The sequence below is a fragment of the Thalassolituus sp. UBA3500 genome, from assembly GCF_002377545.1.
GTDB lineage: Bacteria > Pseudomonadota > Gammaproteobacteria > Pseudomonadales > Oceanobacteraceae > Thalassolituus.
On sequence record NZ_DFQB01000060.1, the window covers coordinates 207,454 to 265,124 of the forward strand.

Consider the following 57,671-nt stretch of genomic DNA (forward strand, 5'->3'; position numbering starts at 1 on the left):
GAGACAAAACACAACTTTCCGCAAGTTCATGGCACGGAACACACGTAACAGGTACAGTCGCTGCAGCTACCAATAACCAAAAGGGAGTTGCTGGCGCTGGCTGGAATACACGAGTTATGCCTCTGCGTGTGTTAGGCCTCAATGGCGAAGGCTCGACCTACGACGTACTTCAGGCGGTTCGCTATGCAGCGCGGCTGAGCAATGACAGCGGTACTCTGCCATCGTCCCGTGCCGACATCATCAACCTGAGCTTAGGCTCCAGCTTCCGTAGCTCTGCGGAGCAGGATGCATTCACTGCGGCCCGTAATGCCGGGGTCATCATTGTGGCAGCAGCAGGTAACAGTTCAACGAATGAGCTTTTCTATCCAGCGTCCTACGACGGCGTTATTTCGGTCAGTGCCGCGGCCCCAGACAGAACACTCGCGGACTATTCAAATTTCGGTACGCGCATCGACGTCAGCGCTCACGGAGGAGTTCGATCAGACTTTGATGGTGACGGCCAGTCCGATAGTATTTTAAGTACTTTTGTAGATACAACCGATGGTACTCGGAAAAGCGGTTATGCCCTTTTAAACGGAACCTCGATGGCAACGCCACACGTGGCCGGAGTACTGGCTTTGATGAAAGCCGTTGATCCTACACTGACCCCAGCCGAAGTAGACTCCCTTCTGAGCAGTGGCAGCATCACCGACGACATCGGTGCCGCTGGCCGTGACGATCAATTCGGGCACGGGCTTATTAATGCACTGAAAGCAGTGCAGGAAGCCAATAACCTGGCCGGTGGCGGCAGCGTTCCGCAGGTTCCTGTTCTGGAGAGCGATCCAGATAAGCTCCAGTTCGACTCGGGCTCTTCGCTCACACTGACATTGGACAACGTCAATAGTGAAGCCGCTGACCCTGCGATCGCGACTGACGTCAGCGAAGACTGGTTGAGTATCAGCCCGAGTAATGTCGACAGCAATGGCTTCGGCGAATACCGGGTGACCATTGACCGCACTGACCTCGTCGATGGCATCTATGAGGGTCTGATTCGTTTTACACCGGATACTGGCAACAGTCTGGATGTAACAGTCACCATGCGGGTCGGTGACATCGTCGCCATTACAGATTCAGCGCCGCAGTATGTCCTGCTGGAGGACTCTGAAACCGCCGAAATCGTCGCAGAAACGTTGGTAAATCCAGATGGCAGCTACGCGGTTACCGACGTTCCCGCAGGGAGTTATCGAATCATCGCGGGCTCAGACATTGATGTAGACCTCTTTATTTGTCAGAACGGCGAAACCTGTGGCGGCTATCCGGACTCTGTCACTGAAGAAGTTGTCGAGGTTGACGGAGACGTGACCGACATTGACTTCGTTGTCAGCCTGATCAGTGGCATTGATGTCAGTGATGATGGTGGACTTGGGATTCTGCGTGCTAACCCGTCAACAGGCCATGAAGAACCTGAGCCAGCTGATAGCAGCACGAAAGACGAAAGCGACAACAAGCCTGTGCGCTCAGTAAGTCGTTAACCCATACTCCCTTCCGCTCAATCAATAAGGGCCGCAAATGCGGCCCTTTCTGTATTCATCATTAATAAACGAAGCTCACTTCTGCTTCTGCAGCGCTTCTTCACGACGACGCAGATCAAACGACGCCTGCTTCACTTTCCAACGGAAGAGACCACCCAGCCAGCGCTTGATGAATACGGCCTTACGACCGATCGGATGCGGGTTACAGATCATTTCGCCTTTCATCAATGATTTGTAGGCACGATCCGCGACTTCACTGGCATCCAGCTCTGACTTCTCGAACACCTTGTCGACGAACTTCAACATCGAAGGATCAGACGTCTTCATCGTCTTATTCAGATTGGTACGGAAGAAACCCGGGCACAGCGCCGTGACCTTGATGTTATACGCGTGCAGCTCGTAGTACATGGTCTCAGAGAGTGCGATCACACCCGCCTTAGTCACATTGTAGGAAGCCATCGACGGCAGAATCATCAGACCGGCAAGCGAAGCAGTATTCATAATGTAACCGCTGTTCTGCTTTTTCATCACAGGGGTAAAGGTACGACAACCCAGAGCGACGCCTTTCAGGTTGATATCGATGATCCACTCCCACCAGGCCCACTCGCCCGCGTCAATGCGGTCGCCAGTGGCAACACCGGCATTGTTAATCAAGACATCAAGGCCACCCCAGCGCTCTTCGACATCAGCACGCAATGCATTCCACTGATCTTCAGAGGTGACATCCAGATAAGCCGTCCAGCCTTTACCACCGGCTTTCTCTACCAACTTCAGAGTTTCAGTCGAGCCCTCGCTGTTAATATCTGCAATACAGATATCGGCACCTTCTTTAGCGAAGCGTAGTGCCAGTTCACGGCCAAGACCGCTGGCCGCACCTGTGATCAGTACTTTTTGCATGATGATAAAACCCCGTAAGTTGTTGTTATTTTTTCTTGCGGTAAATGCTGCCCTTTTTCATTTCAGGGTCAACCGTTGTCTTAAAGCGCTTGTGTAACCACAGATACTGAGAGGGGTGCTCCCGTAACTGTGTTTCGATAAAGTCATTCGCCATTTGGGCGTCAGCTGCGTCATCACCACTCGGAATCGGTAAAGGATCATGCACAGTGACGGTATAACCCGAGTTGTCATCCTTACGGAAGTAGGTCATTGGCATCACCAGCGCCTTGCCTGCTTTCGCTATTCGGGAAGTCGCCGTAATCGTCGCCGCCGGGTGGCCAAAGAAATTTACGAAGATGCTGTTCTTACGGCCGAAATCCTGATCCTGGGCGTACCAGAGCACGTTGCCCTGACGTAGCGTACGGATGAATCCGCGAATGTCTTTGCGCGTCAGGCATTCATCGTACAAACGTCCGCGATTTCGCTCCATTACATAGTTCATCACCGGATTATCCTGCGGGCGATAGCTCACGCTCACACGTTGTACTGTACTGACCAGGCTGCCAGCGAGATCCAGCATGGAGTAATGAGCACCGAGCAACATCACACCCTGACCGTTATTCTGTGCCTCTCGCACCTTATCGAAACCTATAAAATCCGTACGGGCGGCCAACCACTGAGGATCACGGAACCAGCCCATAAAGGTTTCCATCAGACCGATGCCGTTGTCGATAAAGATCTGACGCACCAAAGCATCACGCTCCGCAGGAGTTTTCTCCGGGAAACAGATTTCCATATTTACTTCGGCAATTCGGCGACGGCTGCCCGCGACTTTATGCAGGAGCAAGCCAATCCCTTTGCCGATTCCCAACTGCCATGAAAAGGGCAATCGGGTCAGAAGCGCGAGCAATCCTACGCCCAACCAGATGGGCCAGTGCTTAGGGTGGAGCGGAGCTTTCAGCTGCTCCGCGCCGCCTTGAGATACTTCAGCCATTCAGCCAGTCCAGATACGCGTTAACGCCCTGTTCAACGGTGAAAAATTCGTCGGTGTAGCCAGCTGCACGCAGATTCGAGATATCCGCTTCGGTGAAGCTCTGGTATGCACCTTTCAGATGGTCCGGGAACGGAATGTACTCTTTCTTGCCATCGGTACCTTTCGCGCCATGCCACGCAACGACGGCATCTGCAACGTCATTGAAGCTCTGACATTTACCTGTTCCCAAATTGTAAATCCCCGATGCCGCTTTCTGCTGCCAGAACCACAGGTTCACTTTCACTACGTCGCCTACATAGACGAAGTCACGGCGCTGCTCGCCAGCACCCCAGCCTTCGGTCTCGCCAAACAGCTTGCAAACGCCGGCGTCCTTAATCTGGTTATTGAAGTGGAAAGCTACTGACGACATAGAGCCTTTGTGCTGCTCACGCGGGCCATACACATTAAAGTAACGGAAGCCCACAACCTGACTTGGAAAGCGGTTATTCGGGTAGGTAGCCTGCAGCTGACGAACGTATTGGTCGAACTGCCACTTAGAGTAGCCGTATACGTTGAGAGGCTTTTCATGAGCACGCTCTTCCTTGAACACGTCGCTGCCGCCGTAAACCGATGCGCTGGAGGCGTACAAATATGGAATCCCCTGTTCGAGGCAGGCATGCAGCAGAATCTTGGAGTACTCGTAGTTGTTCTCCATCATAAACTTGCCATCCCACTCGGTAGTGGATGAGCAGGCACCTTCGTGGAAGATAGCTTCAACATCGTCCAGCAGGCCATCATCAATCTGTACGCGCTGGATAAAGTCATCCTTATCCAGATAGTCGGCAATATCGCAATCGCTGATGTTATAGAACTGGCGACCGTCGCTCAGGTCGTCCACCACGATGATGTCGGTGCGCCCCATCGCGTTCAGGGCTTTAACGATGTTGCTGCCAATAAAACCGGCACCGCCTGTTACGATAATCATGCTTCTGTCTCCTGAATGCGTTTAACAATGGCCGTGGTTGAGCAGTTGTCTTTAAAGCTCAGGATGATCACGTCACCACCGTTTTGCTGTACACACTGACCACCAGCAATCTCTTCTATGCGGTAGTCACCACCCTTCACCAGAATATCCGGCAGCACCCGACAGATCAGGCGCTCCGGGGTATCTTCAGTAAAAGGCACCACCCAGTCCACGCTTTCAAGGCCAGATAACACAGCCATTCGGTGGTCGAGTGGGTTAATTGGACGTGCCGGGCCCTTCAGGCGAGACACAGATTCGTCAGAGTTCACCGCGACTAATAAGCGGTCGCCCAACGCTTTCGCTTCTTTAAGATACTGCACATGACCGGGATGAATGATGTCGAAACAGCCATTGGTCATGACCAGAGTTTCACCACGTTCACGGGCCTCCTCGACCAGTACCATCAGCGAGTCTTCATCAAACAGGCCAGCACCCTGCTGGCTGTCCTGACGCAGCTCACGGCGCAACTCTTCGGTTGAGGCCGTTGCGGTTCCCAGCTTGCCGACCACAATGCCAGCAGCAGTATTTGCCAACAAAGTAGCCTCTTCAAAACCCGCACCGGCGGCCAAAGACGCTGCCAGAACAGAAATCACGGTATCACCGGCACCGGTCACATCGTACACCTCGCGGGCGCGGGTCGGCAGATGGAAAGGCTCAGCGTCGCGACGTACCAGGGTCATGCCCTTTTCACTGCGGGTCACCAGTACGCCTTCGAGATCAAACTCTTCGACTAGCGCACGGGCTTTTGTAACCAGCTCCTCATCCGACGGAGCCGGGCCAACCACGGCCTCAAACTCGCTGAGATTTGGGGTAATCAGGGTCGCGCCCCGATATTTCTCGAAGTCCGCACCTTTCGGGTCGACCAGAACCGGAACATTCTGCGCTTTCGCGGCTTTAATCAGAGGCTGAGGATCTGCCAGAGAGCCTTTGCCGTAATCCGACAAGATGACTACACCCGTATTTTTTAAGCGAGCTTCAAACGACGCTTTCGATGCGGAGATATCCACCGCATGAAAGGCATCTTCAAAATCGAGACGAATCAGCTGCTGCTGACGGCTGATAATCCGCAACTTGGTGATGGTCGGATGGGTGTCGTGCCTTTGGAAATCACAAGTAACGCCGGCATCCTGTAACAGACCTTCAAGTAGTTGGGCGTTGTCGTCTTCTCCGGTTATCCCAAGGAGGTCAACCTGTCCGCCCAAAACCGCGATGTTCAGCGCAACGTTGCCCGCACCGCCTGCGCGGTTTTCTGTGTCCTGAATTTTCACCACAGGTACAGGTGCCTCGGGAGAAATGCGTGACGTCGGGCCACCCCAGTAGCGGTCGAGCATAATGTCGCCGAATACCAGAACCCGGGCTTTGTGAAAATCAGGGATAGTTACATCCATCAGGGGAGTCGCCGGTAGATCAGAAAGCGCGCAGTTTAACATAGGCGACCTCTGATTTGTGCTACTATCCGGGCCCGACATTCAGTACCCGGACGCACTGTGGCACGACATCTTTACACCCTGATCTACAGCCTGTTTTTACCCATTATCATCGCCCGACTTTGGTGGCGTGGACGCGCGAACCCAGGGTACCGCCAGCGTATCGCTGAACGCTTCGGGTTTCTACCGCACAGACCACGCCCGGGAGGCCTGTGGGTGCACGCGGTATCTGTCGGTGAGACGCTCGCCGCGGCTCAGTTTGTAAAACAGTTCATGGTACAGAACCCCGATACCCCGGTGATCATCACCAGTACTACCCCTACAGGCTCGGAGCAGGTCAAACGCATCTTCGGCGAGCGGGTCTTTCACATGTACCTGCCCTATGACCTGCCGTCCTTTATCAATCGTTTTATCAAGAGCATTCGCCCCGGCGCTTTGGTCATCGTAGAAACCGAGCTTTGGCCCAATCTTCTGGCGTGCTGTGATCAGCATGATCTGCCAGTCGTACTTGCTAATGCCCGCATGTCAGAACGATCCGCCCGTGGTTATGGAAAAGTGCCTGCTCTGACTCGTCCGATGCTGCACAGCCTGAATATCGTTGCCGTACAAAATCCCACTGACGGTCAACGTTTTATCGAACTGGGTCTTCCAACCGGACGACTGAAGGTTACGGGCAGCGTAAAATTTGATGTCACCCTGCCAGAGGGTTGCCACCAGAACGGTACTGCTTTGCGCGGGCAATGGGGAGCAGATCGCCCCGTACTCGCACTCGCATCCAGCCATCCGACCGAAGACGAACAACTGCTTGATATCTACCCAGCGTTAGAGAAAGCCATACCCGACCTTTTACTTCTACTGATTCCACGCCACCCAGAACGTTTTGAGCCAGTGACCAATGCTGCCCGTAGCCGCCACCTACGCGTGCATCGCCGTACCAATGGCAACGTTTCAGGCGATATTCAGATTTATGTTGCCGATACCATGGGCGAGATGCTGAATATGCTTGCCGCAGCCGATGTCGTCGTCATGGGCGGAAGCCTTTATTCTGGCGGCGGCGGTCACAACCCGATTGAGCCGGCGGCACTCGGCAAAGCCACCCTGATTGGCGCTGATCACATAAACTTCACCAGCATCGTCACTGAACTGACCGACGCCGGTGCTATGGCCGTGTGCGAAAGCATGCCCGCATTGCAGGGTGAAGTGATTCGCTTATTAAATAACCGCGATGCGCGCGAAGCGATGGGCCAGAAAGGGCTGGACGTGGTGGAGAGCAATCGTGGAGCGGTAGAGCTGCTGCTGGAATTGGTGAAAGAGCAGTTGTAGAACCAAGAGTAATTGGTACAACGGTGAGTTACGCCGCGTCGAATTCAATCGGTTTGATGCCCTCAAGATCCACCGTACTCCTTGCCACCCATAAATCGTACTGGTCTTGCATAGCTAGCCAGCTTTCAGGGCTTCGCCCAAGCGCTTTCGACAATCGCAGTGCCATTTCAGGACTTATACCACTAGTCCCTTTAAGTAATCTCGATAGCGTTGATGGTGCAACCGCAAGACTGGCTGCTAACTGCCGGGAGCTTATGCTATTTGGTTCAAGGTACACCTCACGAATGAACTCTCCGGGATGAGGCGGGTTATGCATTGTCATCAGTGATAATCCTCATAATCAAGAATATAGGCATTGCCGTCTCTGTACTCGAAAGTAATACGCCAATTGCCATTGACCCAAATAGACCAGCGCCCCCTGGCCTTGCCCTTCAATGAATGAAGTTTGAACCCAGGGATATCCATGTCGTCAACTGAAGTGGCACTATCTAAAGCAGCAAGCTGCATGCGCAACTTGCGAGCATGCTCTGCCTGTATACCCGAAGTACTACCCGTCGAGTAAAACCGCTTCAGTCCTTTGTGGCGGAATGATTTAATCATCGTCAGAGTGTAGCGCGTTGCGCATCTCGCAACAATCCTGCTGTCGTATAGACAGGTACAAATAGAAAACGCCCGCGCTAATATCAGTCAACGCGGGCGTTTTTGTTGTAAACCGGTTTAAGAGCGGCCTTACTTCATTAACACCTTCACATAATTCGGCAGCGCGAAGCTGGCCACGTGTACTTCCGGGTTGTAGTAACGGGTAGCGAAACCCGCCGCGTCATAGCGAGCCTGAATCTGCTCGGCGGTCTGTTTGCGCAGTGACTCATCGTCCGTGGCCCAGGCCAGTGTCATAAACCCACCAGCGTAAGTCGGTACTGGCGCAACATAGAAGCTGGCGTCGTTATAAATCTTGCTCAGACGCTGGAAAGTGTTGGTCACTTCATCGCCCTGCATAAATGGCACGCCATTCTGAGCTACCATAATGCCGCCTTCGTTCAGGCACTTCTTCTCATCGGCGTAGAAGTCAGAAGTGAACAGCACTTCGCCCGGACCAATAGGGTCAGTCGAGTCAGAGATAATCACATCAAATTTGTCAGTGCAGTTGGCGACAAAATCTTTGCCGTCGGCGATCACGATATTGGCTTTCGGGTCGTCGTAGGCACCGTCGGAGTGTTTCGGAAAGTACTCTTTGCACATATCGATGACGCTCTGGTCGATCTCAACCTGAGTCACGTGTTCGACATTCTTGTGGCGAAGCACCTCACGCAGGATACCACCGTCACCACCACCAATGATCAGCACACGCTTTGGATTCGGGTGCGCCAGCATCGGCACATGCACCATCATCTCGTGATAGATAAACTCATCTTTCTCGGTGGTCTGCACCACGCCATCGAGCAGCATCACACGGCCAAGAAACGGCGTCTCAAAGATCTCCAGATGCTGATGGTCGGTTTTTACTTCAAACAGCAGATCACTGACAGTGAAGGACTGGGCGTAGTCGTCGTAAAGGCGCTCGCGGACGAAATTGTTGGCACTCATATGGGGTTCCGAAGAGAATATTTAATCGCGAATTATAACTGCCACGTTTAGTCCAAGCCACAAATGAGAACAAGATCAGGAGCGTCATCCGTTTGTAGCAAAGAGTAAATTTACATGTGTTTACTAACGCTAAATCGGCAATAGAGATAGAGTTTTTGGCGCTGAATAACAGCGAATACGCAAAAGGATTGCATATGAAAACAAGAACAATTGCTCTGGTCCCCCTGGTCGTTGCCATGTTTGGCTGCGGTGCAGATGACGACTCTAAAGACCCGACGGAGCGTATGTTGAGTCTGGACGAGCTGGAAGAGGCTATTCCAGTTGCTGCGCAAGGCACTGATACTTCACTCACAGGTTTGTGGCTAGTGCAGTTTACCTCACGATTATCTATAGATAGCTCAACCGAAAACGACGAGGCAGGAGAGCTGCATTACCTGCACGGCCGGCAGGCTACTCTTATCACCGAAACAGAGAGCGGTTTTAAAACCAGCTTCTGCGGAAGCTATGCGTTTCACGGTGATATTAACTTCTCAAGAGTGCCGGGGGCAGACGGTACGTCTTATTCCGCGGGGCTTGTTACAGATACTACCCACTTCAACCTCAATATTAGTGACAACCTTGAGATAGAAGGTGAGCTAATGATACAGGTAGATGACGACGCTGTCGGAGAGTATCAACTCCTTGGAGTAAAGCTCAGCGATGCCACAACATTTGCTGATGCCAGCAGCGAGCTGGATATCAGCGCAAACCTGATACTTGAGGGTGAACAATATGAGTTCTCCGAACTTGGCGGTATTCTGACCTGTATAGGTAGTGGTGCGGGTGGCGCAAAAGATTATGAAAACGACCAAGAAACTACGGCATATCACTCTGGTCTAAGTACAACTGGAGGCGCTTCAACAGCAGTGAGCTTTGCATTAAGCGAGCTTGAATGTCCTTTAGGTATTAATAATAACGGTGAAGAAGTATCGGCAGCTGCATGCGATGGCATAAACGCGGCAGAAATTAAGGAAAGTCCGTTCGATGACAGCGAAGTGATCCTTGATACAAGGTTCCGCGTTGAAGCCGAGGATAATCCTCAGAGGGTTTTTGAGTTTAACGCCAGAATTGGGCTTCCCGAGGCTTGATAGTCAAGTTGGGACTTCCAACGAAAAGGCCAGCAATGGCTGGCCTTTTCGTTGGTTAACCACCGTAAGCGATTACTGCTCAAGCCCCGCAATAAAGGCTTTGAGGTCTTCAGCAGTCTGCTTTGGCGCTTCCAGCTGAGGCAGGTGGCCAATACCTTCCATCTTGATAGTAGTCACATTCTGCATCAGCTGTTCGAGAACATCCGTTGCACCAACGTTCAACACACGGTCTTCAACACCCCAAACCAGAAGGGTCGGTGTCTCAAGGCCAGTCACACGTTCTTCAACACTGTCCGATTTGATCTGATCAAAAATATTCTGTTCAAGCTCGAAGTTGTCGATACGCTTTTTGGCCATCTGATCCAGTACGAAACCCGGCACAAACGGCGGCTCGCTCATCACGATGTCAAACACGTCGCGGAATTCATCTTCGGTTTTCGCCGTCAGTGGGTTTTTACCCGTCTCTTCAACAATAGTCATGACTTCAGACTTAGGAGCAGACCAGACACCGCCGGGATCAAGCAGCCAGAGGCTTTTCACTTCTGCTGGGTACAATGCAGCGTAGGTCATGGCAATGTGACCACCCATTGAGCTGCCCCCCATATGGATCTTACGGTCCAGGTTCAGTTCACTGAACAGCTCATGCAGGCGCTTCGCCTGTGCGGTCGGCGTGTAGTCAGCCGGGTTAGGTTTAGATGACTCACCAAAACCAATGTGATCAGGCACGATCAGGTGGAAATCTTTCAGATACGGAGCGGATTCGGTGAAGTTATCTTTGTCAGCGCCAAAGCCATGCAACAGAACTAGCGTGTCAGCCTCTGTATTTTCTGATTCAAGGTAAACGTAAGTCAGGCCGCTGGGCAGAGTAATTTCTTTCTGTTCCAGGTCTCCGAGACCACGTTTCACATCAACCAGAAACGCTGCGGTACCCGCTGGGGCAACCATAATGGTGCCTGTTATACCTAAGACTGCAACCACAGCCAGCGCGGCTATTGCTTTCACTATTTTCATTATTGCTCCTCTGAGAGTCGGTCATTCACTTATCAACAGGCAACATAGTAAGGTCTGCCCACCATGATGCCCGTATCCTTTCCGGCCTGATTACGAATTTCGTGGCTCGTTTTGTTACATTTTAAGCCAGTCGTTTGAGGGGACCTTCCTGTACCTTCTACTTATGCCGGCCTCAAAGCCGATGTATTCGTACACCCACACGTCGAATTCAGAATCACTTAAGGTCTTCGCTTTTGCCTTACGCCGTCGATATTCGTGAGGCGGAGGGCAAGAAACTGAGCAGCCCTCGTACACATCAAGATAGGCAAGAATACTGTCATCCACGCGGTAGATATCGCCCTGCACGGCTATTGATGACAAGCTGTCTGATACGCGCTCTGGCGCCAGCCATCCAGGATAGAGCCCCAGACTGATTAACTGACCGGGCAAAGTCGCAGCACCTTCATGACGGTCTTCGGTCAAAAGTTCTCGCGCCCGATCAGCTCCCGAGATATTTCCGGTGCCGCGTGCGGCGGGCCTTAAGCTGCCGTAGACAAACAGGTAATCGCCTTCCATTTCTTGATATCTGTGACAAAATTGACAGAAATCGTACCGGAAAACGCTGAATTTGTGACTCCCTCCTCAAATTAACATCCTTGTCATTAAGGGCCCGTTTTCATCCCCCGATGGATTGCTATGGTAGTTAGCCGATTCACTGAATTCCAACGGCAAGGAGTTGTTATGCAGACCCGGCGCTCAGTACTCTCTACCTTGATCCTTGCCTCTGTTGCCAGCATCAGTGGGTGCATGAGCGATACTTCAAATGCAGAAAGCGCACGGGGAGATAGCTCGCCAGCAGGCGTGTGGTTTGTGCAGACAACGATGAACGACCTGATCAATAGCTCTGGTACCGATATCAGCACTCAGATGTCCGGTCGGCAACTTGTCGTGCTGGAAGAGATTGGGCACGGAGAATTCCGGCTTCACGACTGCACATCCAACTTCACCCCCCTGACACTCAGCCAGCGGGCCTCCCAGCTACACGGAGCCTACTCTCTGACCGACAACAACTCCACCAGCCCCTACAATGAATCTGGCTCCCTGAGCATCACCCTGGACCAGAATATGCTGCGCGGTCACTATAAGCATTTCGACCGAAACCTCGACGGTTCATGGGACAGTGAGCAAGCTGCGTATTTCGAGGGGCACAAGGTCAGCGCCGCTGAAACCTTGGAGGCACTCAGTCAGGCCGAGATTGATGACATTCTTGGTGGCGAAGCAAACCGCTCTGCAGCGGTCGCTCCCCTGGGTAAAACCTGCGCTGGCGTCGCAACCATTACAACGGACGGTACGGTCAGAACATCCCCATCAGCGCGCACAATTGCGGACCTGCTAAGACCGGAACACCAGCCCGACCTTGTCATTGCTTCAGAAGGTGGGCACTGACTTACTCAGCCCCCTGAACCTCCATCGAATCAACATTCTGGAAGCCACGCGGTAGCTTGTTTCCGCGGCGGCCACGCTCGCCCTGATAGTGTTCAAGATCAGAGAACTTGAGTTTCAGGTGACGCTTGCCGGCATGAACCAACAGGGTATCCCCTTCTTTAAAAGCCAGCGTGGCAACCATCAGCTCTTCTCTGGCGGCCGCCCGGGTGCCGTTGATGTTGATCATCTTGTTGCCTTTACCGCGCGCCATCTGTGGGAGATCAGCCGCAGGGAAAACCAGCATCCGCCCTTCATTACTCACCGCAGCAATCCAGCTCTTATCCGGTTCGTCGATGAGCGTAGGAGGCAGCACTTTAGCATTGGTCGGCACTGTCACCAGTGTCTTACCGGCTTTGTTTTTACTCTGCATGTCAGCAAGAGTTCCAATAAAGCCGTAGCCCGCGTCGGTGCTTAACAGATAGCGGTCATCATCTTTGCCCATCAATGCATTGGTGAACAGGCTCCCGGCGGGAGGATTCAGCTTGCCAGTGAGTGGCTCACCCTGCCCTCGAGCAGACGGTAACGTGTGCGCCTGCAAGCTGTATGACCGGCCGGTATTATCAAGGAAAATAACACTCTGATTCGATTTCCCTTTAGCCGACGTAAGGTAGGCGTCACCCGCTTTGTAGCTCAGGTTTGCGCCATCAACATCGTGACCTTTCGCAGCCCGCACCCAACCTTTCTGCGACAGAACAACCGTCACCGGATCAGCAGATACCAGCTCCGTCTCACTAAAAGCTCGTGCCTCGGCACGGGTAACCACGGGAGAACGACGTTCGTCGCCATACTGTTCGGCGTCTGCAGTAAGTTCTTTCTTAATCAGAGTTTTCATACGACGTTCAGAACCCAGAGTTTTCTCGAGCATGTCGCGCTCTTTCTCCAGCTCATCCTGTTCGCCACGAATCTTCATTTCTTCGAGCTTGGCCAGATGACGAAGCTTTAACTCAAGAATGGCTTCGGCCTGAATATCTGAAATACCAAAGCGCTCCATCAGTACCGGCTTTGGTTTGTCTTCCGTGCGGATAATATCGATCACTTCGTCGATGTTCAGGAAGGCAACCAACAAACCTTCAAGGATATGCAAACGCGCCAGTACTTTATCCAAGCGATGCTGCAAGCGACGACGCACCGTACCGGTACGGTATTCCAGCCACTCACTGAGCATGGTTTTAAGATCTTTGACCTGCGGGCGACCATCAAGACCGATCACGTTCATATTAACGCGATAGTTCTTCTCAAGGTCAGTCGTCGCAAACAGATGCGCCATCACTGCGGCGGTATCAACCCGGTTGGACTTAGGCACGATCACCAGACGGGTTGGATTCTCGTGGTCTGACTCGTCACGTAAATCCGTGACGAGAGGCAACTTCTTAGCCTGCATCTGCGCTGCAATCTGTTCAAGAATCTTGGCGCCAGACACCTGATGCGGCAGCGCCGTAATGACGATATCACCGTCTTCAAGGGTGTAGACCGCGCGCATTTTGACGCTGCCTTTCCCCGTGCGGTACATCTTCTTGAGATCTTCGCGAGGTGTGATGATCTCGGCTTCTGTCGGAAAGTCCGGCGCCATGACATGCTCACACAGAGCATCAATATCGGCTTTCGGTTCATCCAGCAGGCGAATACATGCAGAGGTCACTTCGCGGACATTATGCGGCGGAATATCCGTCGCCATGCCCACCGCGATACCGGTCGTACCGTTGAGCATCACTGTCGGCAGACGTGCTGGCAGTGTTGCAGGCTCGTCCATGGTGCCATCAAAGTTCGGCTGCCACTCGACCGTACCCTGACCGAGCTCGCTCAGAAGCACATCAGCAAACTGTGACAACTTAGCTTCGGTATAACGCATCGCAGCAAAGGACTTCGGATCGTCCGGCGCACCCCAGTTACCCTGACCATCGACAAGCGGATAACGGTATGAGAACGGCTGAGCCATCAGCACCATGGCTTCATAACAGGCGCTGTCGCCATGTGGGTGATACTTACCCAACACATCACCGACAGTACGGGCCGATTTTTTGTACTTAGCCGTCGACTTCAGGCCAAGTTCGCTCATGGCATAAATGATCCGGCGCTGTACCGGCTTCATACCATCGCCCACATGAGGCAGTGCGCGATCAAGAATGACGTACATGGAGTAATTCAGGTACGCATTCTCGGTGTATTGTTTGAGTGACTGACGTTCAACGCCATCATCGGTATAACTGATCTGATCCGTCATAGTATCCGGTTGTCTGCTCGAGGCCCGTCACAGGGCCGTGTTTAAAATATTCTGCTTCTGACTTAACAATTAAACTGCGTTTAGGACTACGTTTCGGAATAGTGCCTGAGGAAATCGTCCGCCGCCATAGGCCGGCCGTACAGGTATCCTTGCAACCATTCGCAGCCAAGGTGTCTCAGGGTCTCGCCCTGCTCTTCATTTTCAACGCCCTCAGCCACCACTTCAATGTTCAGGCTATCGGCCATGGCCACTATCGCGCGGGCGATCTCGTAGTCGTTTTCCTGATCGTGAATGTTACGCACGAACGACCGGTCGATTTTCAACACACTGACGGGCATCTCTTTTAGCTTGCTCAACGAAGAGTATCCGGTACCAAAATCATCAATTGAAAACTCGACACCCAGCGCCCGAAGCTGGTGAATCTGGTTGTTCACCTCGGTCATGCCCGACATCATTAACGATTCGGTCACTTCGAGCTCCAGCCAAGCGGGCTCGAAACCGGTTTCTTTCATAATGGTTTCAACCGTTTCGGCGAAGCGACTGTTGATCTGCATGGCCGACACATTGACGGCAATTTTATCAAGTTTCATTCCCTGCTGACGCCAACTCATGAACTCAGCGCATGCGCGTCGTAACACCCAGAAACCGAGTTCCCGGATCAGGCCACTGCTTTCTGCCAATGGAATAAATTCATGCGGAGAAACCTGGCCGCGTAATTCATGAGGCCAGCGGATCAGTGTTTCGACCCGGCGAGGGACTCGCTCTCCGGGCCGGAACTGCCCCTGAAACTCGAGGCTGAACTCTTCATTCTCAACCGCATCTCTCAAGTCCTGCTCCAGCGACAACTGACTGCTCTTATGAGCCGACAGTTCCTGTGAATAGATGCAGCTGCGATTGCGCCCGAGCGCTTTGGCGTGATGCAGTGCGGCATCAGCATGTACTAGCAGAATATCACTGTTGTCCCCATGCTCAGGGGTCAGTGCAATCCCTGCGCTGGCATTGATACTGAGCAAATGGCCCTGCAACTGGTAAGCACGTGCTAAAGCTTCGAGAAGCTGCGTGCACTTGCTCTCAACGTAGGCTTTATCCGCCTGCGTCAGTACGACGACAAATTCATCGCCACTCAAGCGAGCACAAATATCACTATCTCGCAGATTACTGCTCAAGCGGTGAGCAACGTCACGTAGCAGCAGATCACCGACCGTATGGCCCAGCGCATCGTTCACTTCACGGAAACGGTCAAGGTCGATGAAAATTACCGCCAGCGACTCATCATTGCGCTTTGCCATCTGCAGCGCAAAGGTCAGTTTTTCATGCAGCAGCGCTCTGTTGGCAAGCCCGGTCAGAATGTCATGACGCGCCTGATACTCAAGTTTCTTCTGCTTTTCGCGGGTTTCCGTAATGTCACGGCATGTAAGAAGCACACCGACACACTCCTGAGTGTCACTGAACAGAGGCTGGCGGTTTATCTCGAGCAGTACCTGTTCACCATCCGGCCCAAGCAACCATTCTTCTGAGCGTATCGCACTGCGTCGCTCAATGGCTTCAACATCGCGCTGGCGCATCCGCTTAGCACTCTGCACATCGAAGAAGTCGGTATCACGCTGACCTTTAATTTCATCAGCCGGACGACCAAGAAAACGACTACCCGGCCCATTACACAGGCGATAGACGCCGCGCCGGTCTTTGTAGAACACCATCTCAGGCAGCGCCCCGAAAATGTTGCCGAACAAGGCGGTATGCGCACCCAGCTGACGATCACTGCGCGCGCGTAGCTGGCGCTGCTGAAGCAACAGCAGCACAGTGAATACTGAAATCATGGCCAGCAGTAATACGGCCAGAATCAGATCAAACGGCTCAGCAGCAATCCCATCAGCCATAGCAGGCAAGGGTGCCAGCAGCGCACTGCCGGCTATTGTGCTGGAAACAGTGGAGCGGTGAAAAATCAGAGAATCTCAACCTCGTTGCCGTGCGTCTCTAACCATTCCTTACGGTCAGAGGAGCGCTTCTTCGCCAACAGCATATCCATCATTTCATTGGTGCCATCCCCCGGCTCCAGCGACAGCTGGACGAGACGTCGGGTATTCGGGTCCATCGTGGTTTCACGTAACTGCATCGGGTTCATTTCACCCAGACCTTTAAAGCGCTGGACGTTCACTTTGCCACGCTTATTTTCGGCTTTAATGCGTTCAAGAACGCCCTGCTTTTCACCTTCGTCTAACGCGTAGTAGACATCTTTACCGACGTCGATCCGGTACAGCGGCGGCATCGCGACATAGACGTGACCATCCGCCACCAGCTTGCGGAAGTGACGGACAAACAACGCACACAGCAGAGTCGCGATATGCAGACCATCGGAGTCTGCGTCGGCGAGGATACAGATCTTGCCGTAACGCAGGCCATCAAGGTTATCTGATGCTGGGTCAATCCCAAGAGCAACGGCGATATCGTGTACTTCCTGCGATGCCAGAATTTCTCCTGACTCCACTTCCCAGGTATTCAGAATCTTACCGCGCAGCGGCATGATGGCCTGAAACTCGCGATCACGGGCCTGCTTGGCAGAACCACCCGCCGAATCACCTTCCACCAGAAAGAGTTCCGTGCGTTCGCTGTCCTGACCGGTACAGTCGGCCAGCTTGCCCGGCAGAGCTGGGCCTTGGGTAATCTTCTTACGTGCAACTTTCTTGGATTTGCGCAAACGCGACTGCGCACTGGATATCGCCAGTTCGGCCAGGCGCTCGGCATCCGCGGTATTTTCATTCAGCCAAAGCGCGAAGGCGTCTTTCACTACGCCCGAGATAAAGGCTGAGGCTTCACGGGAAGACAGACGCTCTTTGGTCTGACCCGCAAACTGAGGGTCCGCTAATTTCGCAGACAAAACATATGAGCAGCGTTCCCAGAGATCATCTGGCGTCAGCTTGATCCCGCGCGGCAACAGGTTGCGGAATTCGCAGAACTCACGCAACGCGTCGAGCAAGCCAGAACGGAAGCCATTCACATGAGTACCGCCCTGCGCGGTCGGGATCAGGTTAACGTAGCTTTCCTGCAGCAGCTCCCCGCCTTCGGGCAGCCAGAGTACGGCCCAGTCGACACCTTCAGTATCACCGCTCATTGCACCTGTGAAAGGCTCTTCGGGGATGGCTTCCCAGCCGCTTGTCGAGACTTTGAGGTAATCTTTCAGGCCATCTTCGTAATACCACTCAGCACTGTCTTCAGCGTTAGGGGCATTGAACTTGATACGCAGCCCCGGGCAGAGAACCGCTTTAGCACGCAGGTTGTGCTTGAGTCGTGCAACAGAAAACTTGGGAGTATCGAAGTATTGAGGGTCCGGTAAGAAGCGAACGCTGGTACCAGTGCGCTTCTTACCACAGGTGTCTACCACCTGAAGATCAATCGCTTTATAACCGTCTTTAAAACCAATACGCTGGACCTGACCGTCGCGCCAGATAGTGACTTCGAGCACCTGCGACAGGGCATTGACGACAGAAACACCGACACCGTGCAGACCACCGGAGAACTGGTAGTTGTCATTACTGAACTTACCCCCAGCATGTAACTGAGTAAGAATCAGTTCAACGCCCGAAATACCATGTTCAGGGTGAATATCCGTTGGCATACCACGACCGTCGTCGAGCACAGTCATTGAGCCATCTTCGTGCAGCGTCACTTCGATCTTGCTGGCGTGACCTGCGAGAGCTTCGTCCACCGAGTTATCAATCACTTCCTGCGCCAGGTGATTCGGGCGGGTAGTTTCGGTGTACATGCCCGGACGCTTACGGACCGGGTCCAGACCACTCAGGACTTCAATCGATGAGGCGGTGTATTGCTTTGACATCTGTTCCCCTGTCAAACCATGAATTGCAGTAATGTCCGGAGTATACCGGGGCGTGGGGGAGTCTGCCTACCAGAGGCGACTCAAGTGCCCCAGCATCTGAGGCACCCGGTCGATAAAATGCTGGAAACTATGATCACCGCCGCCCTCCAGCCAGCCCGGACATTCGCGGTAAAGCTCAGCAGCATGCCGGTAATCGAGAGTTTCATCGCCTGTCTGCAATAGCAGCAGCAGATTCTGCGGATTCTGAACAACGGGCGTATTGAGCGCTTCAAGCTGATGCAGGTGCGCTTCTTCGAGCAACAGTGTTTCGCCCGTATGGTAGTGAGTGTGCTCGCCGAGGTAATGCCTGAACAATTCGAACGGCCGGACCGCAGGGTTGATCAATACAGCAGGGACATCGTGTTTTTCGGCTAAAAAGGTCGCGTAAAAGCCACCCAACGAACTGCCAACAATCCAGACCCGGTCATGCTTCTCACGCAATTCCGCCAGGGCCTGCTCGGCCAGTGCAATGGCATCCTGGGGAGCGAAGTGAATAAAAGGGGCGTTAATGGAACCGAGCTCGGGATGTTCACGGAACAGAGCCATCATCTGCTGGGCCTTCTCGGATGCGGGTGAGCTGAGAAAACCGTGTAGATAAAGGCAGCCGCTGTTTTGCACAGAGGCCGGAATCAGCATATCAATATCCTGTCTGGGTACGATCTACCGCAAAGGATACATGGCTCAGGCGTTCAACGCCCGTGCTGATACGCCCATCTTTGTGCAGCTCTAACCAGCGGAAACCGGGCGCAGCCTCATCAAGACTGAAACCACTGGTCTGCGGCTCAAACTGTATACAGGTTGAGGGCGTGGACATCAGGCGCACGCCATTCACGTAACCATCGCAGCTCTGATGCACGTGCCCCCAAAGCACACCTTTGGCGTTGTCATGAGTACTCAGAATTTCCATCAGCGCCTGACGGTTGCGCAAACCGATGTTGTCCATCCACTCGCTATTCATCGGGATCGGATGGTGGTGCAGGCAAGCGAGCGTATGCAGGTCATCCCGCTCCGTCAGAGCACGTTCGAGCATATCCAACTCTTCCTGCCTGAGCTGGCCAAACACAGCACCTTCCACCTGAGAATCGAGCATCACAATCTGCCAGTGTTCGCTGCGAATCACCTTATGCAGATGATCCCGCTCACGTCCGACTTTCTCAAGGTTGCGGGGTTCGTCATGATTTCCGGGAAGCCAGAAGACAGGAGCACCGAAGCGGGCCATGGCATCGTCCAGCAGGCGGTAGGATTGTTCGCTGCCATCCTGAGACAGGTCGCCTGTGACCAGCATGGCATCGGCCTGAAACGGAAACGCATCCAACTGAGACAGAACGGCATGCATACTGTCGTACGTGGGTACGCCCAGCAGCTTACCACCGATATCCCCGAAGAGATGGGTATCGGTCACCTGCACGATGCGCAATGTCTCGGCGGATGTCAGTTGGAACACGTTGGCCTCAGTGTGAATTTCAGTGGGCTGAGACTATATATTAGACGTCTGTCAAAGCCCCGAACGGAAACCCATCACATATCGGAATATACGGGCCAATATACGAAAAAAGTACCAGCCCAGGCCAGAGTGGCCCGGCTCAACACACTTAATTAAAAGGTCGGCGTAAAACTGAAAGGCTGCTCGACATGCCCGTGCTGCAGACAGTGCTCGAGCCAGTCGGCAAGAAACTTATTCAGCTGAATTTTTTCATCGGGCATGCGCATCTGAGGATTGGGGTATTGATACCGCCCCTCAAATTTATGCTGGTTCTGGTAACTCAGCACCTCGGCCATGCTGGCGTCGTGGTACAGGCGCACATTCATGGAAGGAGGAGTGACCCACTCCGGGCTCAAGCCCTCCTGCTGTACGGTCAGCATCGTGGTGTATGGCTGCACCTCGTCGATCCTGATCCGCACCCGGGCACTCTGATCACCCATCCCTGTGATCGCAAACGTGCGCTCACCGCCTTCGTCGGTCTCAGGCAGCAAGCGAAGGAATCGCAGGTAATTCGACTCGGCAACGGAAGCCATTTCCTGCAGGTCAGGGACGTAGCGTTTACGGCGCAAGCGTTCTCTCCGGAGTAAATATCAAAGACACAACACCTTAGCAGGACGCATGAAGATTTTCCTGATCAGCGCCACTACCGGCAATGTCAGACATGACTGAAGACGCCCTCAAAAGAGCGCATGTGTCGTCCTGAACGCTGCCTTTAAGCAGTCACTGAGGCGTGATTAATCTTCAGCCATTGTAACGCCATAATGGTCGCCGCGTTGTTGATGGTGCCATCCTCCACACCGCGATAGGCATCGTCAAACGGCACCACAAATGCACGGATGTCTTCATGTTCGTCATCAAGACCATGCAGCCCGCCCATGCCTTCACTGTCGATCAGTCCACAGAAAATCGCGACCTTTTCGCTGGTACCGCCTGGGGACACCCAGTAATTGCACACAGGAATCAGGCGGGTGGGCACGGTGCCAGCCTCTTCTTCGGATTCACGCAAGGCGACGTCCTCAGGCGTTTCGCCCTCTTCCACCATGCCCGCGACCAGCTCAATCAGCCAGGGAGAACGTTCATCCTCAAGCGCCCCGACGCGAAACTGCTCAAGCAGCACCACTGCATCTTTTTTGGGATCAAACAGCAGGACACAGACCGCCTGCCCGCGCTCGAAAAGCTCACGAGTGAACGGCCCCATCCATTCGCCGTTAAAGCGTTTATGGCGAAGGGTGAGCTTTTCCATGCGGAAGAACCCCTGATATGCGACTTCTTTTGCCTCCACGACGACATCGGCGGCTGTCATGGGCGATGGGAAAACGGACATGCTTGACCTATCTATATATCTATACAAGAATATTCGAATAAACACCGGCAATACTGACTGTTCGCTCAGTAGCAACAAAGGTGAAACTGAAAGCCGGATAATTTCTGTTAGACTTGGTGCACCTCCGGAAATTCCAGGGGCACCTGAGAGCATTTTATACCTTCTCCTGGGAAAGGCACCTTTATGAAAAAACTGCTTACTCTGACATCTGCAATCCTGTTGCCATCGGCCGTTATTGCTGCAGATCTCAGCACCATATACGACATGGCCGCCAGCAACGACCCACAAATTGCTGCTGCCCGCGCCAGTCGCGAAGCAGATGCATACAACGTCATGATCGCCCGCGGCGCTCTGCTGCCACAGGCAGAAGCCAGCTACACGCACACTAATGTCGAAATCGAAATCGACGGTGTAAACGGACTGGTCACTGATTACGAACTCGGCGCATTCTCGGTTACCGCCGGAATGTCACTGTTCAACCTGAACAGCTGGTACACCTACAAGGCAGCTCGCGCTGGTAACGACAACGGCATTTACGAGCTGCAAATGGCCGAACAGCAACTGCTGCTTCGTACGGCGGAAGCCTACTTCAACGTCCTGCGTGCCGAAGACAACCTGTCGACTGCCGATGCTGAACTGAAAGCCGTGCAACGCTCACTGGAGCAAACTAAGCAGCGCTATGACGTCGGCCTGACTGCAATTACCGATGTTCATTCGGCGCAAGCCGCTTACGATCTGAGTTATGCCAACCTGCTGGGCCAGCAGGCAAACCGCCAGATTCAGTACGAAACGCTTGAGCAGCTGACAGGCCAGACCATCAGTGATGTTGCTGCGTTGAAAGGCTCGGTGGATATGAATCGTCCAGAGCCTGCCGATCCGAACGCCTGGGTTACTTCCGGCATGGATAAATTCCCGGGCCTGCGCATGGTGGACTCACAACTTGAAGCCGCTCGCCTGCAACGCAACGCCGCACGTGCAGCGCACCTGCCTACCGTAGAAGTTTTTGCTAACTATGAAGACGGCGATCAGGCCACAACCATCACCGAAGATCCTGCTAGCGCCACCCGAACCGCTTATGGCATCAAGGTATCAGTACCTCTGCTGGCCGGTGGTTCTCTGTATGCTCAGACCAAACAGGCTGCTCTGAATTACGCTGCCGCTGACTATCTGCTTGAGAACGAACGACGCACAGTTCGTCAGAATATCCGTACTCTGTACCTGCAGGTCCAGAATGATGTTCTGAACATCAAGGCACGCCAGCAGTCGATCCGCTCTGCACGTAGTGCACTGGATGCGACCCAGACAGGTTATAAAGTCGGTACCCGTAATATTGTTGAAGTGCTCGACGCACAGCAGCAGCTGTACGGTGCAGAGCGTGACTACGCAAACGCGCGTTATGACTACATCATCAACCTGCTGACCCTGAAGTACTACGCAGGCACGCTGAACGAAGGTGACATCAATATGCTGAACGGCTGGCTGCAAGGCTGAACAGCTTTCAGTAAGACACCAACCAGCGTGAAAAAAGGGGCCTTGGCCCCTTTTTTCGTGTTCGTTTACTTCCCCCAGTAAAGACGGGGCGTCTGCCCCCTGTTATCCCGCGCCGCCACTGCTATAATCGCCAGTCTTTGAATTCGCGCAAACCACAGGAATTATCACCGTGAGTGAGAGCCGCCATAACATCAAAACCTTCCAGGGCCTTATCGCTGCCCTGCAGGAATACTGGTCCGAACAGGGCTGTGTGATCAACCAACCGCTCGATATGGAAGTCGGTGCCGGTACCTTCCACACCGCTACCTTTCTTCGTGCCATTGGCCCTGAGAACTGGGCATCTGCCTATGTTCAGCCAAGCCGTCGCCCGACCGATGGCCGTTATGGTGAGAACCCGAACCGTCTGCAGCACTACTACCAGTTCCAGGTGGTTCTGAAACCTAATCCGGTAAACATTCAGGAGCTCTACCTCGATTCGCTGCGTGCAATGGGCGTTGATCCTCTGGTGCACGACATCCGCTTCGTTGAAGACAACTGGGAATCTCCAACGCTGGGCGCCTGGGGTCTGGGTTGGGAAGTCTGGCTGAACGGTATGGAAGTCACTCAGTTCACGTACTTCCAGCAAGTGGGCGGCCTTGAGTGCTTCCCGGTGACTGGCGAAATCACCTATGGTCTTGAGCGTATCGCCATGTACCTGCAGGAAGTCGATTCTGTTTACGATCTGGTCTGGACATACGGCCCGGACGGCAAAGCCGTGACTTACGGCGATGTATTCCACCAGAACGAAGTCGAGCAGTCGGCGTACAACTTTGAACACGCGGACGTAGACTTCCTGTTCACTGCGTTTGATCAGTACGAAAAAGACTGCGCTCGCCTGATTGATGCTGGCTTGCCTCTGCCAGCCTACGAACAGGTTCTGAAGGCATCACATACCTTCAACCTCCTCGATGCCCGTGGCGCCATCTCTGTGACCGAGCGTCAGGGCTATATCCTCCGCGTCCGTACTCTGGCGCGCTCAGTTGCTCAGGCGTACTTCAACAGCCGTGCAGAGCTGGGCTTCCCACTGGCTGAAGAAGCCAACCGTGCTGATGTGCTCGCCAAGTATCAGGCCGAAAAAGCCGACCGCGAAGCAAAAGCTGCCGCTCAGGAGGAGAAGTAAAATGAGCCAGTCTAATAAAGATTTTCTGGTAGAGCTCGGTACCGAAGAGCTGCCACCAACGGCGTTAAAGTCGCTGTCTGACGCTTTCACTACTGGTGTTGAAGCCGGCCTGACCGACGCTGGAATCAGCTTTGGCGACGTGACCAGCTACGCGGCACCGCGTCGTCTGGCGATCACCATTGAAGCGCTACAGACCGAACAGGAAGACAAAGAAGAAACCCTGTACGGCCCACCCGCCAAGATCGCCTTTGATGCCGACGGCAAGCCCACCAAAGCGGCAGAAGGGTTCGCTTCGCGCGCGGGCGCGACCGCCGCTGACCTGCAGACAGCCCCGGATTCGCACGGCAAAAACGCCGGTAAGCTGATGATACAGCGCACGATTAAGGGCAAGCAGACCAGTGAACTCCTGGGTGACATCGTCCAGAACAGCCTCGACAAACTGCCGATTCCTAAGCGCATGCGCTGGGGAGCATCGCGGGTTGAATTCGTGCGTCCGGTTCAGTGGCTGGTCATGCTGCTGGGCAATACCGTCGTCGACGCCGAAGTGCTGGGTCTGAAAGCGGGCAACACCAGCCGTGGACACCGCTTCCATGCGCCGGGCGAAGTGACCATCGCAGAACCGCTGGCGTATCAGGAAACCCTGCGCGGCGCGTATGTAATGACCAGCTTTGCTGAACGCTCCGCTCTGATCAAAGAACAGGTCACCGCCGAGGGTAAGAAACTCGGTGGCGAAGCCATCATCGATGACGACCTTCTTGATGAAGTCACCGCACTGAACGAGTGGCCGGTGGCATTGGCTGGCTCGTTCGATGAAGACTTCCTGCGCGTTCCGCCAGAAGCGCTGGTGTCTTCGATGAAAGAACACCAGAAATACTTCCACGTGATGAAAGACGGCAAACTGCTGCCTAATTTCATTACCGTGTCGAACATCGAATCAAAAGATCCGGCGCAGGTGATCTCGGGTAACGAGAAAGTGATCCGCCCGCGTCTGGCGGACGCCGCCTTCTTCTGGGATACCGACCGTAAGCAGAAGCTGGAAAGCCGTTTTGAGAAACTCGAAAACGTCGTCTGGGTGAATAAACTCGGTTCGATTGCCGATAAAGCCCGCCGCATCAGCGCACTGGCGACCCGTATCGCCGGCGAAACCGGTGGCGATGCTGCACTGGTTCAACGCGCAGCGCAGCTATGCAAAAACGACCTCGTCAGTCAGATGGTCTTTGAATTCACTGACCTGCAGGGGCTGGCTGGTAAATACTACGCTGAACACGATGGCGAACACGCTGACGTTGCGGCGGCCATGGTCGAGCAGTACATGCCTGCTTTTGCCGGTGATGAACTGCCTGCGACACAAACCGGTACCCTGATCGCACTGGCCGATCGTCTCGACAGCCTGGTTGGTCTGTTTGGCCTTGGCCAGATTCCGACCGGCTCGAAAGACCCATTTGCCCTGCGTCGTGCATCACTCGGTGTACTGCGACTTCTGGTAGAGAAAGAAATCGACATCGACCTCGGCACCCTGATCGACTGGGCGCTGGCATCGGAGTGGAAAACCGCACCTAAGGCCGACACCAAAGCCACCCTGATCGAATACATGCTGGATCGTTTCAGCGCCTGGTACGCGGATGAAAACATCCCGACCGGCGTATTCCAGGCAGTACGCGCTCTGGGCGTGACTAACGCACTCGACATTAATCGTCGCGTTAAAGCCGTGTACGAATTCAGCAAGCTCGATGCCGCCGAATCACTGGCCGCCGCGAACAAGCGTGTATCCAACATCCTCGCCAAAAACGGCGGCGATACAGTCGAAGCCAAGGTTAACGGCGAACTGCTTTCGCAGAACGAAGAGCAGGTACTGGCCCGCGAAATCGCCGCCAAACAGCAGGCACTTGAGCCATTGATGGCCAACGGTGACTACGCTGCCGCGTTGAACGAACTGGCTGGACTGCGCACTGCCGTCGATGCCTTCTTCGACAACGTGATGGTGATGGCCGATGACGACGCCGTGAAAGACAACCGCTTGGCACTGCTGAAGCAGCTGCAGGGGCTGTTTATCGGTATCGCGGATATTTCGGTGTTGTAAGCGTACTTCGCGCTACTAACAAGCCCGACATGTAGAAGTACATGTCGGGCTTTTTTGTTTAATAAACAGACATCTGTCACAGCGTGACTATGGCCTGATCCGGCCCGCATTGTTACACTCGGATCAATTCAGGATTATCTGCAACGGACTATGTTTAAGCGCCTCTTTGCCTCTCATAAAAACCCTTATGTACCGGGTCTGGATAATCCAGAGCGCGTCTCTGTGTCTCTTGCTGGCTGCAAGCTGGATATCACGCTGCCACCGCACTATTCCTCAGCGGGCTTTGACGCCGATGTTGAGCCGAAAGATATCCCTAATATCCACGAGCGTTCTATCTACGACTACGGTCACGAATACGAAGACAATAAGTTCAGCTACGCCAACTGCATTCGTCGGAATTGGGAATTTTTTGGTCCAATCTGGAAGTTTGATTCCATTGGTATGACCGATTTCCAGGTTACGTCATTGAGGGTTGACTGCCTTCCAGAAGGAATGAGTTGTTTCAACCCCGCCATTCTGGAACAAGTGGTCATGCGCTACTTGTATGAAACAGGCCCTGCAATGCCTGATTATGGCCGGAAACTCGCACCAGTAAACTGGCAAGTTGAGATCAAGCAAGGCAACCCATGGATACTGTTCGAGCAACATAAAGACCTACCTGCTGACAAACCAGAAGAGCATGAAGACTCTAATTTCAAAGCCTTCGCCGTGACTGCTCTGGACGATCATTACATCCTGTTCTTACGCTTTATTAATTTCGGAAGCATGCCAGTTGCAGAATCAATCGAGGCTGCAAACAAAGTCCGGGATCTGGTTATCGGTAGCATTCACTGGCAACTGAGTGATCACGCCGAGGAGCGAAAGCAGGAGGTCATATCCAAGTACCCCAGTACCTCTATTACTCCCGATCGCCAGCCAGCAATCTGGAGGTATCCAGCAAAATGGCGTGACGGAATTGCAAGTCAGGGCGAGACGCGTGCCGTCATTCTAGAACCAGGCGACCCCGCACCCGAATTCCATATTGAACCATTACACGGAGAGTAGTTATGACAGTTAGTAAGGCCGGATACGCTCAGATATTCAGTAGCCATGAATCTGGAATCGCACACAATGTGCACATTCCGGAAAGCCAAAAAGCATCGTGGGAGGCAATAAAGAACTCCCACGTCGGTAACTACTATGAAACCACACTTTTAAGAGCGGTATTACGCCTGGCCGTTGGAGATAAAACGGTCGCTCCCAAAGCGAGCATCGGTGCATTCAGCTTCTCGTACACGACCAGTGCTGACCGGAAAGATATATTCATCAACCTGATCAGCTTTAAAAATGATGCTCACATTTCAGCCAGAACCCCGGGTATTTACAAGCCACGGTGGGAAGGTGATAGTTGGGAAGTATCTGAAAGCTCAAGCCCTTCTACTGCAATGGATTTAGATCACGCTTGGTCAAATAATGCTCATGTCGCTGCCATTTCAGGAAAGTTCGAAAACAAAGAGCGAGCTGGGCGAATGATGGGTGTTCATATTGAAAAAGCCTACATAAAAGGCAGTAACGCACTCTCAGATGCTCGCCAACGAGGTAACCATTATTCCCTGTTTTGGCTGAACAACGAATTCACCAGTAAAGAACATATTCAAAGCCTTGTCTCGATGATTCAGCATGCGCAGAAGCAGAGTAAGAGCATGAAGTGGCTGATCCACGGAGAAGGCTGCGGCACATTCGTACAGGCACTGCGCTTTATCAAAGCGAACCCAGTTGCCAGCGATATCATCACTGCGCAGAAAGGTATGGGCAATCAGGATGTTTTCTTTTCAAACCCTCGTGGACGCCACACGAGTAAAAAAGATCTGGAAGCGATCTGTAAGTCCGTCGGTATGAGTTTTGTCGATGTGAACCTTAATAAGAATGATGTTCTACATAATCCAGACGCTCGCAACGATGCACTGAAAGAAATTAGTAAAGCGGCAGGTGCGGTTGCTTTCACCGGTGCTGGCGCTCACTTTGCGGGTGAAGCCGGTGTCGAAAGTGTGCAGAAACTTGTCGAGCTGGCGGCTTCAAGCCCAGCAGGTCTGGGTTCTGCACTGGCTATTGCCGGTGGCGTCGTAGTTATTGCTGGTAAAGCCGCCAGCCTGTGCGGAATGGCACGCAATATAAAAGGAGCAGCCTCTTCAACGTTCGGTGCTGGCAATCAAAACTGGGCATCCTGAAGTAACCTAATAAAAAAGCCCGACCATCTATGATGGCCGGGCTTTTTATTTAGAGTGAAATTAAATTACTCCGCTTTATGTCCAACACCCGCCGGATAACCGCGACGGATTTCTTTCATATGAATGCGGCCTTCAACCGGATCGTCACTGTGGTCCTGCCACTGCATCCACTGGGTCAGTGAAATAGACAACTGAAGTGAATAATCCAGAGATATCCAACTGGTGCGTCCGCTGTCATAAGCGGGTACGCCCTCGCCCATAATATTGACCGGGCCAGAGCCTGTTTCGACGGTCATGTTGAACGGTTCAGCCGCCGGTGTATTCGCAAAGTAAATGCTGTCTATTTCTGCGAAACCAATGCCGTTATTCACGGTGGCTGCTGCACCGCTACGATCTTTACCCACAGTCGGGTTAGCCGCATTTGGCGTGACGCATTCTTTGGTCAGTGCAGAAAATTGGGACAGCAGTGGCGGAGTCGTCAGGTTTTTATCGGGCACAGACGCCGTACCGTGACACGACATACACGAGCTGTTGGCGTTATCCGCCGGGCCGTTCAGACGATAGTTACAACCCAGGTGCCCCATCTGTTTCATCACATCATCACCGCCGTATTTGTTCAGTTCATCAACGGTATCCCAGAAGATAACTTCCTCCTGAAATCCATTGATTTTCACATCAACCGGGTGATTGTAAGCAAGCTGACCTTCAGGTGGCGTGTCGTTACCCCACATAACACCGAGCAGTGCAATTCGCTTCCACGGGTCTTCAACGTCGGCTTTACGCTGGCCATCGGCGACAAAGGTACCAAATACCCATTGCGTACCCTGGGCACGGCTGTCTTTTACCGCGAAATCGAATTGCAGCAGGGTGACATTCCCCCACTCAGAAGTGCTGCGTGGACACTGCTGGCTTTCTTCGATCAGCGTACATTCTTTGCCGTTGGCGGGCGTGCAGCTACAGAAAGTCGGGTCAGAGATGTTCGCGTCCCAGCTCGGCAGATTTTCCATCACGGGCAGCAACTCAGGGCTGAGCGTGTTGAACAATGGCTTACCAATGACCGCGCCTTCGTCAAAGCTAATATCATCCTGCGGAATCTTAGCGGTCCCATCCGCCTGCCAGACAGTACCCAGAGTGTAAGCAGCCGTGGCATTAAAGAAACCCACCGCCCACATGGTGCTGGCCTTGTCACCCTGAGGGGTTGAGAAGGTCACTGGTGCTTCACGTGTCAGGCCGTGCGTAAATTCACGTCCACTCGCGGGATCATAGGTTTGATATGGAATGTTGTACCAAGGGCGAACCTTGTTGTTACAGACATCCCAGTCTTCAATACCTGCGCCCTGATTAACATTGCCTTCCTGGATATACTCCATCACCAGCCAGCCATATTCGTATGCCAGCTTCGCTTTTTCTTCCTGAGACGTGCCCTCTTCGAATAACGCATCGAACTTACTGTCACGCCATTGCTGGCTTGCCGCGTCGTCCACCGGAGAGCGCGGGAAATCATCCGACAGCTGATACACAGGCCCTGTCCAATCAGCCGGAGGAACGTTACTGACTTTCTGACCGACCCATTGATCCTGAAATGCCGGGTCCTGCCAATAACTTGGATAAGTTCCAGTACAGGTGCCATTCCTGGTTGAATCGATGATTGAATCGGTGGTTGCTACGCCTTCTTTCGGGGATTCTCCGCAAGCTGCCAGCAATAACGCAGAACTGCATGCGGTCACTGCCATAAGCCGTTTTATCATTGTTATATCCATATCCATCTTCCTTTATGACGTGATGGGGGTGTGGGGACCATGAGGTTAGCAGAAGGAGGCTTACTTTATAGCCGGATTCGTAGCTAGCCATGTGTCGGGATATGACAGTGGCGACAGACGTACGCCATCAGATAGCCCATGACCATAAGTGTCTAATGCCGTCACGACCTTGCGACTTCCGTTATACTCCAGGCTTTGTTTAACCACGGCCCGGAGCTTTTCTATGAAACTCATCATCCTTGATCGCGATGGCGTCCTTAATCAGGATTCCGACGCTTACATTAAGTCGGTTGATGAGTGGATTCCGCTGCCGGGCAGCGCAGAAGCGGTAGGCAGGCTGTGCGACTCAGGCTACACCGTCGCTGTAGCCACTAACCAGAGCGGCCTGGCGCGCGGTTACTTCTCGCAGGCCGACCTTGATGCCATGCATGATAAAATGATCAAGCTTGCGGCTGCTGAGGGCGGCGAATTTGCGCATATTGCATTCTGCCCGCACGGCCCAGATGACCACTGCGACTGCCGTAAGCCACTGCCCGGCTTAATTCATCAGATCGAAGATGCATTGAAGGTATCAGCAGAAGGGGCCTGGATAGTTGGCGACTCCATCCGCGATCTGGAAGCCGGTGCGGCGGCGGGCTGTAATACCGCGCTTGTACGAACCGGTAAAGGTGAGAAAAGTGAGCACAAACTCACTTCTCACCCTTCACTCGCTCAGGCTCCCGTGTTTGACGACCTGGCCACGTTTGTTAATTGGCTTATCGCCAATCAACCTTAGTTGCCGACCGGTTCCCACGGTAGGGTGCCCGGCGCAGCCTCAATAAAGTTGAGGTATTGCTCAAGGTGGTCAACCAGGTCCCGGATCACCTCTTCTTTGCTGCACCCAAACAGGTCGTAGCCGAGTGAACCATGGCTCAGGTGCACATCGGCACGCCAGAAGGTCGCCGACTTTGCACCCGCTGGCCGATAATCCGGGGCGTCATGCTCTGTGGCTTTTACCTGATAGAAGAACTCATCCACGCCCTCTCTGACAAGCGACATAGAGACCTCCCCTATAGCACCGCTGACGCGCACGTCCCAGCCATGAGAACGTAACTCTTCACTGACTTCTTCCAGCGCCGGTGTGACAACGCCTTCGATGTATTTCTCGACCTTATTGGCACCGGGGAATTTCATCATGCCATTCAGGCGTTTACGCCAGTCGCCTCCCTGGCTGTGTGGACGCACAGGTGTGATTGCGTTAATCGAACTATCCCGGTGCCCTTCGATGACCAATGCACGCCAGAGACCAGCAACCGCCAGCAACATAATGATGCCAAACGGTAATGCACTGACGATCGTCATGGTCTGCAATGCACTTAAGCCGCCAGCCAACAGCAAAGCTGCCGCTATGCCCCCCTCAAGGAAAGCCCAAAACACACGCTGCCAGACCGGTGTCTCGAGCAAGCCGCCAGACGCCAGTGAATCAACCACCAGAGAACCCGAGTCCGATGAAGTCACAAAGAACGTAATGATCAGGAAGACCGTAATGATCGACAGGAAAAAGGACATCGGCAAGCGATCATAGAATTCAAACAGTGCCACGGCATGGTTAGATTGTACTTCGCCAATCAGCGCCTCTTTGCCCTGCTCCATAATAAGGTGCAGTGCGGTATCACCAAAGATGGCGAACCAGAGGAAGGTGAACAGAGTCGGTACCGCCAGTACGCCGAATACAAACTGACGAATAGTACGGCCACGGCTGATCTTCGCGATAAAGAGGCCCACAAAAGGCGCCCAGGCAATCGTCCAGGCAAAGATAAACAGCGTCCAGTTACCAATCCAGTCACTGTGTGTGTAGGCCTGCATGTTGAAAGTGCGCTCGACAACACCACCCAGATACGCCCCGGTGTTCTGCAGCAAGGTATTAAGAATATGAACGCTTGGCCCCACAGCGAAAACAACGGCCATCAGAAAAACAGCCAGCCCCATATTCAACATCGACAGGTTCTTAATCCCCTTATCCATACCCGCGACTACAGACGCCGTCGCTGCCAGAGTAATCACCGCAATGGCGATCACCTGTACTGTTGTGCTTACCGGAATCGCTGGCCAGAGATAATTAATACCTGCATTGATCTGAGAAACGGATAAACCCAGCGTTGTGGCAAGGCCGAACATAGTCCCCAGAACAGCAAAGGTATCAACAATATGCCCTGCCCAGCCGTGGATTCGATCACCAATCAAAGGATACAGCGCAGAACGTACAGATAAGGGAAGGCCGTGCCTGTAGGCGAAGTAAGCCAACACTAACCCCATGAGGCCATAAATACCCCAGATATGCAGACCCCAATGAAAATACGCAATCTGCATGGCTTCTTTTGCGGCGGGCACAGTCTCTGCTGCCCCGGCCGGAGGCGTCGAATAATGGAGTACGGGCTCGGCCACACCAAAGAACAGCAGTGCTATGCCGTAGCCCGCTGAGAACAACATGGCGAACCAGGCGGGAAAAGAATACTCGGGCTCAGCATGGTCGGAACCCAATCTGATATTACCCCAATTACTGAAGCCCACCACCAGAATAAAGATAAGAAAGATCGCCGTCGCTAACATGTAGAACCAGCCAAAGGTCTGAGTAATCCAGCCCAGCATACTGCTGAACAGATTCCCTGCTGCTTCAGGATTGCTGACCGTGCCAATAATCAGCAGGGCCGCAACAATGATGGTAGGCACAGCAACAGGCATGAGTAATGTTGCCTGCAGGCCTTTTCGTTCGAGATTCATTCAACACTCCGGTTTGTAGGGTCCAGGGCACCCCTCTCAACGCGGAGTGCCATATAACCCTGACAAAGCCGGCGCCAGATAGCAAATCGCTACTTTTCAGCCGATCGCTTTCGCCGTACTCTGGGATAAGTGCTGTTCACACTCCTGAGGGGTAAACGATTGCCTGAGACCACTGCTCGCTCTGAATTACTCGCCGCCTGCCGCACCATCATCTTTATGGTCTGGATGACCTTACTCACGCTTATCTGGATTTTGCCTGCTCTGATTATTTCACCATTGATGGACCTGCCCGCGCGGCATCGTCTCATTGGCCGACCATTCTGTATTGCCTGTGTCTGGTCCGCTCGCCTGCTTCTGGGCCTGCGCTGGAAAGTCATCTACGAAGGTGAGTTACCATCACGGCCTTCCATTATCGTGGCCAAACACCAAAGCAGCTGGGAAACCTTTATGCTTCCCGCGTTGTTACCACCGCAAGTCCAGGTCATCAAAAAAGAGCTGACACGAGTTCCAATTTTCGGATGGTATCTCGCCATGATGGGGCCAATCACAATCGATCGGTCGCAGCGCACAACAGCACTCAAAGAGCTTGTTAAGCAAGGTACAAAACGACTCAACAACGGCTTTCATGTGTTGATATTCCCCGAAGGGAGTCGTGTCCCCGCAGGCGCACGCAAAGCGTTTTCTAAAGGGGGCAGCATGCTCGCCAGCCGCGTCAAGGCGCCTGTAATTCCCGTGGCTCATAACGCCGGAGACTTCTGGCCAAACCACCACTGGATACGTTACCCCGGAACAATCACATTGGTTGTAGGGGCTCCACTTGATAGTAAAGACTTACCAACTAAGCTGCTTCATCAGCAATGTGAGGAGTGGATAAATCAACGCGTCGACAACATTTCTGCAACGCCATTTGACGGTACTGTTATTACTGAACTCACCAGCGGAAAACGTTTCTGATAACTGCAACACTCTGCATGATATGATGCTCAACGCTATTCACCAGGGGACATACAAGGGGGCGTTATGGTGATTGAAGTGGGTGGTATTTTTGGCATTCTGATTCTGATTGGCGATATCTACGCCATCCTTAATACCGTTCAGGCGCGCACGACTCTGGGCGTTAAAGCTGCCTGGATTGCAGCGATCCTGTTACTGCCGGTTGCAGGCCTGATCGCCTGGTATTTCTTTGGGCCGCGCGAGCCGAAGGTCGGCTGACCGACCTTCGTTTTCTGCTCTGCTCAGCGGCTTAATTATCGCCGCTGTCTGAACTGGAACTTGCACTCGGAGTGCCCGAGCCCTCAGCATCCTTTATTGCCCGTTCTTTACCTGCGGCTTCTTCAGCACGCTTTTCCACTTCTTCGACTAAGCGAACATTCGCATTCGGCGCCTTGCCCTGCTTATCTTCACCGAAGTAGATAGTCTGATGTGGGAATGGGATTTCGATATTCCGCTCATCAAAGGCTATCTTCATGCGGCGATTAAACTCACGGCCAACATTCCACTGCTGAATCGGCTTGGTTTTGATCCGTGCCTTAATCATCACCGCGCTGTCGGCAAACTGGTCAACACCCAGCACCTCCAGGGGCTCCAGAATCCGATCCTGGAAGTCTTTGTCTGCGCGCAAGTCTTCATCCACCTCGCGCATGATGGCCACCACTTCATCCGTGTTCTCACGGTATGCCACACCCACATCCATCAGGTAATAGCTGAAGTCTTTGGTCAGGTTGGAGATGATCGACACTTCACCGAACGGAATCGTATGGACAGTACCATCGAGGTCGCGCATCTGAATCTTCCTCAGCGTGATCTTCTCAACCAGCCCAAAGTGATCATTAATCTTGATGACATCACCGATCTGCAACAGATCCTCAAAGACGACGGTCAACCCGGTCAGAAAATCCTTCACCAGAGTCTGCGCACCAAAACCGACAGCAATACCCAAGACACCGGCACCGGCCAGTAACGGCATAATGTTGATACCCACCTCTGAGAGAATCACCATCACCGACAGCAGTGACAGAGTAATCAACAGGATATTGCGGATAATTGGAGTGATCGTCTGAAAACGCGAGCTGTTGAGGCGCTCGTGGCGGAACATTAACGACTCCAGTAAGGCATTCACACCCTCCCAGATCGAAGCAAAAACCAGCGCAGCAAGCGAGATCGACAGTACAGTACCTAACAGGCTACCCAGCCCTGTCATACTCTCTTCACCAAAATACACCGCTACGACGTCGAGTGCTGCATAACCCACCAGAATCAGACCGACCGCATAACCGATGGCACGCTGAATAGTAAAAATGGAACTGAAGCGTTCCTTATCCCAATGCAAGCGCTTACGTATACGCTTCATGCGCTTATCCAGAAACCGACTCAGGTAACCATTCAGAAAAATACCCAGCAACACCAATAAGGTAGTTACACCGAACGCCAGCACATCACCAATGATGTTCTCGGGCAGCCCATAGCTTTCGGTCAGTGCCGTGAATTCGCTCAATACCCCAGAACCGGTACTATCCAGCCCAAAGACAGACGCCAGCTCGGGCTTCTGTTCTGGCTCGGCCTCAAGCATCAGCTCAAGTTTCTGAATCAGGTCCTGCCGCTCTGTTTCACTTTCGAGAGTACCAATCAGATTTTTAACCGCTTCTCTGTCGACCGCCTTGCCATCGCTGGAGCTACCGGATGACGCAGGTGAAGCAGGCACTGCCCACACAGCACAGGATGAAAGTAACAACAGGCACACAGCCAGTAGACGCATAGTGTTCTCCAACAAAATTATGAACGTATCGACCAGTGAATCGGCGCGGGGTTCACCCCGAGTGGCCATAATGCCGCTTATCTCAGGCTAACAAGTCATTGTGACATGCCGGCGATCTTGGCTATAACTGGTACGAGACTTTAACTATCTGCGCAGGAGAAGGCCATGACTACCACCGCCGAGATCAGCATGCCCCAGACAGAATCAACCAACGGCATTGAAGTTCGACGTATGGATTTCAGCTTCGATCAGGTCGATACCATGGACTGGTACCGTGGCAATCCGATTCTTACTGCGTTCATTGCCGTGCTCTCGGGCACCTTCCCTCCGGGCGAGCAGATGTTTATTGAATCAGTGCGTCACTACAAAGACCGCGTGACTGATCCGCAATTACTTGAGAACGTTAAAAACTTCACCCGCCAGGAAGCTCACCATACCAATCAGCACAAGCTCGCCAATGAAAAGCTGGAATCGCTTGGCTGGAAGGCACAAAACATCGAAAAACGCGTCGAAAAAGCGATTGCTCTGCTCAACGCCAAGCGCTCAAAGCGCGAGCGCCTGGCGGCAACGGTCTGCCTGGAGCACATTACAGCTATCGTTGCTGAGTATGTACTTACTCACCCCAAACAGCTTGAGGGCATGCACCCTTCCATCAAATACATGATGATCTGGCACGCCATCGAAGAAATTGAACACAAGTCTGTCGCTTTCGATGTGTACATGGCCACCGGCGGTCAGCGTAAGACCCTGCTGCGTATCATGCGCGCCATTGCAGTGCTCTTCCCTACTCTGACCATGGGTCGCACGATTTACCTTCTTTGGGCGGCACGACGGATGCCGAGCTGGGCACAGACCAAAGAGGCGTGGGGAATGCTGTTTGGTGAAAACGGCATGTTCACCTGCATTAAAGAGCCATTCAAAGATTTCTACCGCGACGATTTTCACCCGGAAGATCACGATAACCGCGAACTGATCGAGAAATGGAAGGCCGAAATAGAAGCCTATCGCGCAGCCTGATCAACCCGAAAACCGGCCCTACTCGAGAAAGAACTTGGCTCGCTGCAGATAAGCCTGTCGATCAGACAGGCCGTTGTAACCACCATTGACCCGGCGTGTAATACCCAGCAGATCATCCTGATCGGCTTTCTCCTGCAAATGCCGGGTGTCCCAGAACCAGAGACTCACCTTCAACGCATGTTCTGGAGTGGACAAGAGTTCAGGCCAATCTGGCTGGGACGTATCTATTCCAGCGTACTCGGCATACTTCTCGTAGTTATAACGCCCTGTCAGCTGAATCAGACCGCGTCCCTTAAAGCGTACACCATCACCGGGTTCCGTATTGCCCAGATCCGAACGCCCCTCGTAAGCCTTACCTGAAGCCAGCTCTTCTGTGTAATAAAGCGACAAACTCTCATGTCCGATCTGAGCGAGAAAATGTGCCAGACGACGGGCGCCAGAGACACTTTCGTCCTGTTCTGAAGCGCTCTGCATCAGTGGATAATACGTTTCAATTTTTGACAGAGGTGCCGTCGGCATCACCGCTGCCAGACAATCACTCGAGAACGCCTTCGGTTGAAGGTCTTTCAGAGTACGCAATGTACGGCCGTTCGGATCAACCCGCCCATCAGGCCGGTTAAGCCCCACAGCTCCGCGCTGAAATGCATCAATCACACTGATGGTTGCCGGGCCAATCAGGCCGTCAACAACCAAGGGTTTCTCTGGACTCAGAGCCTGGTTCAACGCCGCCTGAACGATACGCACGTCAGACTTCATATTTACGCCCTCAGCGCCAACACTGCATTGAATGCACATACGACAACTCCTTTGCTTTAAAAACCCGTTGAGCGGCCACACAAGCCCACCTGCTTGTCTTCATCATTACTGAGGAAGGCGCTTTTCTCAATGGCTAAGGCATGTCCTCACGCGCCACTGCGGACGTTGTCGGCACAACCACCGACCGCATTTTGCCGTAGATGTGACTTTGAGCCGAATAAAGCCTATTATTCGGCTCATAGTATGAGCCGATTATATCGCCTAATCGGCTTATCGAATAACCAGATTGAGATCGCACTATGCAACAGCGCTGGATATGGCAGAACAACCAATGGACCGAATTCTACTGGGACAACAACGCTCTCCAGCCGCTGCTGCGTGAGTGCCACAAACGCATTGGTCTGCTACAGGGCAAACAAAGTGTCAGCGCCAACTCCGACGACCAGGCCTTAGACACACTGTTGCAGAATCTTCTGGCATCGTCAGCCATTGAAGGCGAGGAGCTCAACGCAAGCTCCGTGCGTTCATCTCTTGCAAGACATCTGGGCATCAGCGAAGCAGAGCCCTACCCCGTCAGTGATCGTTCGGAAGGGTTAGCTGAACTATTAATAGACGCGCTCACGAATCTGGACTCGCCCATGACGCAAGAGCGCCTGTGCTACTGGCAGAAACTTCTCTTTCCTGAGTCCGAGTTATCAATTACTCAGAAAATCAGAGTCGGGCAGCTAAGAGGCCCTGAACCCATGCAAGTTGTCAGTGGCCGACTTGATCGCCAGAAAGTGCATTTCGAAGCGCCCCCCAGAGATGGCCTTGAATCACAACTCCAACGTTTTTGCGACTGGTTTAACCAAGATGCTAATTGTCAGGACGCTGATCCGCTCCTGCGAGCTGCGACTGCACACCTCTGGTTTGTAACCCTGCACCCGTTCGACGACGGCAACGGCCGCCTGACCCGGGCAATAACCGATATGGCTCTGGCTCAGGCCGATGCAAAAAGTGTCCGGCTGTTTGCCATGTCAGTTGCGATACTGAATAAGCGCTCCGAATATTACAACGCTCTTGAGACGGCTCAGTGGTACCGCGACCACGAACGGGGATCAGACATCACCGAATGGTGTCAGTGGTTTCTCGACACCCTGCTGACCTCAGTCGACAACGCCATAGACCAGATCGACCGAACTATCGCTAAAGCCCGCTTCTGGCAGACCTTTCGTGATACACCACTGTCTACAGAACAGCGTAAAGTACTAAACCGTCTGTTAGACGGCGGATCAAAAGGATTCGAACACGGTATCAGTGCAGCTCAGTACCAGAAGGTCGCCAAGGTGAGCAAAGCCACGGCCACCAGGCATCTGGCTGACCTTGTGGCAAAAGGATGTATTCAGAAGTTACCAGGGGGTGGCAGGAGTACGAGGTATCAAATAGCCCTGTCACTTTCGTAAAGATCGATAGGACACTACCGGGGAAAGATATAGCTGTATCAATAGAAATACCGAAGTGAAAAGCAACAGCCCAATAAAACCTCCAACGTTTAATACAACCAAAAGACCTACCCAACATAGCCAGTAAATAGGCCCGATAGGGAAAGGCAGGTCGTACCCAGAGACATAAGCAAGTTTACAGTGGGGGCACCTGACACCCCCGCCTTGCTTCCAGCGGAAGTTCAATACTCCAATTCTATTCCGCATACTGTGTTTGCAGCGGACGCATCTCCCGAAACTGACTTCCATTTTTATACTCTCCTTGCTCAATAAAAAGCCCCAGCTGACACATATCAGGCGGGGCTTTTTTAGAGACGTTCTCTGAGCTTGATCTCAGCGACCTCTCTGTGTTCCACGTGGAACACAGAGACACAGCGGATCAGAAATCCAGATTTGCGACGTTCAGTGCGTTCGCTTCAATGAAGGCACGACGCGGCTCTACGTCGTCTCCCATCAGGGTAGTAAACATCTTGTCGGCGCCAATGGCGTCTTCGATGGTTACCTGAAGCATACGGCGGGTCTCTGGGTCCATGGTGGTTTCCCAAAGCTGTTCCGGGTTCATCTCACCCAGACCTTTGTAGCGCTGAATGTTAAAGCCTTTCTGAGCTTCGTGGAGCAGCCACTTAACCGCATCCCAGAAATCGTCGATCATGTGCACACGCTCACCACGCTGAATGTAAGCGCCCTCTTCGAGGGTATCGGCCAGCTTCTCACTCATGCTGGCAAGTTTGTTGTAGCCGTTACCACCGAAGAAATCGACATCAAGAATATAGTCACGCGCCATACCGTGAGTGATGACCTTAACGTCAACGTTGTAGTTATCGCGCTCTGGGTCTTTAACAGTCGCGACCTCAAAGTGTGAGCCACTACGACCAGCATCCGGAAGCTGTTCTCGCAGTTTACCTACCCATTCGTTCATGGCGGCTTCGCTGCCCATCATGTCCGTGGTTACGCGTGGCAATGTCAGCATCAGATGCAGGATCTCTTTACGGACAACGTTCGACATACGGTCGACTGTTTCCTGTGCAGAGCGATACTGATCTACAATCTGAGCGAAAGCTTCGTCAGAGATGGCTGGAGCGCCCTCAGATGGGTGCAGAGCCGCTTTCTCAAGAGCGATGTGAGTGAGGTAGCTCTCCATCGCTTCTTCGTCTTTAATGTACTGCTCTTGCTTACCACGCTTAATCTTATACAGCGGTGGCTGAGCGATATAAACGTGGCCACGTTCAATGATTTCAGGCATCTGACGGAAGAAGAAGGTCAACAGAAGCGTACGAATGTGCGCACCATCGACGTCAGCATCGGTCATGATAATAATGCGGTGATAACGCAGCTTATCCGGGTCAAACTCTTCACGGCCGATACCGCAACCCAACGCGGTAATCAGGGTGCCGACTTCAGCCGAAGATAGCATCTTATCGAAGCGCGCTTTCTCGACGTTAAGGATCTTACCTTTAAGAGGCAGAATCGCCTGGCTCCGGCGGTCACGGCCCTGCTTCGCAGAACCACCCGCAGAGTCACCCTCCACCAGGTAGACTTCAGAAAGAGCCGGGTCTTTCTCCTGACAGTCTGCCAGCTTCCCCGGTAGACCTGCGATATCGAGGGCACCCTTACGACGGGTCATTTCACGAGCCTTACGCGCTGCTTCACGAGCGCGGGCGGCATCAATCATTTTGCCAACAAGTTCTTTGGCCTGCTGCGGGTTCTCCAACAGGAAGTCCTGGAACTGACGCCCCATTTCCTGCTCGACAGCAGGCTTAACTTCGCTGGAAACCAGCTTATCTTTGGTTTGGGAGCTGAACTTAGGATCAGGTACTTTCACCGAGATAATCGCTGTCAGACCTTCACGGGCGTCATCACCTGTGGTCGATACCTTGGCTTTCTTATCCAGGCCTTCCTGGGTGATATAGCCATTCAGAGAGCGCGTCAGAGCCGCGCGGAAGCCTGCTAAATGGGTACCACCGTCGCGCTGTGGAATGTTGTTGGTATAGCAGTGGATGCTTTCCTGGAAGCCATCATTCCACTGCATGGCTACCTCAACACCGATACCATCATCGCGTTGTTCAGTAAGGAAGTGAAACACTTCGCTGACCGGCGTTTTGCCCTCATTCAGGAAGCCGACAAACGAACCAAGACCGCCTTCAAACTCAAAAACATCTTCTTTATCCGAGCGCTCATCCTTCATATGAATGCGCACACCAGAGTTCAGGAATGACAGTTCACGCAGACGCTTGGCCAGGTAGTCGTAGCTGAATTCTGTTTTGGTGAAGGTTTCTTTCGACGGCAGGAAGGTCAGTGCCGTACCCGTAGTGTCTGAAACACCGACTTCCTTCAGTGGATAGTCTGGCACACCGTGGGTGTATTCCTGTTCGTACAGCTTACCGCCACGACGGATGGTCAGTTTCACTTTCTCAGAAAGCGCATTGACCACTGACACACCTACACCGTGCAGGCCGCCTGATACCTTATAAGAGTTATCATCAAACTTACCGCCAGCATGCAGTACCGTCAGAATAACTTCCGCGGCCGAGACACCCTCTTCTTCGTGGATCTCAGTAGGAATACCACGGCCGTTATCGGAGACAGTAATGGAGTTATCCTGGTGGATAACAACTTCTACCGTGTCACAGTGACCAGCGAGCGCCTCGTCAATGGAGTTATCGACAACCTCGAACACCATATGGTGGAGGCCGGTACCGTCATCGGTATCGCCGATATACATCCCTGGACGCTTCCGTACCGCATCGAGGCCTTTAAGTACCTTAATACTGGACGAATCGTAACTCTGATCACTCATTCGGTGCATTCCTCTAATTTGCCATGTTCCACGTGGAACACTTTACTGGCGACTGGCTGCCAGACATCGGTTAATTTTTCTTTGTCGATGCTGGTTATAAAGACCTGACATTTTAAATCTTCCAGCAGTTTGCATAAAGCAAAACGGTGCTTTTCGTCGAGCTCAGACGCAAGATCATCCACTAAATAGATGGTTCTTCGGCCGCTCTCCTGCTGAAAGAGAGATCCCTGCGCGATTTTAAGCGCAGACACTACAGTTTTCTGTTGCCCCCGAGACAATATCTCAGAAGCTGGTTGTTTATCGCACTTAATGCGAAGCTCGGCCCGATGGGGGCCTGACTGGGTATATCCAAGCGTCATATCGCGCTCTTGCTGACGATTAAGTACGTCAGCTAGGCGGGAGTCTTTCTCCCAGCCTGGATAGTAAGCCAGTGTGACAGATATTGAAGGATCTAGCTCGTTCAATATTCGTTCAAATTCTGGTTTAAAGCGCTTCAGATAGGCCTGGCGTTCATTATCAATGTGTTCCGCTGCTTCGATGAAGCCAGCGTTCCAAACATCGAGCCATTCTTCCTCTTTCTGCTTAAGTACAGCGTTCCTTTGCTTGAGGTGCTTTCTGAAAGTTTTCCATTGTTCCATGAAACTTTGTTCCACGTGGAACACACCCCAATCAATAAACGCTCTGCGCTCTTCAGGAGACCCTGACAACAACTTGAATGTGTTAGGTTCAATGATCTGAACAGGCAACCAGTGTGCAGCTTCAGCCTGACTGGTCAAAACAGAGCCGTTCAGCTTAAGAAGATGATCCCCTGCTTTCAGGCGCAGTGATTCCATCTCACAATCACCCATGTCGGGATCTTCAATGGAAAAACGCATTTCCATTCGATCGTTATCATGAGCAAGTACGTGTTTAAGCTGATTAGTACGGAATGACTTGCCGGAGGCCATCACAGCAATTCCTTCGAGAATGCTGGTTTTGCCAGAGCCGTTGTCTCCGTATATAAAATTGACGTGGGGGTGGGGATCAAAGATCAGTGGCTGCAGATTGCGCACACCACTGATCCTGAGATGCCTGACTGGCATAAATCAGAAACGCCTGAGACTACAGACGCATCGGCATAACAACATACATCGCATCAGAGCTGTCTGGCTCTTCGATCAATGCACTGCTGTTTGCATCTGACAGAGTAAACTTAACCTGTTCGGTCGAAATAACGCCAAGAACATCTTGCAGGTAAGAAACGTTAAAGCCGATCTCAAGCGCGTCGCCCTGATACTCAACCGCTGTGGTTTCTTCTGCTTCTTCCTGCTCTGGGTTGTTTGCAAACACCTGAAGCGTATCGGTACCCAACACCAGGCGAACACCACGGTACTTTTCATTAGAAAGAATCGCAGTACGGTTAAACACCTGACGCAGATCCGTACGATCAGCCAGAACCACGTTATTACCGCCCTTCGGAATCACCCGGCTGTAATCCGGGAACTTGCCATCAACCAGCTTCGAGGTGAAGGTAAACTCTTCAGTCTGAGCGCGCAGGTGATTAGCACTCAAAGACAGGCTTACGCTGGCTTCTGGATCAGTCAGCAGCTTCGCCATCTCCAGTACACCTTTACGCGGCAGAATGATCTGACGGGTTTCAGCAAGGCCAGATACTTCAGTAACACAGGTCGCCAGACGATGGCCGTCGGTCGCTACAGCGCGCAGGCTGTCTGCAGTGACTTCCATCAGCATGCCGTTCAGGTAGTAACGAACATCCTGCTGTGCCATGGCAAAGCTTGAGCGATCAATAATGTGGCGCAGACTGGCTTGTGGCAGAGAGAACGACTGCTCGTCGGCGATCGCATCCACATTCGGGAATTCAGTCGCAGGCAGTGTTGAAAGCGTAAAACGCGAACGACCCGAGCGAACATTAACGCGCGCTTCGTCCTGTTCGATCTCAATTTGAGCACCGTCCGGCAGAGAGCGACAGATATCCATCAGCTTCTTCGCTGGAACCGTAATCGCACCTTCCTGACCAACTTCATCAAGAGTGACCCGGCCTACCAGCTCAACTTCAAGGTCGGTACCTGTGAGCGACAGTTGCTGACCTTCAATTTCAAGCAATACGTTTGAAAGTACTGGCAGAGTCTGACGCTTTTCTACAACACCTGCTACCAATTGCAGTGGGCGCAGAAGGGCTTCCCTGGATATTACGAATTTCATGGTTCTCCACTCGGTCCGGAGCCTGAGCTAACAGGCGTTAGGTTGTCAGTAAGCGCAGCAGGTTCTTATAATCTTCCCGCACATCAGCACTGGATTCCTGCAATTCTTTAATCTTACGGCACGCATGCAACACAGTCGTGTGGTCACGCCCGCCAAACAGCTCGCCTATTTCGGGCAGGCTGTGATTTGTCAGTTCTTTGCTCAATGCCATAGCAACCTGGCGAGGTCGCGCAATCGAGCGTGTACGGCGCTTAGATAATAAATCAGACATCTTGATTTTGTAATACTCTGCGACCGTACGTTGAATATTTTCAACACTGACCTGTTTATCCTGGAGCGCCAGCAAATCTTTCAGCGACTCTTTAATAAAAGGTAAGGTGATTTCACTGCCCGTGAACTGAGCGTTTGCAGCGACACGTTTCAGTGCCCCTTCCAACTCACGCACATTCGAACGAATTTTCTGAGCAATAAAGAAAGCAGCATCATCCGGGAGATTCATACCTGTCTGCTCGGCTTTCTTCATTAAGATAGCAACACGGGTTTCTAATTCAGGCGGCTCGACGGCAACCGTCAGACCCCAGCCGAAACGAGACTTCAGACGCTCTTCCAGCCCAGCGATCTCTTTCGGATAGCGATCGCAAGTCAGAATCATCTGCTGACCACCCTCTAACAAGGCATTAAAGGTATGGAAGAACTCTTCCTGAGAGCGCTCTTTACCGGCGAAAAACTGAATATCATCAATCAGTAGGGCATCTAGGCTGCGATAGAAGCGCTTAAACTCGTTAATCGCACCCAGCTGGAGTGCTTTCACCATATCCTGAACAAAACGCTCAGAATGAACGTATAGAACACGAGCGTTCTTGTTCTTGGTTTGTAAGTAATTACCAACCGCGTGCATTAAGTGAGTCTTACCCAGACCAACACCACCATATATAAAGAGTGGGTTGTACGATCCGCCCGGATTGTCAGAAACCTGCTTCGCCGCTGCATGGGCTAACTGGTTCGACTTACCCTCAACAAAGCTATCAAACGTAAAATTCTGATTCAGGAAACTCTGATGCTGCAAGCCACCTTCTACCTGCACCTTTCTTTTGGGGGGTGGCGTCGGAGCCACAGGCGCAGGTTCAGAAACCGGATTTACCACAGCAAGCTCCGCCGCTGATGGCGCAGTATCTTCGGCGAAAGCCATTGGCTCTGCATTATAAGAACCACCCAATGGGGCAGTTTCAATTTTTGATACTGGCTCTCTTGGTGCGGCAAAGCTCATCGTGTCGTCTTTTATAGAACGAGGTTCTGGACGAGGCGGCGGTGTTGTCGGACGCTGAAACATAGGGCGTGACTCACCCGCCACTATATTCACGTGCGTGAGCAAGCCGCCATTAAGATCTGAAATGATTTCCTGAATGCGTTGCAGGTATTTATCTCTTACCCAGTCTTTTACAAACCGGTTAGGCGCACTCAGAACAAGCTGCCCATTATCAGCGCTCGCGGTCAGAGGACGAATCCATGTGTTGTATTGCTGTGCGGGTAACTCATGCTGCAGATACCCCAGGCAGTCTTCCCACAAACCCGTCACATGCACCTCTGATCCTGACGTAGAAATAAATAGCTATAAAGAAGACGGACATACTACCCGAGGAAGTACCGGTTATCCACAGAAATACGTCATTCTGATGAACAAAGTTACCGCCTGATCTGTGGATAAGTCTCTTAACAGCTTGTCTTTTAAGGGGTGAATGAAATTGTGAACAACTCGCGATCCGGTCATCACTGTGCATAACCCATGATTTCGTCCACCAGATGAACCCAACTTCCAGACAATGTTTACCGGGCTTATCCGCAGAGTTATTTATGAGATAATCAATTGAAAATTAAAGGGTTTTTCGACTTATCAACAGAATTAAGCGACCGTTTTAATAATAACTTCAGATTTCTTCTCTTCTTCATCACACATCATCAGTACTTAAAACATAAATATTCATCAGAATGACCGGTCTTCAGGTTTTTCAGAAAGTTCATAAACAAAGCTATCTTGGCGTTGCTTTAAACGTTTCTTTTGCATACAATTCCCGCCCCTAAAAATTGCCCTGACTGTTGGGCTGTTCACACTAACTGGGTGATGATATGAAACGTACATTTCAACCAAGCGTACTGAAGCGCAAGCGTACTCATGGTTTCCGTGCCCGCATGGCAACCAAAAACGGCCGTCAGGTTCTGGCTCGTCGTCGCGCTAAAGGCCGTCACAGCCTCGCTGCTTAATTGCTGTAACTGATCTGCGCAGAGAGAAATATGCCGGATACGTGCTTCCGTAAAAATTTACGGCTGCTGAAACCGGCAGAATTCAAACGTGTTTTCGATAACACGGCTCTGCGTGGTAGCACGCCTCACCTTCTGGTACTGGCTGCACCGAACGAACTTGACCGACCTCGTGTCGGTTTTGTTCTGGCGAAAAAACAGCTAAAGCTCGCGGTCGATCGCAATCGGGTAAAACGCCTGATACGTGAGTCATTCCGACAGCATCAGCATGATCTCGCCAGCCATGACTTTGTCATATTGGCACGTTCGGGCATCGTTCAGCTGGACAATCAGCAGATTCGTGAGATGATCGACAGCCTCTGGTTCAGACTGAAGAAACCCCATGGCAAACACCAAGGCAGAAAACGCAAACCGCGGCGTTAATCCCGTGGCCAGGATTGCCCTGATGCTCATTTCTGTTTATCGGTACGCCATTAGTCCGATGCTTCCCAGCCGCTGTCGGTTCTACCCCACATGTTCTTCTTATGCCGAAGAAGCTATACGTCGCTACGGTCTGATCCGTGGAGGCTGGCTTGCACTTCGCCGCATTGGCCGTTGTCATCCATGGGGTGGTCACGGCGTTGATCTGGTACCAGATCTGGAAACACATACTCATTCCACTCATTGTTGCCAACGGAAACCCTGATCATGGATATCCGCCGTTTAGTCATATATGCAGGTCTTGCGATCTCCTCTTACATGCTGATTCTTGCCTGGAATCAGGATTACGGAATCGAGAACGTTACTACCCCTGTTGCTGAAACCAGCACAGAGTCAGCACCAGAATTTGGTTCTGATACCCCAGACATGTCAGAAGCTGTTGATGCTGACGTTCCTGATGTCAGTGATCAGCCAGCAGTCAGCGCCGCTGATATGCCAGAAGTTGCTGCCCCCACTGGTGATGTCATTACCGTACAGACCGATGTTCTTAATCTAGAGATCAACCCTAAGGGTGGCCAGGTTGTGTCGGTTCGTTTACCTAAGTATTCAAAGTCGATTAAGCAAAAAGACGTTCCGTTTACCCTGCTTGAAAACAGTAACGCACGTCTCTTTATCGCACAAAGCGGTCTGGTTGGACGTGACGGCATCGACAAAAACAACGGTGCTCTGTACAGCACTGAAAACACTGAATACACGCTGAACGAAGGCGAAGACACACTCGAAGTCGTGCTGACTCACCAGTCTGAAAAAGCCTACGTAGAAAAAATCTTCACCTTTACGCGTGGCGAATACCTGATGGATGTGCGTTACAAAGTACGCAACATCTCGCAGGAGCCATGGCAGGGTGCGTTTTACGCACAGCTGAAGCGTGACGGTTCTGATGACCCTTCCCAGTCAAGCAGCATGGGTATGCAGGCATACCTGGGTGCGGCACTGACCACGAGTGAAGAGCGTTATCAGAAAGTAAGCTTCGATGACCTCGAAGAAGGCAAATTCAAAAGCGTTGAAGAAGGTGGGTGGGCTGCCATTCTGCAACACTATTTTGTATCAGCCTGGATTCCGGCACAGGATCAACAGCACACCTACAATGGTCGTTACGTTAAAGGAAACTATATTTTTGGTTTCTACGACAACTCAGTCAGCGTAGCGCCAGGCGAAACCGCGACCATGGGTGCTCAGCTCTACACTGGCCCTAAGATCCAGGAACGTCTGGAAGAAATCGCACCAAACCTGAATTTGGTGATCGACTACGGCATCCTCTGGTGGGTGGCGCAGCCGTTGTTCTGGTTGCTGGATAACATCCATGACTTTGTTGGCAACTGGGGTGTAGCAATCATCCTGCTGACGGTTCTGATTAAGCTCGTGTTCTTCAAGCTGTCGGCGATGTCGTACCGTTCAATGGCGAACATGCGCAAAGTGGCGCCGAAGATGGCCGAGATCAAAGAGCGTTACGGTGATAACCGCGAGAAACTCGGTCAGGAGATGATGAAGCTCTACAAGACCGAGAAGATCAATCCACTCAGTGGTTGTTTGCCGATTTTGGTTCAGATGCCGGTGTTCATTGCCCTGTATTGGGTACTGATGGAATCGGTAGAACTGCGTCAGGCGCCTTTTTTCCTCTGGATTGAAGACCTCTCGATCAAAGATCCGCTGTTCATCCTGCCATTGCTGATGGGTGCGTCTATGTTCATCCAGTTTAAGCTGAACCCAACACCGCCAGATCCTATGCAGGCGCGTGTTATGCAGCTGATGCCAGTAATCTTTACCGTATTCTTCCTGTGGTTCCCTGCAGGTCTGGTACTGTACTGGGTAGTGAACAACGTACTCTCGATTGCACAGCAGTACGTCATTACCAAACAGATTGAGAAGAGCTGACGCTCTGACCAATCTTAAAAAGGCGCTGCGGCGCCTTTTTTGTTGCCTTAAAATGAGGTCGCTGGCAATTCACCCACTATTGTAGGGTGGGCATTGCCCACCAATTTAAAAGGGCGCTGCCCATAACCAACGGATACTAATACCGCTGGATACATCAGCAGGACGCGGCAAGCACATCCATGTGCGCTCAGTTATGCCATCCATGGCATAAATGCCTGCTTCATGCATCCAGAGGTATTTAACAAAAGGCCAGACCATGACCCAGGTACACCAGGACACCATTACAGCCATCGCAACCGCCCCAGGGCGTGGCGGTGTCGGCATTATCCGCGTGTCTGGTGAGAAAGCCTTACAGGTTGCACGACAAGTACTGGGGTACGAGCCGAAACCGCGCTACGCGCACTACGGGCCGTTCAAAGCCGAAGATGGCACCGTACTCGACGAAGGCATCGCTCTCTTCTTCCCGAATCCGAATTCCTTTACCGGCGAAGACGTACTTGAATTGCAAGGCCATGGTGGCCCTGTGGTGCTCGATCTTCTGCTGAAAGAAGTCGTTGCACTTGGCTGCCGTATGGCCCGCCCCGGTGAATTCTCAGAGCGTGCCTTCTTAAACGACAAACTGGATCTTGCTCAGGCCGAAGCCATCGCTGACCTGATTGATTCTGCCTCAGAGCAAGCCGCACGTTGTGCGCTGCGCTCCATGCAGGGCGAATTCTCAAAGAAAGTACATGAACTGCTCGATCAACTGATACACCTGCGCATGTACACTGAAGCTGCGATCGACTTCCCTGAAGAAGAAATCGATTTTCTCTCTGATGGCAAAGTCGAAGCCATGCTCACCGAAGTAGAACAGGCGTTAGAGAAGGTACTACGCGAGGCAAATCAGGGTGCCATCCTTCGTGAAGGCATGAACGTCGTCATCGCTGGGCGCCCGAACGCGGGTAAATCTTCATTACTCAATGCCCTCGCTGGCCAGGACCGCGCCATCGTCACCGACATAGCCGGTACCACCCGCGACGTACTGAAAGAACATATCCACATCGACGGTATGCCGCTGCACATCATCGACACGGCGGGTTTGCGTGATGCCCCCGACGAAGTCGAGCGCATTGGTATTCAGCGTGCCTGGGACGAGATCACCAAGGCGGATCGTATTCTGCTGATGATCGATTCAACCACAGACGAAACCGACCCTGAGAAGCTCCTGCACGCCCTATACGATGAGCGCGGCCTTGAACAACAGACCGACGACCTGCTCGCCAGCGGACGCGTTACCGTGATTCGTAACAAAGCCGACCTCTCGACCGAAACCGTTGGCCTGGATACCACCGAAGGCTCAAACGCGAATTACCCAACTATTACCCTCTCAGCGAAACAGAACGCGGGCGTCGATACCCTGCGTGAACACCTCAAAGACGTCATGGGCTACAACGCCGCGAACGAAGGTGGCTTTCTTGCCCGCCGCCGCCACATTGACGCCCTGAATCGAGCCAAAGACGCCCTCGCCTACGGCCGCCAACAGCTTGAAGGCATGGGCGCAGGCGAACTGCTCGCCGAAGACTTGCGCATGGCACAGAACGCACTGAACGAAATCACCGGCGCGTTTACCGCCGATGATCTGTTGGGTGAGATTTTTGGAAGCTTCTGTATTGGGAAATGATCAGATATCAATTTCCCGAACTTCTTCATAGAGGTGCTGGGAGTCTCTGTAGATATTGTTAATACGCCATTGAGAGCGTCGCTTGTTGTTCTTCGGGTTGTCCGGATCAAATTTGGGTGCAGGATCCAGAAATATGACACCACTGGCGATTGATCGGATCATTCGCTCAAGGCTGGTTCTCTTGCACCAAAGAACCTGATTTCCAAAATGTACCTTGCGCGTATAACCGGCGTCATACTCTTCCTGAATTTCGTTGTCGGTTACTCTCGCGGGCACATAAACAGATTCGTTATGCTTTACGCCCCAGTTATTCAAAAGTCTTTCGGCAGACCAGCTGGCGGCAATATTTTCATCGTCATCTGCGAGTACAACCATAAGGTTCTCTAACTGATGTGCCAGCGGCTTGTCAGGATCATAATTTTCCAGCCCTTCCGATTCTGAGCCTTTTGGAGTACACAGTACGCGAAGAGAAAGCCCTGACTTCTCACTGACCGATCCAGCCCTATGCAGGCCTGTCAGGCGATACACGGCTTCTTTTTCGTATCCGTACTTCTGCATAAAGTCAGAGAAGCTCTGTGAATACAGTCCGCCGTCTGGTTCAGGCGTAAACAGAGTTAGTTTTTTACTGGTAAAACACTTCAGTTCTATTCCAAAGATATCTCCATCTTTGGAGGCATTCGTTCTGATACCTAATTCGTGTTCAAGTGTATAGCCGTGAACTTGAGTACCTGTAAATGGAACGGTGTTTCCGTTAGCATCTAGTCGGCACCCTTTAATACTTTTACTGCCGATACGCTGTTTAAGCAGAGTCAACAGTTTATGAGATTCGGCTTCCTGTTCAATTTCGAGTACCCGACAAATTTTAGAGTCTGCGAAGAAAGGAAGCCCGAGAAATTCTTTCTTGAACTCTGGAGTAGGTGAAACAATCATTACCGCTATTGCTTGACCCTCAATCGTTGCACCAATAGCGAGGTATCTCTCTATACTAGGGTTCTCTTTAGTGAAATCTACAGACATTGATCTTGGCATCAGCCCTGTTTCTGCTTTGAAACCAGAGAGTCTTACTTCGGGGTATTGAGCGTAGAGAACGCCTTTGCAGGTTGGAACCCTATGAAGGCTCTGGTCTGTGCCCAACCACTGAAAATCATTAAAAACAGCGGACAGTATCTTAGTCCCTTTGATGCTTCCTTTACGTTTATTACTTTGACTCTTTTCCCGTGTGGAAAATGTCATGTCAAAAATTGCATTGAGCAGGCTTGCATCGTGATGGAAGTAGATCTGCTGTTTGTCGTTGTTATTACGGCCAAGTTTTTTAATCAGAATCCGTTCACAACCATGCTTCTTAAGAAAGGACGAGAGCTGATCTACAGAGTATACATCGACGTGATCCAGCACGTTGTACATCGTAAAAATCCTTATTACATATTGGTAAGTAAGCGGGACAGAAAACCAAAATCGGGGTTTTCCGGCTCTCCCACTAACATGGCCCTGTCGAGCCCATTGTTCATTGCTTCGCAACTGGTTTCGGGTAATAAAACGCAAGCGTGACAGGCGGCCTTATTGCTATGTTGCGAGCCACGATGTCCCATATCCTCTGAGCAAACAGGATCTGCGGAGCACCATGATGCTGTGTCGACTGCTCGACGGATGAGAGGTTCAAGCAGCTCGGGTTGTCCCTGTCGAACAAGACCACCAAGACTTCCATCAGCATCCCCAGAAGCGGTATAGATCAAAAGTGCCGCCATCGGAGCTTTAGTATCGCTGGAAACGTAGAGCCTTTCTTTGAGAGCAGCAGATGAATAACCGCACTCAAATACAAGCTGTTTAATAAGTATGTGTGACAGCGTATGAACAAGAAGGTAACGGGCTGCCCAGCGCCAGTTTCTGTCAGTCAGCTGATCAGGAGCATTAAGAAGGTATTGGTCGGCCATATTTGCAACAAAACTGCTATCTAGACGCTTCTGTAACCACTCTGAATGATCATCTAACCATCGATTAACATCCCTGTCTTTCAGCTCAATATATATACCTTCTCCATAATTCTTTACAGCCGGTAGCCACTGACCTGTTTCCGGGGGAGGGTTTCTGAACAGTGTATGAATTGCCGATTCTGGCATGTTGTCCAATGGCTTCTTCGAGCGGATCAGCCGATCAAATCCGTAAAATACACGGGTTTCTCTCAAACGCTCTACGCGATGAATTTTTGAGATCCAGCCTGAAAATTCATCAGGAACTTTACTGCTTATAATTCTGAGTTCATCAGGATTTACAGTGTGAGCCGCGCTTAGAATTGTGAACTCTGAGCGTCTGAACGCCAGTTCGGCCGTATCTGAAGTAGTAGGAGAAATCTGATCGACGGCTTTCTGGCCATTGGATAAATTTTTTAATGCTTCGATAAGCTCTGCATCGCTGTAATCAGCTACCAGATTATCCAGGTTGCCTTTGACTAAAATCAGAGCCTGCTCTTCACCGCCAAGCTCTAGACTCGCTTTGGCTAAATTCAGTAAGGACTCATTTTCCTGAAAAATTAATGAAAGTTCTTTGGCTCGTTGATCCTGACCTACGTATGGTAAATATATCGAGGATATCGATTTTGCCATATAAATATTAGATTGATTGATCAGGGCGCCTACAGGCTTACGATCGCACGGTTCATAAATATTACCTAACCAGGGCCTGTTACCTGTGCAGCTAAGGTTGGCTTTACTGTAGAGACCCGAAGATTCAACCTCGGATTTATCATCGCTCAATTCATATTGCATTGCTCCCTGAAGATCTCTACCCTTATTGCATCCTTTGCAATGAACTTTGACAGAGCCAAGATCCGGGCCGCCAGCATCATGCAGAAACAGCTGGTCTGATCCGGAGCAGGTACAGCCACTCCATTCCTTCCACGGAAAGTCTGAAATATGTCCATTTTCACATACTGAGATAAATCTTACCGGTTGCCACTGCTCTCTATTCGGTGATCTGGCTTTCAGCATTCTAAGCCTGGATTCAAGATTAAACTGCGTCAGTCTTCCGGATATCTTATCCACGTACCACCGGGGAAACCGGTGGATACCGATTTCCAGTTGACTGATTTCAGGATCATCCCGATCATATATGTACTGAGGTGGTTGATAGAAAAGCCCTACTTTTAAGAGCTCAGAAAGGCGAGCCTCGCTGATGAGGTATTTGTTTCTGACAGCATCAGATATCTTCGAGTCTCCTGGCTTTTTCAACCAGAAATCCAGTCCACAGACAATATTAGATTGACCATACTGGTCGTTATACAAACTACCCGGCCCAAAAGGAGCAATAAGTTGTCCTGTACGAATGTCATTGGCCATTCTGATCACCTTCTAATTCCATATAGCGCTCGTTGATACTAAATCGAGCTGTGCCATCGACATTACGCATGCTACTGAGCACATTGACTCCCGCTTTTTGCTGAGCAGAAGATGAATGAGCACCAGGCCATAAAATCAGGTAATTGCCGTCCCGTTTCTGTGGAAACTCGTGCCACATCAGCGGGTTCATTCTTCCCTTGCGGAGAAGTTCATCGTGTACCTGTTCAATGACTTTTACAACACGATCTGCCTCCGCTTCCTGTTGTTCGAAGAGAAGCTCGCAACGCTCAATCAGAAAATCCTTTGCGTCTTCAATGGTAGACTCGTAGTGTCCAAATGTTGCACCGGGATGATCTGAACGGTACTGCTGACGAGCCCAGAGCAACATGATTCCTGCCGCAGCTCGTTTAACCGTTTCGATTGAGAATGGCGTGGCTGAGGTGGGTTCAACCTGCTCGTATAACCGCTGGTGATAATTCTGGAAATGCTCGAAGTGAGATAAATCCCGGCTCTTATTCGGGTTGTACATCATCATGATCAGTCCCGGGCGATCCCACCAACGACGACCCACGCGGCCGGATACCTGAATATATTGAGCTGTTGATTTTGGCTGGCCAACAATCGCCATCAGTGAGAGCCGATCAATATCTACTCCGACCTCAATAATGTTCGAAGCCAGGCAGGCGTCGACGGGCTTGTAGGTATTAGTCAAGGGCCTGGACAGTTCATCCATCAACTTAACCAATTCTGCCTGGGTGCGGCGGCTGGTCAGTTCTTCAATTTTGTTCAGATACCGCTTCTGGTTGTCCTCGACGTTGTAGCGATGCATGAAGTCTTTCATACGTGCGGCTATATCAGAACTAAACAGTGTTCTGGCACCACCCAATTCCCGTAAGCTGTTATAAAAAGCTAACAGGGACCACCAGGCGTCCTTGCTGTCATCAGGCATCAGGCTTGACCGGAATAATGCAGCAGAGAACGCCCGCACCTGGGTGGTGAGGAAAGATTTATAACCAGTTGCATTGATGCCAAGATAGAGGCGGCCTTGCTTCAAATTCCCATTGGCTTCTCTGGCATAACGGCCAAAGAAAGAATCGCTGATATCAAGACCAGGATTTGGAAATAGCTGCAACTGATCTTCATAACGGGCATATATGGCCTTTGTTTGATTCATTGCACCACGGATGGTTGCTGTTGATGCGATGACTTTAGGCCGGACCGGATTACCCTTAATCTCCTGAGTACAAAGGCGCTCGATAGCAGTTTCATAGAGGCCATATATTGACCCCAATGGTCCAGAGATAAGGTGGAATTCGTCCTGGATTATAAGACCCGGTGGCTCAGCGATACGTTCTATGGGACCGTTGGTTTCTGGATAGTGCCTGAGCCCAAACAATGTACCGGCTTCTGGTTTAAAGGCCAGCATTGCGAATTTATCAGCCGTGCTGATAAACATACTGGGAGGGTTCTTATAGAGTGCTTCGTCAATCACTTCGATAGGCAGGCGGGTATCGATCGCACCGAAATGGCAATTCACATCGGAACACTTCAGATGCGGCTGCTTACTTTCAATTATTCCTAAAATGGTATTGTTCTTATGTGTTTTTACTTTCACGAGACCAATTTCACTGCGACACCATGGGCACTCAGTGATCACTAAGGGGTTACCCTTCGTTTCTTCTTTCTTGAATTTTCTTATTGCAGCAGTAGCGTCTTTCCACTTGTTCGGAGAAGCATCCCGTCCAACCCAGAGGCCAAGGGTAAAGGGTTTAGTGCCAAGATCAGTGTCCACGCTGTATGTACGGATGTATTCCATTGAACAGATAAGACTGGCAGCGCGTTGAAACTGCTGGGTCGTCAACATGCGCAAGGTGTAACGCATAAAGACATTCGTACCGTCTTTCCGTAGTTCGCCATGTTTTGGAGGTTCCAGCCGCTGAAGAAACATATAGAAGGCAGCAACGCCTAAATAAGCTTCAGTCTTACCACCACCAGTGGGGAACCAGATGAGATCAACAACCTCTCGGTCATCGGAGAATGGATCCGTGAAGCCTTCGATACTCAACAAGAGGAATGCTGCCTGGAAGGCGCGCCAGTATTTTTCAGAAGTCTTGGTTGAATCCTGCCATGCTTCATCCGGGTTCAGTGACGAATCTGGTGATTGAGCGACCGGTTCAGCTGTTTTATTTGAAGCTTTCAAAGGCCGTTGTTGGATGTCTTTTGTGGCTGTCTGTTGAAACCACATGGCTTTATTTGCAAGCCTGAAAGCGTTTAATGGATCGGTATTACCCGCCAGGGCTTCAAGTCCACTCTTCATTCGCGTCAGGCATCTGTTGCAGCCGTCAAGGTGCCTTTCCGCGGTTTCGCGGTGCTGGTCATTGAAGCCTGAAGTTTTTTTGCGCTCGTCATTGATCCATTGTTCATAGGCGTATACAAGAGTCTCAAGCGAGGCCCATCCAGGGTCACTACTGTCAGTATTCTGGATGTTCGCGAGGTCTCTCATGGATAGTTTCAGTTCACTGCCATTTACGATGATATCCGGGGTCATACTCGGCAGCTCTACTGCGGGCATACAATCGGCCGTGATCATCATTGGCGTCTGGCCTTCATCGGCTCGCCAGGTGGCTGCGCACCCATGACCAATGGCCCAATTGGCTGAGTTTCTGTATAGCAGACTCAGGGTTTTCTCATCATCGTCCAGATTTCTATGCTCTCCACGACCTTGTGGATATTCTGTAAATGACGCTCCATTACGTGCTTCGACTTCAAAGCACGCCTGATACAGTGTCTGCTCGATGACTTGACGATAAGACAGGTTCGTAGCGACCTGGCTGTTACGGAGTACCACAGTGATTATCCGCTTGCCAAATGAAGAGCGGGAATAAAGATCCAGTTGTAGCTTTATGCCGTTACTAAGGTTTATTTCTTGTTTAGTAAGTCGTCGGGTGAGTAATTCTGGAACGTCGAACGTGAATATCTGTTCAGTTTGTAGGGCAGGTCTACGGCGCCAGGCATCACTTTCAACTGTTGTGCCATCACTAGCTGTTGTTACAGTAGTGCACCTCTCGTACACCCCGTTCACCAGGAATGGTTCGGAGTCCGGCTGCTGCCAAAACAGGCGTTTTTCGATGGGGATGCGTATGAGAATTTCGCCTTCGCTGCTCTCATCAATGCAGAAGCTGACACCCATAGTTGAAGGTTTGTAGGCATCAGAACCATTAACTTCGAAATCTTCGTCGTCAGCTGAATATACTGGGGCTGCTTCGTCCCGTGAGTATGTCTCGCTTTCTGCATCTTCATTCTTCAGGGCATATGTTCCGGCATCTGGAGCGGTATTTCCAACCACTGAATTGTTTCCGTCGTCAGGGCGTTCTGAGTCCCAAGGTTTTTCGTCCGAAGGTGGCAGGTAGTTCCCGGGGTACAGCAGGCCTATACCGTAGCGCTGAGCAGGGGTCTCTCTCCGGATGACCTCCTGTAGATGGTCCTGGCCTTCTGGTTGCCAGAACACAGATCCCTTCAACTTTCCAGGAGCTGGTAACTGGCAGGTGGACGATGAATTAAATTCAACTTTGAGTCCGGGGTAATCTTCACCTACTGGCCTTGAAGGCCCTATCATTTCAGATCTCAGAAATTCAATTTCCTGAGCACGTTCATTATTCATTTCAGATCCTTCTGGTTAATCCAGTTCAGCAAGTCTTGTTTGCTATCTTCACTACACAACACAAACACCTGTTCTGTTGCCCTTGTAATAGCTGTGTAGAAAAGATTACGGGTGACGGAAGTGCCGCGCAGGTCGACATCCGTAAGCAGAATCACTTTGTTCTCAAGCCCTTTGTAGGCATGAGCAGTTGTATATTGTACATAACCAGGGCGTTTGGTCTCGGATGCAGCCTGCAGGTTTATCGTGCTCTGGTTCTGTAGCTCTGTGATACAGGACTTAGCGGCAGATCCATAGCTCAGTAATGTGATATCTTCGGCTTTGAAGCCGTTCTTTATGGAAGCTGAAATGAAAGTGTCTATCTTCCCGATCTGCTCATCTATGTTTTTGTAAGTTGCTAACTTAAAACTATTTAGGCCGCCGCCCGTTCGCATATAGCCACTATAGGTATCATCAGAGGCATCTGATAAGGAGATAGCAAGATTCCCTACAGCAGAGTAATTACGGCAGTTCTCACCCAGTTTCCAGCAAGCGCTGTATCTCTTGAATTGGTTCAGTGTGTTACTGATCAGATCATGATCGAAAGTAAGAATCTGATTCTGAAAATCGCCCATCAACATGCAATGACCGCCATTGAAACCACCTTCAATTAACAGGTCCACGGTTTCAAAGAGATCTGGCCGCCCGAGAAAATCCTGGGCTTCGTCTATTACCAGGTAGTCG

47 protein-coding genes (2 of these 47 only partly in view) are annotated in these 57,671 nt (G+C 51.8%); 19 read left to right on the forward strand and 28 right to left on the reverse strand.

Going from position 1 to position 57,671, the window contains the following annotated elements:
- A protein-coding gene (locus B2R29_RS16420) for a S8 family peptidase (protein ID WP_301182051.1) crosses the window boundary here: on the forward strand, window positions 1–1,511 show its 3' portion. Its footprint begins 1,270 nt before the window's first position; 1,511 of the gene's 2,781 nt are visible here — the last part of the coding sequence; the start codon falls outside the window, past its left edge; its stop codon occupies window positions 1,509–1,511.
- A 75-nt stretch (window positions 1,512–1,586) separates the two neighbouring features.
- Here the strand turns inward: B2R29_RS16420 and B2R29_RS16425 are convergent, their stop codons facing one another.
- Genes B2R29_RS16425 through hldE form a run of 4 tightly spaced genes read right to left on the reverse strand, consistent with a single transcriptional unit; the run spans window position 1,587 to window position 5,772 of the window.
- Window positions 1,587–2,408: an SDR family oxidoreductase gene (locus B2R29_RS16425; RefSeq protein ID WP_301182052.1), complete on the reverse strand. Its 822-nt coding sequence runs from the start codon at window positions 2,406–2,408 to the stop codon at window positions 1,587–1,589.
- Window positions 2,409–2,433: 25 nt separating this feature from the next.
- Window positions 2,434–3,381 (reverse strand): LpxL/LpxP family Kdo(2)-lipid IV(A) lauroyl/palmitoleoyl acyltransferase, encoded by a 948-nt coding sequence (gene lpxL / locus B2R29_RS16430; protein WP_301182053.1) that lies wholly within the window; start codon window positions 3,379–3,381, stop codon window positions 2,434–2,436.
- Window positions 3,374–4,345 carry an ADP-glyceromanno-heptose 6-epimerase gene (gene rfaD, locus B2R29_RS16435; RefSeq protein WP_076514396.1) on the reverse strand — a complete coding sequence of 324 codons (972 nt, stop codon included), beginning with the start codon at window positions 4,343–4,345 and terminating at the stop codon, window positions 3,374–3,376. The genes lpxL and rfaD overlap by 8 nt, the downstream gene beginning before the upstream one ends.
- Window positions 4,342–5,772 carry a bifunctional D-glycero-beta-D-manno-heptose-7-phosphate kinase/D-glycero-beta-D-manno-heptose 1-phosphate adenylyltransferase HldE gene (hldE, locus tag B2R29_RS16440; protein ID WP_076514556.1) on the reverse strand — a complete coding sequence of 477 codons (1,431 nt, stop codon included), beginning with the start codon at window positions 5,770–5,772 and terminating at the stop codon, window positions 4,342–4,344. Before hldE ends, rfaD begins: the two co-directional genes overlap by 4 nt.
- A 99-nt stretch (window positions 5,773–5,871) precedes the next feature.
- On the opposite strand from hldE, the gene waaA reads away from it, so the two are divergent.
- The gene (gene waaA / locus B2R29_RS16445) at window positions 5,872–7,134 is read left to right on the forward strand and encodes a lipid IV(A) 3-deoxy-D-manno-octulosonic acid transferase (protein WP_301182054.1); all 1,263 of its coding nucleotides are present in this window, start codon (window positions 5,872–5,874) and stop codon (window positions 7,132–7,134) included.
- A 28-nt stretch (window positions 7,135–7,162) separates the two neighbouring features.
- Here waaA and B2R29_RS16450 read toward each other — a convergent pair whose 3' ends face one another.
- The 3 genes from B2R29_RS16450 to speE form a co-directional block, all read right to left on the reverse strand.
- Window positions 7,163–7,456, reverse strand: coding sequence for a HigA family addiction module antitoxin (locus B2R29_RS16450; RefSeq protein ID WP_301182055.1), 294 nt, complete (start codon window positions 7,454–7,456; stop codon window positions 7,163–7,165).
- Window positions 7,456–7,734 (reverse strand): type II toxin-antitoxin system RelE/ParE family toxin, encoded by a 279-nt coding sequence (locus B2R29_RS16455; protein ID WP_301182056.1) that lies wholly within the window; start codon window positions 7,732–7,734, stop codon window positions 7,456–7,458. Before B2R29_RS16455 ends, B2R29_RS16450 begins: the two co-directional genes overlap by 1 nt.
- A 129-nt stretch (window positions 7,735–7,863) precedes the next feature.
- On the reverse strand, window positions 7,864–8,718 hold the full coding sequence (gene speE, locus B2R29_RS16460) for a polyamine aminopropyltransferase (protein ID WP_301182057.1): 855 nt from the start codon (window positions 8,716–8,718) through the stop codon (window positions 7,864–7,866).
- Between the two features lie 194 nt (window positions 8,719–8,912).
- Here speE and B2R29_RS16465 point away from each other — a divergent pair, with 194 nt between their 5' ends.
- Window positions 8,913–9,845 carry a hypothetical protein gene (locus tag B2R29_RS16465; protein ID WP_301182058.1) on the forward strand — a complete coding sequence of 311 codons (933 nt, stop codon included), beginning with the start codon at window positions 8,913–8,915 and terminating at the stop codon, window positions 9,843–9,845.
- A gap of 72 nt (window positions 9,846–9,917) precedes the next feature.
- Here the strand turns inward: B2R29_RS16465 and B2R29_RS16470 are convergent, their stop codons facing one another.
- Together B2R29_RS16470 and B2R29_RS16475 are read right to left on the reverse strand one after the other, a co-directional pair.
- Window positions 9,918–10,856, reverse strand: coding sequence for an alpha/beta fold hydrolase (locus B2R29_RS16470; RefSeq protein WP_301182059.1), 939 nt, complete (start codon window positions 10,854–10,856; stop codon window positions 9,918–9,920).
- A 114-nt stretch (window positions 10,857–10,970) separates the two neighbouring features.
- Entirely contained in the window at window positions 10,971–11,411 is a 441-nt protein-coding gene (locus tag B2R29_RS16475; protein WP_301182060.1) for a gamma-glutamylcyclotransferase family protein, read from the reverse strand.
- Between the two features lie 165 nt (window positions 11,412–11,576).
- Between B2R29_RS16475 and B2R29_RS16480 the strand changes: the two genes are divergently transcribed.
- On the forward strand, window positions 11,577–12,281 hold the full coding sequence (locus B2R29_RS16480; protein ID WP_301182061.1) for a hypothetical protein: 705 nt from the start codon (window positions 11,577–11,579) through the stop codon (window positions 12,279–12,281).
- Between the two features lies 1 nt (window position 12,282).
- Here the strand turns inward: B2R29_RS16480 and parC are convergent, their stop codons facing one another.
- The 7 genes from parC to B2R29_RS16515 form a co-directional block, all read right to left on the reverse strand.
- The gene (gene parC, locus B2R29_RS16485) at window positions 12,283–14,541 is read right to left on the reverse strand and encodes a DNA topoisomerase IV subunit A (protein ID WP_301182062.1); all 2,259 of its coding nucleotides are present in this window, start codon (window positions 14,539–14,541) and stop codon (window positions 12,283–12,285) included.
- An 86-nt stretch (window positions 14,542–14,627) separates the two neighbouring features.
- Window positions 14,628–16,421 (reverse strand): putative bifunctional diguanylate cyclase/phosphodiesterase, encoded by a 1,794-nt coding sequence (locus tag B2R29_RS16490; protein WP_068442609.1) that lies wholly within the window; start codon window positions 16,419–16,421, stop codon window positions 14,628–14,630.
- 65 nt (window positions 16,422–16,486) lie between these two features.
- Window positions 16,487–18,376, reverse strand: a complete 1,890-nt coding sequence (gene parE / locus B2R29_RS16495) for a DNA topoisomerase IV subunit B (RefSeq protein ID WP_301182063.1) — start codon at window positions 18,374–18,376, stop codon at window positions 16,487–16,489.
- 66 nt (window positions 18,377–18,442) lie between these two features.
- Window positions 18,443–19,051 carry a YqiA/YcfP family alpha/beta fold hydrolase gene (locus B2R29_RS16500; RefSeq protein ID WP_301182064.1) on the reverse strand — a complete coding sequence of 203 codons (609 nt, stop codon included), beginning with the start codon at window positions 19,049–19,051 and terminating at the stop codon, window positions 18,443–18,445.
- A 1-nt stretch (window position 19,052) separates the two neighbouring features.
- On the reverse strand, window positions 19,053–19,859 hold the full coding sequence (gene cpdA / locus B2R29_RS16505; protein WP_301182065.1) for a 3',5'-cyclic-AMP phosphodiesterase: 807 nt from the start codon (window positions 19,857–19,859) through the stop codon (window positions 19,053–19,055).
- Window positions 19,860–20,011: 152 nt separating this feature from the next.
- Window positions 20,012–20,467, reverse strand: a complete 456-nt coding sequence (locus B2R29_RS16510; protein WP_068442623.1) for a DUF1249 domain-containing protein — start codon at window positions 20,465–20,467, stop codon at window positions 20,012–20,014.
- 143 nt (window positions 20,468–20,610) lie between these two features.
- Window positions 20,611–21,222, reverse strand: a complete 612-nt coding sequence (locus B2R29_RS16515) for an NUDIX domain-containing protein (RefSeq protein WP_068435246.1) — start codon at window positions 21,220–21,222, stop codon at window positions 20,611–20,613.
- A gap of 183 nt (window positions 21,223–21,405) precedes the next feature.
- Between B2R29_RS16515 and B2R29_RS16520 the strand changes: the two genes are divergently transcribed.
- From B2R29_RS16520 to B2R29_RS16540, 5 genes are all read left to right on the forward strand, one after another.
- Entirely contained in the window at window positions 21,406–22,713 is a 1,308-nt protein-coding gene (locus B2R29_RS16520) for a TolC family outer membrane protein (RefSeq protein ID WP_068442626.1), read from the forward strand.
- A gap of 169 nt (window positions 22,714–22,882) precedes the next feature.
- Window positions 22,883–23,872: a glycine--tRNA ligase subunit alpha gene (gene glyQ, locus B2R29_RS16525; RefSeq protein ID WP_068442629.1), complete on the forward strand. Its 990-nt coding sequence runs from the start codon at window positions 22,883–22,885 to the stop codon at window positions 23,870–23,872.
- 1 nt (window position 23,873) lies between these two features.
- Window positions 23,874–25,952, forward strand: coding sequence for a glycine--tRNA ligase subunit beta (gene glyS, locus B2R29_RS16530; RefSeq protein WP_301182066.1), 2,079 nt, complete (start codon window positions 23,874–23,876; stop codon window positions 25,950–25,952).
- Between the two features lie 150 nt (window positions 25,953–26,102).
- Window positions 26,103–26,996 carry a hypothetical protein gene (locus tag B2R29_RS16535; RefSeq protein WP_301182067.1) on the forward strand — a complete coding sequence of 298 codons (894 nt, stop codon included), beginning with the start codon at window positions 26,103–26,105 and terminating at the stop codon, window positions 26,994–26,996.
- A gap of 2 nt (window positions 26,997–26,998) precedes the next feature.
- Window positions 26,999–28,159, forward strand: a complete 1,161-nt coding sequence (locus B2R29_RS16540; RefSeq protein WP_301182068.1) for a hypothetical protein — start codon at window positions 26,999–27,001, stop codon at window positions 28,157–28,159.
- Window positions 28,160–28,224: 65 nt separating this feature from the next.
- Here B2R29_RS16540 and B2R29_RS16545 read toward each other — a convergent pair whose 3' ends face one another.
- Window positions 28,225–29,919 (reverse strand): hypothetical protein, encoded by a 1,695-nt coding sequence (locus B2R29_RS16545; RefSeq protein WP_301182069.1) that lies wholly within the window; start codon window positions 29,917–29,919, stop codon window positions 28,225–28,227.
- 223 nt (window positions 29,920–30,142) lie between these two features.
- Here B2R29_RS16545 and gmhB point away from each other — a divergent pair, with 223 nt between their 5' ends.
- Window positions 30,143–30,694, forward strand: a complete 552-nt coding sequence (gene gmhB / locus B2R29_RS16550) for a D-glycero-beta-D-manno-heptose 1,7-bisphosphate 7-phosphatase (RefSeq protein ID WP_301182070.1) — start codon at window positions 30,143–30,145, stop codon at window positions 30,692–30,694.
- On the opposite strand, the gene B2R29_RS16555 is transcribed toward gmhB, so the two are convergent.
- Window positions 30,691–32,679 carry a BCCT family transporter gene (locus B2R29_RS16555; protein ID WP_301182071.1) on the reverse strand — a complete coding sequence of 663 codons (1,989 nt, stop codon included), beginning with the start codon at window positions 32,677–32,679 and terminating at the stop codon, window positions 30,691–30,693. The genes gmhB and B2R29_RS16555 overlap by 4 nt on opposite strands.
- Before the next feature lie 159 nt (window positions 32,680–32,838).
- Between B2R29_RS16555 and B2R29_RS16560 the strand changes: the two genes are divergently transcribed.
- Window positions 32,839–33,633: a lysophospholipid acyltransferase family protein gene (locus B2R29_RS16560; RefSeq protein WP_301182072.1), complete on the forward strand. Its 795-nt coding sequence runs from the start codon at window positions 32,839–32,841 to the stop codon at window positions 33,631–33,633.
- Between the two features lie 66 nt (window positions 33,634–33,699).
- Complete coding sequence (locus B2R29_RS16565; protein ID WP_301182073.1) at window positions 33,700–33,891, forward strand: PLDc N-terminal domain-containing protein; 192 nt, start codon at window positions 33,700–33,702, stop codon at window positions 33,889–33,891.
- 31 nt (window positions 33,892–33,922) lie between these two features.
- Here B2R29_RS16565 and B2R29_RS16570 read toward each other — a convergent pair whose 3' ends face one another.
- Complete coding sequence (locus B2R29_RS16570) at window positions 33,923–35,434, reverse strand: mechanosensitive ion channel family protein (protein ID WP_301182074.1); 1,512 nt, start codon at window positions 35,432–35,434, stop codon at window positions 33,923–33,925.
- 165 nt (window positions 35,435–35,599) lie between these two features.
- Between B2R29_RS16570 and B2R29_RS16575 the strand changes: the two genes are divergently transcribed.
- Complete coding sequence (locus B2R29_RS16575) at window positions 35,600–36,451, forward strand: metal-dependent hydrolase (RefSeq protein WP_301182075.1); 852 nt, start codon at window positions 35,600–35,602, stop codon at window positions 36,449–36,451.
- Between the two features lie 18 nt (window positions 36,452–36,469).
- On the opposite strand, the gene B2R29_RS16580 is transcribed toward B2R29_RS16575, so the two are convergent.
- Window positions 36,470–37,246 carry a peptidoglycan-binding protein gene (locus tag B2R29_RS16580; RefSeq protein ID WP_301182076.1) on the reverse strand — a complete coding sequence of 259 codons (777 nt, stop codon included), beginning with the start codon at window positions 37,244–37,246 and terminating at the stop codon, window positions 36,470–36,472.
- A gap of 260 nt (window positions 37,247–37,506) precedes the next feature.
- Here B2R29_RS16580 and B2R29_RS16585 point away from each other — a divergent pair, with 260 nt between their 5' ends.
- Entirely contained in the window at window positions 37,507–38,649 is a 1,143-nt protein-coding gene (locus B2R29_RS16585; RefSeq protein ID WP_301182077.1) for a Fic family protein, read from the forward strand.
- A gap of 418 nt (window positions 38,650–39,067) precedes the next feature.
- Here the strand turns inward: B2R29_RS16585 and gyrB are convergent, their stop codons facing one another.
- From gyrB to dnaA, 4 genes are read right to left on the reverse strand one after another with little or no spacing between them, the layout of a single operon-like run.
- Window positions 39,068–41,485 (reverse strand): DNA topoisomerase (ATP-hydrolyzing) subunit B, encoded by a 2,418-nt coding sequence (gyrB, locus tag B2R29_RS16590; RefSeq protein ID WP_301182078.1) that lies wholly within the window; start codon window positions 41,483–41,485, stop codon window positions 39,068–39,070.
- Window positions 41,482–42,567, reverse strand: a complete 1,086-nt coding sequence (gene recF, locus B2R29_RS16595) for a DNA replication/repair protein RecF (protein ID WP_301182079.1) — start codon at window positions 42,565–42,567, stop codon at window positions 41,482–41,484. The genes gyrB and recF overlap by 4 nt, the downstream gene beginning before the upstream one ends.
- A gap of 19 nt (window positions 42,568–42,586) precedes the next feature.
- Window positions 42,587–43,687, reverse strand: a complete 1,101-nt coding sequence (gene dnaN, locus B2R29_RS16600; RefSeq protein ID WP_301182080.1) for a DNA polymerase III subunit beta — start codon at window positions 43,685–43,687, stop codon at window positions 42,587–42,589.
- Between the two features lie 37 nt (window positions 43,688–43,724).
- Entirely contained in the window at window positions 43,725–45,263 is a 1,539-nt protein-coding gene (dnaA, locus tag B2R29_RS16605; RefSeq protein ID WP_374047300.1) for a chromosomal replication initiator protein DnaA, read from the reverse strand.
- A gap of 548 nt (window positions 45,264–45,811) precedes the next feature.
- Here dnaA and rpmH point away from each other — a divergent pair.
- From rpmH to mnmE, 5 genes are all read left to right on the forward strand, one after another.
- Complete coding sequence (rpmH, locus tag B2R29_RS16610) at window positions 45,812–45,946, forward strand: 50S ribosomal protein L34 (RefSeq protein ID WP_068435451.1); 135 nt, start codon at window positions 45,812–45,814, stop codon at window positions 45,944–45,946.
- Between the two features lie 30 nt (window positions 45,947–45,976).
- Complete coding sequence (gene rnpA / locus B2R29_RS16615) at window positions 45,977–46,366, forward strand: ribonuclease P protein component (protein WP_301182082.1); 390 nt, start codon at window positions 45,977–45,979, stop codon at window positions 46,364–46,366.
- 22 nt (window positions 46,367–46,388) lie between these two features.
- Complete coding sequence (yidD, locus tag B2R29_RS16620) at window positions 46,389–46,628, forward strand: membrane protein insertion efficiency factor YidD (protein WP_349678009.1); 240 nt, start codon at window positions 46,389–46,391, stop codon at window positions 46,626–46,628.
- Window positions 46,629–46,630: 2 nt separating this feature from the next.
- Complete coding sequence (gene yidC, locus B2R29_RS16625; RefSeq protein WP_301182083.1) at window positions 46,631–48,298, forward strand: membrane protein insertase YidC; 1,668 nt, start codon at window positions 46,631–46,633, stop codon at window positions 48,296–48,298.
- 256 nt (window positions 48,299–48,554) lie between these two features.
- Window positions 48,555–49,958: a tRNA uridine-5-carboxymethylaminomethyl(34) synthesis GTPase MnmE gene (gene mnmE / locus B2R29_RS16630; protein WP_301182084.1), complete on the forward strand. Its 1,404-nt coding sequence runs from the start codon at window positions 48,555–48,557 to the stop codon at window positions 49,956–49,958.
- Here mnmE and B2R29_RS16635 read toward each other — a convergent pair whose 3' ends face one another.
- The 4 genes in view from B2R29_RS16635 to B2R29_RS16650 are tightly spaced (at most 14 nt apart) and all read right to left on the reverse strand, a layout consistent with a single transcriptional unit that may run on beyond the window.
- Window positions 49,959–51,362: an MvaI/BcnI family restriction endonuclease gene (locus B2R29_RS16635; protein ID WP_301182085.1), complete on the reverse strand. Its 1,404-nt coding sequence runs from the start codon at window positions 51,360–51,362 to the stop codon at window positions 49,959–49,961.
- 14 nt (window positions 51,363–51,376) lie between these two features.
- Window positions 51,377–53,290, reverse strand: coding sequence for a DUF1998 domain-containing protein (drmB, locus tag B2R29_RS16640; RefSeq protein ID WP_301182086.1), 1,914 nt, complete (start codon window positions 53,288–53,290; stop codon window positions 51,377–51,379).
- Complete coding sequence (locus B2R29_RS16645; RefSeq protein ID WP_301182087.1) at window positions 53,280–56,951, reverse strand: helicase-related protein; 3,672 nt, start codon at window positions 56,949–56,951, stop codon at window positions 53,280–53,282. Before B2R29_RS16645 ends, drmB begins: the two co-directional genes overlap by 11 nt.
- A protein-coding gene (locus B2R29_RS16650) for a nuclease-related domain-containing DEAD/DEAH box helicase (protein WP_301182088.1) crosses the window boundary here: on the reverse strand, window positions 56,948–57,671 show its end. 1,001 nt of this gene lie beyond the right edge of the window; 724 of the gene's 1,725 nt are visible here — the last part of the coding sequence; the start codon falls outside the window, past its right edge — the gene reads right to left on this strand; it ends in the stop codon at window positions 56,948–56,950. The genes B2R29_RS16645 and B2R29_RS16650 overlap by 4 nt, the downstream gene beginning before the upstream one ends.

What these genes read in the sequence shown, in the direction of transcription:
- B2R29_RS16540 (WP_301182068.1), top strand. Translation starts at nt 26,999, where the DNA reads ATGACAGTTAGTAAGGCCGGATACGCTCAGATATTCAGTAGCCATGAA.
- recF (WP_301182079.1), bottom strand. Translation starts at nt 42,567, where the DNA reads ATGCCAGTCAGGCATCTCAGGATCAGTGGTGTGCGCAATCTGCAGCCA.
- B2R29_RS16515 (WP_068435246.1), bottom strand. Translation starts at nt 21,222, where the DNA reads ATGTCCGTTTTCCCATCGCCCATGACAGCCGCCGATGTCGTCGTGGAG.
- yidC (WP_301182083.1), top strand. Translation starts at nt 46,631, where the DNA reads ATGGATATCCGCCGTTTAGTCATATATGCAGGTCTTGCGATCTCCTCT.
- B2R29_RS16465 (WP_301182058.1), top strand. Translation starts at nt 8,913, where the DNA reads ATGAAAACAAGAACAATTGCTCTGGTCCCCCTGGTCGTTGCCATGTTT.
- B2R29_RS16570 (WP_301182074.1), bottom strand. Translation starts at nt 35,434, where the DNA reads ATGCGTCTACTGGCTGTGTGCCTGTTGTTACTTTCATCCTGTGCTGTG.
- B2R29_RS16635 (WP_301182085.1), bottom strand. Translation starts at nt 51,362, where the DNA reads ATGTACAACGTGCTGGATCACGTCGATGTATACTCTGTAGATCAGCTC.
- mnmE (WP_301182084.1), top strand. Translation starts at nt 48,555, where the DNA reads ATGACCCAGGTACACCAGGACACCATTACAGCCATCGCAACCGCCCCA.
- B2R29_RS16455 (WP_301182056.1), bottom strand. Translation starts at nt 7,734, where the DNA reads ATGATTAAATCATTCCGCCACAAAGGACTGAAGCGGTTTTACTCGACG.
- B2R29_RS16575 (WP_301182075.1), top strand. Translation starts at nt 35,600, where the DNA reads ATGACTACCACCGCCGAGATCAGCATGCCCCAGACAGAATCAACCAAC.
- rnpA (WP_301182082.1), top strand. Translation starts at nt 45,977, where the DNA reads ATGCCGGATACGTGCTTCCGTAAAAATTTACGGCTGCTGAAACCGGCA.
- glyS (WP_301182066.1), top strand. Translation starts at nt 23,874, where the DNA reads ATGAGCCAGTCTAATAAAGATTTTCTGGTAGAGCTCGGTACCGAAGAG.
- rfaD (WP_076514396.1), bottom strand. Translation starts at nt 4,345, where the DNA reads ATGATTATCGTAACAGGCGGTGCCGGTTTTATTGGCAGCAACATCGTT.
- parE (WP_301182063.1), bottom strand. Translation starts at nt 18,376, where the DNA reads ATGTCAAAGCAATACACCGCCTCATCGATTGAAGTCCTGAGTGGTCTG.
- B2R29_RS16645 (WP_301182087.1), bottom strand. Translation starts at nt 56,951, where the DNA reads ATGAATAATGAACGTGCTCAGGAAATTGAATTTCTGAGATCTGAAATG.
- B2R29_RS16475 (WP_301182060.1), bottom strand. Translation starts at nt 11,411, where the DNA reads ATGGAAGGCGATTACCTGTTTGTCTACGGCAGCTTAAGGCCCGCCGCA.
- hldE (WP_076514556.1), bottom strand. Translation starts at nt 5,772, where the DNA reads ATGGATGTAACTATCCCTGATTTTCACAAAGCCCGGGTTCTGGTATTC.
- B2R29_RS16480 (WP_301182061.1), top strand. Translation starts at nt 11,577, where the DNA reads ATGCAGACCCGGCGCTCAGTACTCTCTACCTTGATCCTTGCCTCTGTT.
- gyrB (WP_301182078.1), bottom strand. Translation starts at nt 41,485, where the DNA reads ATGAGTGATCAGAGTTACGATTCGTCCAGTATTAAGGTACTTAAAGGC.
- B2R29_RS16490 (WP_068442609.1), bottom strand. Translation starts at nt 16,421, where the DNA reads ATGGCTGATGGGATTGCTGCTGAGCCGTTTGATCTGATTCTGGCCGTA.
- parC (WP_301182062.1), bottom strand. Translation starts at nt 14,541, where the DNA reads ATGACGGATCAGATCAGTTATACCGATGATGGCGTTGAACGTCAGTCA.
- B2R29_RS16535 (WP_301182067.1), top strand. Translation starts at nt 26,103, where the DNA reads ATGTTTAAGCGCCTCTTTGCCTCTCATAAAAACCCTTATGTACCGGGT.
- B2R29_RS16585 (WP_301182077.1), top strand. Translation starts at nt 37,507, where the DNA reads ATGCAACAGCGCTGGATATGGCAGAACAACCAATGGACCGAATTCTAC.
- B2R29_RS16565 (WP_301182073.1), top strand. Translation starts at nt 33,700, where the DNA reads ATGGTGATTGAAGTGGGTGGTATTTTTGGCATTCTGATTCTGATTGGC.
- B2R29_RS16500 (WP_301182064.1), bottom strand. Translation starts at nt 19,051, where the DNA reads ATGCTGATTCCGGCCTCTGTGCAAAACAGCGGCTGCCTTTATCTACAC.
- B2R29_RS16470 (WP_301182059.1), bottom strand. Translation starts at nt 10,856, where the DNA reads ATGAAAATAGTGAAAGCAATAGCCGCGCTGGCTGTGGTTGCAGTCTTA.
- B2R29_RS16545 (WP_301182069.1), bottom strand. Translation starts at nt 29,919, where the DNA reads ATGGATATAACAATGATAAAACGGCTTATGGCAGTGACCGCATGCAGT.
- speE (WP_301182057.1), bottom strand. Translation starts at nt 8,718, where the DNA reads ATGAGTGCCAACAATTTCGTCCGCGAGCGCCTTTACGACGACTACGCC.
- lpxL (WP_301182053.1), bottom strand. Translation starts at nt 3,381, where the DNA reads ATGGCTGAAGTATCTCAAGGCGGCGCGGAGCAGCTGAAAGCTCCGCTC.
- rpmH (WP_068435451.1), top strand. Translation starts at nt 45,812, where the DNA reads ATGAAACGTACATTTCAACCAAGCGTACTGAAGCGCAAGCGTACTCAT.
- B2R29_RS16580 (WP_301182076.1), bottom strand. Translation starts at nt 37,246, where the DNA reads ATGTGCATTCAATGCAGTGTTGGCGCTGAGGGCGTAAATATGAAGTCT.
- B2R29_RS16555 (WP_301182071.1), bottom strand. Translation starts at nt 32,679, where the DNA reads ATGAATCTCGAACGAAAAGGCCTGCAGGCAACATTACTCATGCCTGTT.
- yidD (WP_349678009.1), top strand. Translation starts at nt 46,389, where the DNA reads ATGCTCATTTCTGTTTATCGGTACGCCATTAGTCCGATGCTTCCCAGC.
- drmB (WP_301182086.1), bottom strand. Translation starts at nt 53,290, where the DNA reads ATGGCCAATGACATTCGTACAGGACAACTTATTGCTCCTTTTGGGCCG.
- B2R29_RS16425 (WP_301182052.1), bottom strand. Translation starts at nt 2,408, where the DNA reads ATGCAAAAAGTACTGATCACAGGTGCGGCCAGCGGTCTTGGCCGTGAA.
- gmhB (WP_301182070.1), top strand. Translation starts at nt 30,143, where the DNA reads ATGAAACTCATCATCCTTGATCGCGATGGCGTCCTTAATCAGGATTCC.
- B2R29_RS16450 (WP_301182055.1), bottom strand. Translation starts at nt 7,456, where the DNA reads ATGACAATGCATAACCCGCCTCATCCCGGAGAGTTCATTCGTGAGGTG.
- dnaN (WP_301182080.1), bottom strand. Translation starts at nt 43,687, where the DNA reads ATGAAATTCGTAATATCCAGGGAAGCCCTTCTGCGCCCACTGCAATTG.
- B2R29_RS16520 (WP_068442626.1), top strand. Translation starts at nt 21,406, where the DNA reads ATGAAAAAACTGCTTACTCTGACATCTGCAATCCTGTTGCCATCGGCC.